At 65.3% G+C, this 54,789-nt stretch carries 59 protein-coding genes (1 of these 59 cut by a window edge); 29 read left to right on the plus strand and 30 right to left on the minus strand.

Annotation, left to right across the window (positions count from 1 at the left end; all coding sequences use genetic code 11):
- The 9 genes from ppsA to RBR52_RS10370 form a co-directional block, all read left to right on the plus strand.
- On the plus strand, positions 1-1,074 hold the end of the coding sequence (gene ppsA / locus RBR52_RS10330) for a phosphoenolpyruvate synthase (protein ID WP_320377122.1). Its footprint begins 1,359 nt before the window's first position; 1,074 of the gene's 2,433 nt are visible here — the last part of the coding sequence; its start codon lies off the left edge, out of view; it ends in the stop codon at positions 1,072-1,074.
- Entirely contained in the window at positions 1,074-2,036 is a 963-nt protein-coding gene (locus RBR52_RS10335) for an LOG family protein (RefSeq protein ID WP_320377124.1), read from the plus strand. The genes ppsA and RBR52_RS10335 overlap by 1 nt, the downstream gene beginning before the upstream one ends.
- Positions 2,033-3,571: an MBL fold metallo-hydrolase gene (locus tag RBR52_RS10340; RefSeq protein WP_320377125.1), complete on the plus strand. Its 1,539-nt coding sequence runs from the start codon at positions 2,033-2,035 to the stop codon at positions 3,569-3,571. Before RBR52_RS10335 ends, RBR52_RS10340 begins: the two co-directional genes overlap by 4 nt.
- A gap of 49 nt (positions 3,572-3,620) precedes the next feature.
- Positions 3,621-4,673, plus strand: coding sequence for a thiamine pyrophosphate-dependent enzyme (locus RBR52_RS10345; protein ID WP_320377126.1), 1,053 nt, complete (start codon positions 3,621-3,623; stop codon positions 4,671-4,673).
- Between the two features lie 10 nt (positions 4,674-4,683).
- The gene (locus tag RBR52_RS10350; RefSeq protein WP_320377127.1) at positions 4,684-5,700 is read left to right on the plus strand and encodes an alpha-ketoacid dehydrogenase subunit beta; all 1,017 of its coding nucleotides are present in this window, start codon (positions 4,684-4,686) and stop codon (positions 5,698-5,700) included.
- Positions 5,697-6,965 (plus strand): dihydrolipoamide acetyltransferase family protein, encoded by a 1,269-nt coding sequence (locus RBR52_RS10355; protein WP_320377128.1) that lies wholly within the window; start codon positions 5,697-5,699, stop codon positions 6,963-6,965. Before RBR52_RS10350 ends, RBR52_RS10355 begins: the two co-directional genes overlap by 4 nt.
- Positions 6,962-8,623, plus strand: coding sequence for a glucose-6-phosphate isomerase (gene pgi / locus RBR52_RS10360; RefSeq protein WP_320377129.1), 1,662 nt, complete (start codon positions 6,962-6,964; stop codon positions 8,621-8,623). Before RBR52_RS10355 ends, pgi begins: the two co-directional genes overlap by 4 nt.
- A 73-nt stretch (positions 8,624-8,696) precedes the next feature.
- On the plus strand, positions 8,697-9,995 hold the full coding sequence (gene eno / locus RBR52_RS10365) for a phosphopyruvate hydratase (RefSeq protein ID WP_320377130.1): 1,299 nt from the start codon (positions 8,697-8,699) through the stop codon (positions 9,993-9,995).
- Positions 9,996-10,149: 154 nt separating this feature from the next.
- Positions 10,150-10,692 (plus strand): YaeQ family protein, encoded by a 543-nt coding sequence (locus tag RBR52_RS10370; RefSeq protein ID WP_320377131.1) that lies wholly within the window; start codon positions 10,150-10,152, stop codon positions 10,690-10,692.
- A gap of 315 nt (positions 10,693-11,007) precedes the next feature.
- Here the strand turns inward: RBR52_RS10370 and RBR52_RS10375 are convergent, their stop codons facing one another.
- The 4 genes from RBR52_RS10375 to RBR52_RS10390 all read right to left on the minus strand — a co-directional run bounded on the left by RBR52_RS10375 (position 11,008) and on the right by RBR52_RS10390 (position 14,906).
- Entirely contained in the window at positions 11,008-11,406 is a 399-nt protein-coding gene (locus tag RBR52_RS10375; protein ID WP_320377132.1) for a copper-binding protein, read from the minus strand.
- A gap of 37 nt (positions 11,407-11,443) precedes the next feature.
- Positions 11,444-12,889, minus strand: coding sequence for a copper oxidase (locus RBR52_RS10380; RefSeq protein WP_320377133.1), 1,446 nt, complete (start codon positions 12,887-12,889; stop codon positions 11,444-11,446).
- Positions 12,890-13,029: 140 nt separating this feature from the next.
- The gene (locus tag RBR52_RS10385) at positions 13,030-14,460 is read right to left on the minus strand and encodes a TolC family protein (protein WP_320377134.1); all 1,431 of its coding nucleotides are present in this window, start codon (positions 14,458-14,460) and stop codon (positions 13,030-13,032) included.
- A gap of 95 nt (positions 14,461-14,555) precedes the next feature.
- A complete protein-coding gene (locus tag RBR52_RS10390; protein WP_320377135.1) occupies positions 14,556-14,906 on the minus strand; it encodes a hypothetical protein in 351 nt (116 codons plus the stop codon).
- Positions 14,907-15,139: 233 nt separating this feature from the next.
- On the opposite strand from RBR52_RS10390, the gene ctaD reads away from it, so the two are divergent.
- From ctaD to RBR52_RS10415, 5 genes are all read left to right on the plus strand, one after another.
- A complete protein-coding gene (gene ctaD / locus RBR52_RS10395) occupies positions 15,140-16,771 on the plus strand; it encodes a cytochrome c oxidase subunit I (RefSeq protein ID WP_320377136.1) in 1,632 nt (543 codons plus the stop codon).
- Between the two features lie 11 nt (positions 16,772-16,782).
- A complete protein-coding gene (locus tag RBR52_RS10400; RefSeq protein ID WP_320377137.1) occupies positions 16,783-17,517 on the plus strand; it encodes a Crp/Fnr family transcriptional regulator in 735 nt (244 codons plus the stop codon).
- Positions 17,510-18,022, plus strand: a complete 513-nt coding sequence (locus RBR52_RS10405; protein WP_320377138.1) for a DUF2244 domain-containing protein — start codon at positions 17,510-17,512, stop codon at positions 18,020-18,022. Before RBR52_RS10400 ends, RBR52_RS10405 begins: the two co-directional genes overlap by 8 nt.
- A gap of 334 nt (positions 18,023-18,356) precedes the next feature.
- The gene (locus RBR52_RS10410) at positions 18,357-19,628 is read left to right on the plus strand and encodes a molybdopterin-dependent oxidoreductase (protein WP_413818317.1); all 1,272 of its coding nucleotides are present in this window, start codon (positions 18,357-18,359) and stop codon (positions 19,626-19,628) included.
- Positions 19,629-19,641: 13 nt separating this feature from the next.
- Positions 19,642-19,986, plus strand: a complete 345-nt coding sequence (locus tag RBR52_RS10415; protein WP_320377140.1) for a cytochrome c — start codon at positions 19,642-19,644, stop codon at positions 19,984-19,986.
- Between the two features lie 213 nt (positions 19,987-20,199).
- Here RBR52_RS10415 and glmS read toward each other — a convergent pair whose 3' ends face one another.
- From glmS to RBR52_RS10430, 3 genes are all read right to left on the minus strand, one after another.
- Positions 20,200-22,035, minus strand: a complete 1,836-nt coding sequence (gene glmS, locus RBR52_RS10420) for a glutamine--fructose-6-phosphate transaminase (isomerizing) (protein ID WP_320377141.1) — start codon at positions 22,033-22,035, stop codon at positions 20,200-20,202.
- Positions 22,036-22,126: 91 nt separating this feature from the next.
- Positions 22,127-23,518, minus strand: coding sequence for a bifunctional UDP-N-acetylglucosamine diphosphorylase/glucosamine-1-phosphate N-acetyltransferase GlmU (gene glmU, locus RBR52_RS10425; RefSeq protein WP_320377142.1), 1,392 nt, complete (start codon positions 23,516-23,518; stop codon positions 22,127-22,129).
- Between the two features lie 170 nt (positions 23,519-23,688).
- Complete coding sequence (locus RBR52_RS10430) at positions 23,689-24,480, minus strand: hypothetical protein (protein ID WP_320377143.1); 792 nt, start codon at positions 24,478-24,480, stop codon at positions 23,689-23,691.
- A 271-nt stretch (positions 24,481-24,751) separates the two neighbouring features.
- Between RBR52_RS10430 and RBR52_RS10435 the strand changes: the two genes are divergently transcribed.
- The gene (locus RBR52_RS10435; RefSeq protein WP_320377144.1) at positions 24,752-26,140 is read left to right on the plus strand and encodes a chloride channel protein; all 1,389 of its coding nucleotides are present in this window, start codon (positions 24,752-24,754) and stop codon (positions 26,138-26,140) included.
- A gap of 68 nt (positions 26,141-26,208) precedes the next feature.
- Positions 26,209-27,504: an MFS transporter gene (locus RBR52_RS10440; RefSeq protein ID WP_320377145.1), complete on the plus strand. Its 1,296-nt coding sequence runs from the start codon at positions 26,209-26,211 to the stop codon at positions 27,502-27,504.
- Positions 27,505-27,558: 54 nt separating this feature from the next.
- On the opposite strand, the gene RBR52_RS10445 is transcribed toward RBR52_RS10440, so the two are convergent.
- Both RBR52_RS10445 and RBR52_RS10450 read right to left on the minus strand, forming a co-directional pair.
- Positions 27,559-28,038 carry an Lrp/AsnC ligand binding domain-containing protein gene (locus RBR52_RS10445; protein ID WP_320377146.1) on the minus strand — a complete coding sequence of 160 codons (480 nt, stop codon included), beginning with the start codon at positions 28,036-28,038 and terminating at the stop codon, positions 27,559-27,561.
- A 316-nt stretch (positions 28,039-28,354) separates the two neighbouring features.
- Positions 28,355-29,095, minus strand: a complete 741-nt coding sequence (locus tag RBR52_RS10450) for an acetoacetate decarboxylase (protein WP_320377147.1) — start codon at positions 29,093-29,095, stop codon at positions 28,355-28,357.
- Between the two features lie 167 nt (positions 29,096-29,262).
- Between RBR52_RS10450 and glpK the strand changes: the two genes are divergently transcribed.
- The gene (glpK, locus tag RBR52_RS10455) at positions 29,263-30,765 is read left to right on the plus strand and encodes a glycerol kinase GlpK (protein WP_320377148.1); all 1,503 of its coding nucleotides are present in this window, start codon (positions 29,263-29,265) and stop codon (positions 30,763-30,765) included.
- A 120-nt stretch (positions 30,766-30,885) separates the two neighbouring features.
- Entirely contained in the window at positions 30,886-31,164 is a 279-nt protein-coding gene (gene tatA / locus RBR52_RS10460; protein ID WP_320377149.1) for a Sec-independent protein translocase subunit TatA, read from the plus strand.
- 43 nt (positions 31,165-31,207) lie between these two features.
- On the opposite strand, the gene RBR52_RS10465 is transcribed toward tatA, so the two are convergent.
- The 5 genes from RBR52_RS10465 to RBR52_RS10485 form a co-directional block, all read right to left on the minus strand.
- The gene (locus RBR52_RS10465; protein ID WP_320377150.1) at positions 31,208-32,488 is read right to left on the minus strand and encodes a THUMP domain-containing class I SAM-dependent RNA methyltransferase; all 1,281 of its coding nucleotides are present in this window, start codon (positions 32,486-32,488) and stop codon (positions 31,208-31,210) included.
- A gap of 191 nt (positions 32,489-32,679) precedes the next feature.
- The gene (locus RBR52_RS10470; RefSeq protein WP_320377151.1) at positions 32,680-33,567 is read right to left on the minus strand and encodes a GIDE domain-containing protein; all 888 of its coding nucleotides are present in this window, start codon (positions 33,565-33,567) and stop codon (positions 32,680-32,682) included.
- Between the two features lie 40 nt (positions 33,568-33,607).
- The gene (locus RBR52_RS10475; protein ID WP_320377152.1) at positions 33,608-34,183 is read right to left on the minus strand and encodes a LemA family protein; all 576 of its coding nucleotides are present in this window, start codon (positions 34,181-34,183) and stop codon (positions 33,608-33,610) included.
- A 101-nt stretch (positions 34,184-34,284) separates the two neighbouring features.
- Positions 34,285-34,893 carry a Uma2 family endonuclease gene (locus RBR52_RS10480; protein WP_320377153.1) on the minus strand — a complete coding sequence of 203 codons (609 nt, stop codon included), beginning with the start codon at positions 34,891-34,893 and terminating at the stop codon, positions 34,285-34,287.
- Between the two features lie 91 nt (positions 34,894-34,984).
- Entirely contained in the window at positions 34,985-35,149 is a 165-nt protein-coding gene (locus tag RBR52_RS10485) for a hypothetical protein (protein ID WP_167319288.1), read from the minus strand.
- A gap of 98 nt (positions 35,150-35,247) precedes the next feature.
- Here RBR52_RS10485 and RBR52_RS10490 point away from each other — a divergent pair, with 98 nt between their 5' ends.
- The 9 genes from RBR52_RS10490 to RBR52_RS10530 all read left to right on the plus strand — a co-directional run bounded on the left by RBR52_RS10490 (position 35,248) and on the right by RBR52_RS10530 (position 41,422).
- Positions 35,248-35,979, plus strand: coding sequence for a Uma2 family endonuclease (locus RBR52_RS10490; protein ID WP_320377154.1), 732 nt, complete (start codon positions 35,248-35,250; stop codon positions 35,977-35,979).
- Positions 35,976-36,476, plus strand: coding sequence for a hypothetical protein (locus tag RBR52_RS10495; RefSeq protein ID WP_320377155.1), 501 nt, complete (start codon positions 35,976-35,978; stop codon positions 36,474-36,476). Before RBR52_RS10490 ends, RBR52_RS10495 begins: the two co-directional genes overlap by 4 nt.
- 155 nt (positions 36,477-36,631) lie before the next feature.
- Positions 36,632-36,871: a DUF6364 family protein gene (locus tag RBR52_RS10500; protein WP_320377156.1), complete on the plus strand. Its 240-nt coding sequence runs from the start codon at positions 36,632-36,634 to the stop codon at positions 36,869-36,871.
- Positions 36,861-37,298 (plus strand): TA system VapC family ribonuclease toxin, encoded by a 438-nt coding sequence (locus tag RBR52_RS10505; protein ID WP_320377157.1) that lies wholly within the window; start codon positions 36,861-36,863, stop codon positions 37,296-37,298. Before RBR52_RS10500 ends, RBR52_RS10505 begins: the two co-directional genes overlap by 11 nt.
- A gap of 188 nt (positions 37,299-37,486) precedes the next feature.
- Entirely contained in the window at positions 37,487-37,780 is a 294-nt protein-coding gene (locus RBR52_RS10510) for a hypothetical protein (protein WP_320377158.1), read from the plus strand.
- Positions 37,780-38,142 carry a type II toxin-antitoxin system PemK/MazF family toxin gene (locus RBR52_RS10515; protein ID WP_320377159.1) on the plus strand — a complete coding sequence of 121 codons (363 nt, stop codon included), beginning with the start codon at positions 37,780-37,782 and terminating at the stop codon, positions 38,140-38,142. The genes RBR52_RS10510 and RBR52_RS10515 overlap by 1 nt, the downstream gene beginning before the upstream one ends.
- A 138-nt stretch (positions 38,143-38,280) precedes the next feature.
- Entirely contained in the window at positions 38,281-39,489 is a 1,209-nt protein-coding gene (locus RBR52_RS10520) for a lipopolysaccharide biosynthesis protein (protein ID WP_320377160.1), read from the plus strand.
- Positions 39,486-40,244 carry a class I SAM-dependent methyltransferase gene (locus tag RBR52_RS10525; protein ID WP_320377161.1) on the plus strand — a complete coding sequence of 253 codons (759 nt, stop codon included), beginning with the start codon at positions 39,486-39,488 and terminating at the stop codon, positions 40,242-40,244. Before RBR52_RS10520 ends, RBR52_RS10525 begins: the two co-directional genes overlap by 4 nt.
- Positions 40,241-41,422, plus strand: a complete 1,182-nt coding sequence (locus tag RBR52_RS10530) for a glycosyltransferase family 9 protein (protein ID WP_320377162.1) — start codon at positions 40,241-40,243, stop codon at positions 41,420-41,422. The genes RBR52_RS10525 and RBR52_RS10530 overlap by 4 nt, the downstream gene beginning before the upstream one ends.
- Here the strand turns inward: RBR52_RS10530 and RBR52_RS10535 are convergent.
- The 14 genes from RBR52_RS10535 to RBR52_RS10600 form a co-directional block, all read right to left on the minus strand.
- A complete protein-coding gene (locus RBR52_RS10535; protein ID WP_320377163.1) occupies positions 41,399-42,289 on the minus strand; it encodes a glycosyltransferase in 891 nt (296 codons plus the stop codon). The genes RBR52_RS10530 and RBR52_RS10535 overlap by 24 nt on opposite strands.
- On the minus strand, positions 42,286-43,200 hold the full coding sequence (locus RBR52_RS10540) for a glycosyltransferase (RefSeq protein WP_320377164.1): 915 nt from the start codon (positions 43,198-43,200) through the stop codon (positions 42,286-42,288). The genes RBR52_RS10535 and RBR52_RS10540 overlap by 4 nt, the downstream gene beginning before the upstream one ends.
- Positions 43,201-43,265: 65 nt before the next feature.
- Positions 43,266-44,390, minus strand: coding sequence for a glycosyltransferase family 4 protein (locus RBR52_RS10545; protein WP_320377166.1), 1,125 nt, complete (start codon positions 44,388-44,390; stop codon positions 43,266-43,268).
- A 94-nt stretch (positions 44,391-44,484) separates the two neighbouring features.
- On the minus strand, positions 44,485-44,874 hold the full coding sequence (locus RBR52_RS10550) for a type II toxin-antitoxin system VapC family toxin (protein ID WP_320377167.1): 390 nt from the start codon (positions 44,872-44,874) through the stop codon (positions 44,485-44,487).
- A complete protein-coding gene (locus RBR52_RS10555) occupies positions 44,871-45,107 on the minus strand; it encodes a type II toxin-antitoxin system prevent-host-death family antitoxin (protein ID WP_320377168.1) in 237 nt (78 codons plus the stop codon). Before RBR52_RS10555 ends, RBR52_RS10550 begins: the two co-directional genes overlap by 4 nt.
- 96 nt (positions 45,108-45,203) lie before the next feature.
- Positions 45,204-45,608: a type II toxin-antitoxin system VapC family toxin gene (locus RBR52_RS10560; RefSeq protein ID WP_320377169.1), complete on the minus strand. Its 405-nt coding sequence runs from the start codon at positions 45,606-45,608 to the stop codon at positions 45,204-45,206.
- Positions 45,608-45,862 carry a type II toxin-antitoxin system prevent-host-death family antitoxin gene (locus tag RBR52_RS10565; RefSeq protein WP_320377170.1) on the minus strand — a complete coding sequence of 85 codons (255 nt, stop codon included), beginning with the start codon at positions 45,860-45,862 and terminating at the stop codon, positions 45,608-45,610. The genes RBR52_RS10560 and RBR52_RS10565 overlap by 1 nt, the downstream gene beginning before the upstream one ends.
- A gap of 115 nt (positions 45,863-45,977) precedes the next feature.
- Complete coding sequence (locus RBR52_RS10570) at positions 45,978-46,901, minus strand: glycosyltransferase family 2 protein (RefSeq protein WP_320377171.1); 924 nt, start codon at positions 46,899-46,901, stop codon at positions 45,978-45,980.
- The gene (locus tag RBR52_RS10575) at positions 46,902-47,459 is read right to left on the minus strand and encodes a Uma2 family endonuclease (RefSeq protein ID WP_320377172.1); all 558 of its coding nucleotides are present in this window, start codon (positions 47,457-47,459) and stop codon (positions 46,902-46,904) included.
- Complete coding sequence (locus tag RBR52_RS10580) at positions 47,456-49,483, minus strand: hypothetical protein (protein ID WP_320377173.1); 2,028 nt, start codon at positions 49,481-49,483, stop codon at positions 47,456-47,458. The genes RBR52_RS10575 and RBR52_RS10580 overlap by 4 nt, the downstream gene beginning before the upstream one ends.
- Positions 49,484-49,563: 80 nt before the next feature.
- Positions 49,564-51,612, minus strand: coding sequence for a hypothetical protein (locus tag RBR52_RS10585; protein WP_320377174.1), 2,049 nt, complete (start codon positions 51,610-51,612; stop codon positions 49,564-49,566).
- Positions 51,609-52,469 carry an REP-associated tyrosine transposase gene (locus RBR52_RS10590; protein ID WP_320377175.1) on the minus strand — a complete coding sequence of 287 codons (861 nt, stop codon included), beginning with the start codon at positions 52,467-52,469 and terminating at the stop codon, positions 51,609-51,611. Before RBR52_RS10590 ends, RBR52_RS10585 begins: the two co-directional genes overlap by 4 nt.
- A gap of 58 nt (positions 52,470-52,527) precedes the next feature.
- Positions 52,528-52,887, minus strand: coding sequence for a winged helix-turn-helix transcriptional regulator (locus RBR52_RS10595; RefSeq protein ID WP_320377176.1), 360 nt, complete (start codon positions 52,885-52,887; stop codon positions 52,528-52,530).
- Entirely contained in the window at positions 52,869-53,156 is a 288-nt protein-coding gene (locus RBR52_RS10600) for a DUF6516 family protein (RefSeq protein ID WP_320377177.1), read from the minus strand. The genes RBR52_RS10595 and RBR52_RS10600 overlap by 19 nt, the downstream gene beginning before the upstream one ends.
- Before the next feature lie 221 nt (positions 53,157-53,377).
- Between RBR52_RS10600 and RBR52_RS10605 the strand changes: the two genes are divergently transcribed.
- Together RBR52_RS10605 and RBR52_RS10610 are read left to right on the plus strand one after the other, a co-directional pair.
- Positions 53,378-53,581: a type II toxin-antitoxin system VapB family antitoxin gene (locus RBR52_RS10605; RefSeq protein WP_320377179.1), complete on the plus strand. Its 204-nt coding sequence runs from the start codon at positions 53,378-53,380 to the stop codon at positions 53,579-53,581.
- Complete coding sequence (locus RBR52_RS10610) at positions 53,581-53,958, plus strand: VapC toxin family PIN domain ribonuclease (protein ID WP_320377209.1); 378 nt, start codon at positions 53,581-53,583, stop codon at positions 53,956-53,958. Before RBR52_RS10605 ends, RBR52_RS10610 begins: the two co-directional genes overlap by 1 nt.
- Positions 53,959-53,990: 32 nt before the next feature.
- Here RBR52_RS10610 and RBR52_RS10615 read toward each other — a convergent pair whose 3' ends face one another.
- Both RBR52_RS10615 and RBR52_RS10620 read right to left on the minus strand, forming a co-directional pair.
- Positions 53,991-54,362 carry a transcriptional regulator gene (locus tag RBR52_RS10615; protein WP_320377180.1) on the minus strand — a complete coding sequence of 124 codons (372 nt, stop codon included), beginning with the start codon at positions 54,360-54,362 and terminating at the stop codon, positions 53,991-53,993.
- Positions 54,363-54,380: 18 nt separating this feature from the next.
- On the minus strand, positions 54,381-54,683 hold the full coding sequence (locus tag RBR52_RS10620) for a type II toxin-antitoxin system HigB family toxin (protein ID WP_320377181.1): 303 nt from the start codon (positions 54,681-54,683) through the stop codon (positions 54,381-54,383).
- Positions 54,684-54,789 lie beyond the last annotated feature (106 nt).

Here is a 54,789-nt window from a genome sequence, read left to right on the forward strand (position 1 = left end):
GCCGAGGGCGACAGCGGCAAGGTGTACGACGGCATCGTGCCCTTCCATGTCGACAAGACCGAGATCGGCGATCTGCCCCGCCCGGTCACGGGCATCATGATCAATATCGGCAACCCGGAAATCGCCTTCAAGACCTCGTTTCTGCCCAATGACGGCGTGGGTCTGGCGCGCATGGAGTTCGTCATCAACGAATCCATCAAGGCGCATCCGCTGGCCCTGCTGCATCCCGAACGGGTCAAGGACGCGGCCACGCGCCAGACGCTCGCGCACCTGCTGCGCGGCTACGAAGATGGCGCGCAGTTCTTCGTGCAAAGACTCTCCGAGGGCATCGGCACCATTGCCGCGGCGTTCTGGCCCAAGCCGGTGGTGGTGCGCATGTCCGACTTCAAGTCCAACGAATACGCCTCGCTGCTCGGCGGGGTGGATTTCGAGCCGGATGAATCCAATCCCATGATCGGCTTTCGCGGCGCGTCGCGCTATGCGCATCCGGCCTATGCCGAAGGCTTCGGGCTGGAGTGTCTGGCGATGAAGCGGGTGCGCGAGGACATGGGGCTGAGCAATGTGATTCTGATGCTGCCCTTCGTGCGCCGCGTGAAAGAGGCCGACGAGGTGCTGGCCAAGATGGCCGAATACGGACTCAATCGTGGAGAGAACGGCCTGCAGATCTACGCCATGTGCGAAATCCCGAACAACGTCATTCTCATCGACCAGTTCGCCAAACGCTTCGACGGTTTTTCCATCGGCTCCAACGACCTCACCCAGCTCACCCTGGGGGTGGACCGCGACAGCGAAATCGTCGCTTTCGATTATGACGAACGCGACGACGGCGTGAAAGAGATGATTCGCCTCGCCGTCGAAGGCTGCCGACGCAACGGCATCCATTCCGGGCTGTGCGGCCAGGCGCCTTCCGACTACCCGGAAATGGCCGAATACCTCGTCGAACTGGGCATCGACACCATGAGCCTGAACCCGGACAGCGTGATTGCCACCACTCAGCATGTGCTGGAGGTCGAGGCGCGTCTGGGGCGCAAGCCCCGCGTGCAGGGTGAACCCGGCGACGGGGCGGCCGCGTGATGGGCCACCCGGACATTCCGCAACCCGCGCACCGCACCCAGCGCAGCCAGCCGCTGCCTTGGGAACGCCCCAAGCCGGTGGAGGAAGAGGCGCAGGCGCAGGCGCGGCTGCGCGCGATCATGGAGCACCCCTCGTATATCGAGGCCGACCGCGATGTGGCGTTTTTGCATACCGACGCGCACCGCGGCCTGCGTCTGCAGCTCGACTACGAAAAGGCCGAGCAGACGCTGCAGGCGCACGGCATCACCCGCACCATCGTGGTCTTCGGCAGCACCCGGCTGCGCGAGCCGCAGACGGCGCGCAGCGAGCTCGAAGCCGCGCGGCGCCAGGCGGCAGAGCGGCCTGACGATGCGGCCGCCGCCCGCGCGCTGCGTTTGGCCGAGCGGCGCCTGGCGCTGTCGCGCTATTATCAGATCGGCTTCGACCTGGGCCGGATGATCGGCGCGGCGCGCATTCCCGGCCTTGTGGTGATGACCGGCGGCGGCCCCGGCGGCATGGAGGCGGCCAATCGCGGCGCCTTCGAGGTCGGGGCTGAAACCATCGGCATGAACATCGCCCTGCCGCGCGAACAATACCCCAACCCCTACCTCACGCCGGGGCTGTGCTTTCAGTTCCATTACTTCGCACTGCGCAAGCTGCACTTCATGCAGCGCGCCGCGGCCATCGTCGCGCTGCCGGGCGGCTTCGGCACCCTCGATGAACTGTTCGGCGCGCTCACGCTGATCCAGACGCGCAAATCCGCGCCCATTCCCATCGTGCTGATCGGCGAGTCTTACTGGCGCGGGGTGTTCAACGTTGACTTTCTGCTCGAAGCCGGCAGCATCGACGAAGAGGATGCCCGGCTGTTCTGGTTTGCCGAAGACGCGCAGCAGGCCTGGGACGGCATCCACACCTGGCATGCGCGCAACGGCTCGCCGCTGGAAGGTTACGCCACCGCGTCACCCCAAGGACGACAACCATGAAACTCTCCTTCCACGGCGCCGACCGCAACGTCACCGGCTCCTGCCATCTGCTGCAGGCGCAGGGCACGCGGGTGCTCATCGACTGCGGCATGTTCCAGGGCAGCCATGAACTCGACGAGGAAAACGCGGCGGACTTCGGCTTCGACCCCAAGTCGATCGACCTGCTGCTGCTCACCCATGCGCATCTGGACCATTGCGGACGCATTCCCCTGCTGGTCAAGCGGGGCTTTCGCGGCGAGATCATCACCACCGCGGCCACGCGCGAGCTCACCCGCGTGGTGCTGCTCGACGCCGCCCATTTGCAGGAAGAAGAAGCCGAGCGCAACCGCCGCCACGCCAGCCGCCGCGGCGACGCACCGGGCGAGCCGCTCTACACCACTCTCGATGCGCTCAATGCGATGGAGTTTTTCGGCCGCACCGCGGTCTATGGGCAGACGCTGGAACTCGCCCCGGGCTTGATCGCCGCCTTTTTCGATGCCGGGCACATCCTGGGCTCGGCCAGCATCCGCATCGAACAGGTCAAGGACGGCGCGCATCGCTCGGTGATCTTTTCCGGCGACCTCGGCAATAGCGGCCGCGCCGTGCTGCGCGACCCGCAACGGCCGCCGCGCGCCGACGCGGTGGTGATGGAAACGACCTACGGCGACCGCCTGCACAAGCCCATCGCCCCCTCGATCGCCGAGCTGTTCGAGGCCATCAACGAAACCCTGCAGCGCGGCGGTAACGTCATCATCCCGACCTTCGCGCTGGAGCGCGCGCAGGAGCTGCTTTACTACTTGCGCGAAGGCATCCAAGCGGGCAAGCTGGCGCGCACCCTGCCGGTGTTTCTCGACTCGCCGATGGCGATTTCCGCCACCGAAATTTTCCGTCACCATCCCGAGTGCTACGGCGAGGCCATCGAGGCGTTGTTTCGCCAGGGCGCCGATCCGTTTTCCCTGCCCGGCCTGCGTTTCACCCGCGAAGCCGCCGACTCGATGGCACTGAACCGTCTGGTCGGCGGCGCGGTCATCATGGCCGGGTCGGGCATGGCCACTGGCGGTCGCGTGCGCCACCACCTGCGCCACAACCTCGGACGGCGCGAGTCGAGCGTGGTGTTCGTCGGCTACGCCGCGCGCGGCACGCTTGCCCGCCTGCTGATCGACGGCGCGCGCAGCGTCAGGCTGTTCGGCGAGGAGATTCCGGTGCACGCGCGGCTCTACACCATCAACGGCTTCTCGGCGCACGCCGATCAGGCCGAACTGCTCGCCTGGCAGCAGGCGCTCTCTCCCGAGCAGACCATCCTGGTGCACGGCGACCCCGACAGCATGGATGCGTTTGCTGCATTGCTTTCAGGGGAACGCAGGGCCGCCCCAAGTTTCCCTGTCCACCTCGCGGCTTGCAAGCCGCTCGGATTCGGCTCCGTCCAGGCTGCCGCAGGGCAGCCTGGAGCCGCGGGCCTCATCCCCCGCGGGGGGCGGGTCGGCAAGCCGACCCTGGGGGCCCTCAAAAACACGAAGGTGCATCGTCCCGCTCAGGGTGATGTCATCGCCTTGTAACCCGTCCCTGTCAGCCTCGCCCCCCAACCTTTCCAGGAGAACGCCCGCCGTGAACCGAGATCTGCATCTGCGTTTTCTGCGCGACATGCTGCGCGCCCGCCGCCTCGAAGAGCGCCTGGCGCAAGAGTATGCGAAGGGCCATATCGGCGGTTTTCTGCATCTTTACCCCGGCGAGGAGGCGGTGGCGGTGGGCGTGCTCGCCGCAGCCGAACCGGGCGACTATGTGGTGAGCACTTACCGCGAGCATGTGCATGCGCTGGCGCGCGGCGTGTCCATGCGCGCCATCGTCGCCGAGCTGTTCGGCAAGCGCACGGGCTGCTCGGGCGGAATGGGCGGGTCGATGCACCTGTTCGACGCCGAGCGCCGCTTTCTCGGCGGCTATGCGATCGTCGGCGAGACCTATCCCATCGCCATCGGCGCGGCCTACGCGGTGCAACTGCGCGGCCTGCCCGAGGCGGTGATCTGCTTCTTCGGCGATGGCGCGGTCAACCAGGGCACGTTTCACGAGTCGCTCAATATGGCCGCGCTGTGGAAGCTGCCGGTGCTGTTCGTCTGCGAGAACAACCACTACCAGATCGGCACCGAAATCCATCGCCACTCGGCCGTCACCGAGGTATACAAGCGCGCCTGCGCCTACGGCATTGCGGCGCAGCGCGCCAGCGGCATGGAGGCCGAAGGCGTCCATGCGCACGCCAGCGCCATGCTCGCGCAGATCCGCGCCGGGCAGGGGCCGCAACTGCTGGAGCTCGAAACCTATCGCTACCGCGGCCATTCGATGGCCGATCCGGGCAGCTACCGCCCCGCGGTCGAAGTGGCCGCCTACACCGCGCAAGACCCGATCGGTGCCGAACTGCGCGAGCTCAAGACGCACTGCCCCGACGACGCTCTGCTGCACAGCCTGGGGCTGCAGAGTTGCGCCGCGCTCGGCGACCGCTATGTGCGCAACGGCCATCTCGACACCGCCGGGCTGGACAGGCTCGAAGCCGAGATTCGCGCCGAAATCGACGATGCGGTGGCGTTCGCCATCGCCTCGCCCGAGCCCACCTTCGACGACGCCCGCCGCGCGCTGCAATGCGGCGTCGATCCGACCAGCCTCATTTGACGAGACGGATATGCCCATTCAGACACTCACCTACTGGCAGGCGCTCAACCGCGCGCTCGACGCGGAGATGGCCGCAGACGACGCGGTGTTCACCCTGGGCGAAGACGTCGGCCTGTACGGCGGCACGTATCGCGTCACCGAAGGGCTGCAGGCCAAATACGGCGAGCGCCGCGTGCTCGACACGCCGATTTCCGAGAACAGCTTCACCGGCCTGGGCGTGGGCGCGGCGCTGGCGGGCCTGCGCCCCGTGGTCGAGATCATGACGGTGAATTTCGCGCTGCTGGCGCTGGACGCCCTCATCAATATGGCGGCCAAGATTCCCTTCATGTCCGGCGGGCAGTTTCGCATGCCGCTGACCATTCGCATGCCCGGCGGCGTGGCGCGGCAACTCGCCGCGCAGCATTCGCAGCGGCTGGAACACACGCTGATGAACGTCGCCGGGCTGCGCATCGTGGTTCCGGCCACGCCGCAGGATGCCTACTGGCAACTGCGCCAGGCCATCCGCGCCGACGACTGCGTGATCGTGCTCGAACACGAACTGCTCAATTTCGACCAGGGCGCGGTGGATGAAGACGCGCCCGCCCCGCCGCCGCACCGCGCGAGGGTGCGCCGCGCAGGAAGCGACCTCACCCTCATCGGCTATTCGCGCATGGCCAACCAGGCGCTGGCCGCCGCCGAACAGCTCGCCGCCGAAGGCATGGAAGCCGAGGTCATCGACCTGCGCTCGCTCAGCCCCATCGACTGGGCGACCTGCGCCGCCTCGGTGCGCAAGACCGGCCATGTGCTCATCGCCGAGGAAGACAGCCGCTTCGCCGGAGCCGGGGCGGAAATCGCCGCCACGCTCACCGAAATGTGCTTCGGCAGCCTGCAAGCCGCGCCGATGCGCGTGGCCGCGCTCGACCTGCCCACGCCCTACAACAGGCGGCTGGAAGAGCAGTCCATTCCCCAACCAGCCGACATCGCCGCCGCCGCGCGCAATCTGCTGGAACAAACCCCTTTGAAGAACCCCATGGAGAACCCCGCATGACCCGCACCGCCGTCATCCTGCCCGTGCTGTCCGACACCATGCAGACCGGGCGCATCGCGCGCTGGCTCAAGCAGCCGGGCGACGCCGTCAAGGCCGGCGAGGTGCTGGCCGAAGTCGAATCGGACAAGGCCATCATGGATGTCGAAGCCTATGCCGACGGCGTGCTCGCCGGGCCGCTGGCGCCGGTCGATAGCGATATTGCGGTGAAATCGACCATCGCCTGGATCGACGATGCGGGGTCGGCGCCAGCGCCGCACGAGCCCGCACAACCTGGCGCACATCCGTCGCAGACCGAGGCGCCGTCGCCTGAATCAAACCCTGCGCCCACCCCATCTGTCCCCCAGCCGGAACCGCACGCCGATTCCTTCCCGGCCAGCGCGGTACTCGACGCGGCGCTGGCCGCGCGCTCTCAAGGAAACGCAGGGCCGCCCCAAGTTTCCTTGACCCCCTCGGGGGGCGGGTCGGCGAGCCGACCCTGGGGGCGCACAACCGTTGGCGCCTCGCCCTTCGCCCGCGGACTGGCGGCCGAGCTGGACATCGACCTGGCGCTGCTGCGGCCCGACGCCCAAGGCCGCATCACCGCGGCGCAGGTGCTGGCCGCGGCCATCGGCCCGCAACTGCCGCATCTGCAACTCGGCCCGGTGCATCGCATCGAGCGGCCCAGCAGCCTGAAGGCGGCAATGGCCGAGAACATGCAGCGCACCGTGCATACCCCGACTTTCCATGTCACCACGGCGGTCGATCTGCAGGCCCTGCACGCCGCCGCGCAGCAGGCGCATCGATCCGTCAGCCTGCTGCTGGCGCGCGCCTGCGCGCTGACCCTGCAGAAGCACCCGGATTTCAACGCCTGCTGGACACCCGGCGGACTGGCGCGGCGCGAGACCATCGACATCGCCATCGCCGTCGATACCGCAGACGGGCTGATGACCCCGGTGTTGCGCAACGCCGTCCGCGCCCTGTCCGAGCTGGACGAAGACTGGCGAGAGCTGCGCGAGAAAGTGGCGCGCCGCCGCCTGGCGCCTGCCGACTACACCGGCGCCACCTTCTATCTCTCCAACCTCGGCATGTTCGCCGGGGTCGAGCAGTTCGACGCCATCGTGCCGCTGGGCGCTGCGGCCATACTCGCGGTGGCCGCGCCGGCGCGCGACGGCCTGACCCGGCTCACCCTCACCTGCGACCACCGCGTCGTCGCCGGCGCCGACGCCGCGCGCTTTCTCGCCACGCTGGACGAGCTTTTGCGTGCCCCCGAGGGTTTGATGGCATGAAACTGAACCCGCCGGACTTGCCGCCGCAAAACACCCATTCCGCTTGGGATCAACTCGCCGCGCATCACCGCCAGATCGCCCCCCTGCACTTGCGCGAGCTGTTCGCGCAGGACCCGCAGCGCGGCGAGCGCATGCAAGTCGAAGCGGCGGGGTGGTATTTCGATTACGCCAAGAACCGCCTGACCGAGCAAACCCTGACCTGGCTCGCCGATCTGGCGCGGCAGTGCGGCCTGCCCGAGCGGCGCGACGCCATGTTTCGCGGCGAGCCGGTCAACGCCACCGAAAAGCGCGCCGCGCTGCACACCGCCTTGCGCGCGCCCAGGGGGGTGAAAGCCGTGGTGGATGGCGTCGATGTCGTGCCCGAAGTGCATGCCCTGCTCGAACGCATGGCCGAGTTCGCCCATCAGGTGCGCAGCGGTCAGTGGCGCGGCCATACCGGCAAGCCCATCCGCAACGTCATCAATATCGGCATCGGCGGCTCCGACCTCGGCCCGGCGATGGCCTGCGAGGCGCTGCAGCACGTTTGTCACCCCGGACTGACCCTGCGCTTCGTGTCCAATATCGACCCGGCCGATCTGCACCTGGCCACCCGCGGCCTGAGCGCCGAACAAACCCTGTTCATCGTCTGTTCCAAGAGCTTTCGCACTTTCGAGACGCTGACCAACGCCCGCGCAGCGCGGCAATGGTGCGTGGACCAACTCGGCGACGAGCGCGCCGTGGCGCGCCACTTCGTCGCGGTGTCGAGCCAGCCGCAGGCGGTGGCCGAGTTCGGCATCGACACCCGCCACCTGTTCGGCCTGTGGGACTGGGTGGGCGGGCGCTATTCGATGGACTCGGCCATCGGCCTGAGCACCATGATCGCCATCGGCGCCGACGCCTTCGGCCAGATGCTCGCCGGTTTCCGGGCGATGGATGCGCATTTCCAGACCGCGCCACTGCAGCAGAACCTGCCGGTGCTGCACGGCCTGATCGCGCTGTGGAACAACAACCTGCTCGGCGCCGAAACCCAGGCCATCCTGCCCTACAGCCAGGCGCTGCGCCGTCTGCCCGCCTACCTGCAGCAACTGGTGATGGAGAGCAACGGCAAGCACGTCACCGCCAGCGGTCAGCCGGTGCAGCGCTCCACCTCGCCCATCGTCTGGGGCGAACCGGGAACCAATGCCCAGCATTCCTTTTTCCAGTTGCTGCACCAGGGAACCCGGCTGGTGCCCTGCGATTTCATCGGCTTTTGCCGCAGCACCACCGCGCAGGCGGCGCAGCACGATCTGCTCATGGCCAATCTGCTCGCGCAGTCCGAGGCGCTGGCCTTCGGCAAAACCGAGCAGGCGCTGCGCGCCGAAGGCGTGCCGCCCGAGCAAATCGCGCAGCGGGTGTGCGAAGGCAACCGCCCGAGCAACACCCTGCTGGCCGACGAGCTTTCGCCTTTTACGCTGGGCGCCTTGGTCGCGCTGTACGAGCACAGCGTGTTCACCCAGGGCGTGTTGTGGGACATCGATTCCTTCGATCAATGGGGCGTCGAGCTGGGCAAGGCGCTGGCCACACGCATCGCCGCCGAGCTGGCCTCGGGCGAGGGCGCGGCGCAGGCGCACGACAGTTCGACCCAGGCGCTGATGCGCCGCTATCGTCAGGCCTCGGCCAGATTCGACAGGCCGTCATGAAACCGGCGCAGCATTCATTCTGGCCGCCGAGGTCGGCGGCATGTGTCTATTTAATCGAACAGGAGCCCTCCCCATGAACGCCACCCTCACCGCACTGACCGCCCGCGAAATCCTCGATTCGCGCGGCAACCCCACCGTCGAAGTCGATTGCACCCTGGCCTGCGGCATCAAGGCGCGCGCCGCCGTGCCTTCGGGCGCGTCCACCGGCTCGCGCGAGGCGGTGGAATTGCGCGACGGCGACGCCCGGCGCTTTGGCGGCAAGGGCGTGCTCAAGGCCATCGGCCATGTCAACGAGGTGCTCGCGCCGCAACTCCTCGGCCGCGATGCGCGCGAGCAGGCGGCCATCGACGCCGCGATGATCGCGCTCGACGGCAGCGACAACAAGGCCAAGCTCGGCGCCAATGCCCTGCTGGGCGTGTCGCTGGCGGTCGCCCGCGCCGCTGCCGCCGCTTGCGACCTGCCGCTCTACCAATACCTCGGTGGCCCGGGCGCGACGCGCCTGCCGGTGCCGCATATGAACATTCTCAACGGCGGGGTGCACGCGCATTGGCAGGGCGCCGATTTTCAGGAATTCATGATCGCGCCGCTGGGCGCGCCCACGATGCGCGAAGCGGTGCGCTGGGGCGCGGAGGTCTATCACGCGCTGCAGGCGATTCTGCAGGCCAGGGGGCTGTCGGTCGGCGTGGGCGACGAGGGCGGGTTTGCGCCGCAGGTGCAGTCCAACGAACAGCCGCTGGAACTCATCGCGCAGGCCATCGAAAAGGCCGGGCTGCGGCCCGGCGCCGATGTGGCGATTGCCATCGACCCGGCGTCGAGCGAATTCTTCGAGGACGGCCGGTATTACAACCTGCGCACCGAAAAGCGCCGCCTCGAAGCGCCCGAAATGGTCGAGTACTACGCCCGGCTGGTGCAGGCGCACCCCATCGTGCTGCTCGAAGACGGCATGGCCGAAGACGACTGGGCCGGCTGGAAGGCGCTCAACCAAGCGCTGGGCGAGAGCATCGAACTGGTCGGCGACGACATTTTCTGCACCAACCCGGCGATCATCGCCCGCGGCATCGAGGAGAACATCGCCAACTCGGTGCTCATCAAGCTCAACCAGATCGGCACGCTCACCGAAACCATCGCCGCCAACCGCCTGGCGCGCGATCACGGCTGGGGCGCGTTCGTGTCGCACCGCTCGGGCGAGACGGTGGACAGTTTCATCGCCGACCTCACCGTGGCGCTCGACACCGGCCACCTCAAGACCGGCGCCCCCGCGCGCGGCGAGCGGGTGGAAAAATACAACCAGCTCATGCGCATCGAGCAGGAGCTGGGCAGCGCGGCGCATTACGCCGGTCGCGGCGCCTATGTGCGCGCGCCGTGCTTCTGACCCAATCGCTCGCACGACGTTCCACGGCGCCCCGCCTCGGCGGGGTGTCTTGTTTTTCAGCGCGGCGCCGGGCAGGCTTGCCGCCGCGGCCTGCCAGCGTGATGGTCGGGCGTCGACGCACAATGCAGGGTTTCCTTCCCGATTGATTCACGTCATGGCGCTGAAAGCGACGATTTACAAGGCCGACCTGCAAGTGGCCGATATGGACCGGCACTACTACGCCGACCATGCCCTGACCCTGGCCTGTCACCCCTCCGAGACCGAGGAGCGCATGATGGTGCGGGTGCTGCTCTACGCGCTGTACGCGCAGGAGGGCATCGCCCTGACCAAGGGTCTGTTCGAAGTGGACGAACCCGACATCTGGGTGAAGGATCTGACCGGCGCGATCAAGCTGTGGATCGACATCGGCCAGCCCGACGAGAGCCGCGTGCGCAAGGCCTGCGGGCGTGCGCAGCAGGTCGTCGTGGTCTGCCATGCCAGCAGTTGCCCGGTGTGGTGGAAGCAGAGCGCGGGCAAGCTCGCCCGCCTGAAAAATTTGACCGTGCTGCGGCTGCCGCCCGAGACCAGCCAGGCTCTGGCCGGGCTGGCCGAGCGCAGCATGCAACTGCAGTGTCTGGTGCAGGACGGCGCGGTGTCGCTCAGCAGCGCGGAGGCAACGATCGCTGTCGAACTTGAGACGCTGCAAGCCGCAGCTTAAAGGGCCATCAAACTCATGTCTCAGCCCGCCTACGCCAACCTCGGGCCCGATGGCGTGCTCGACGCCATCGACAGCCTGGGCCTGCGCTGCGACGGCACGCTGCTGCAGCTCAACAGTCATGAGCGCCCCCAGGGTCGGCGAGCCGACCCTGAGGGCGCTCATGAGAAAACGCCGGGCCGCCCCAAGTTTTCTCAGTCCACCTCGCGGCTTGCAAGCCACTCGGATTCGGCTCCAGGCTGCCGCAGGGCAGCCTGGAGCCGCAGGCCTCATCCCCCTCGGGGGGCTGACGCGAACGCGGCAGGTCTGGGGGCACTCTCAGGGCTTGCGGCTGATGGAGGTGAGGATGTAGGCGCCGTCGATTTTTTCGGCGCTGAACACCACCGTGTCGCCTTCCTTCAGACCGTCGAGCTGCGCCTTGTCTTGCGCGCGATAGATCATGGTCATCGCCCCCATGCCGGCCGTGGCGCCATGACGCAGGGTGATCTTGCCGCTGGCGGCGTCGATCTTGCGCACCAGTCCTTCGGTCTGGTGAGACTGTTGGGCGCCGGATGCGGCGGGCGGGCTGGCGGCCATGCCCTGCATCATCTGCATGTGCTGCGCCATGCCTTCAGGGGTTGCATGGTCGTGATCCGCATGGCTGGGCGCGGCCAGGGCGGGCGCGCACAGCGCGACGGCCAGGACGAGGGTGGAGCAGGTTCTCATTGGTTTGTTCATGGGGCGTTCCTTGGAAGGTGTGAGTGGGTGAAAACGATCAATGCGCATGCTGCCGGGGCTTGCGCACCTGCAGCGTGTCGTTGGTGGCTTGGGGCGCGGAAGGGTCGGTGGCTGCTGATGGCAGATTCGCCTGCACCGCATGCGCCTGCGTGCCGGGCGGCATGCGGTACCAACCGGGGTCTCTCAAGGAAACGCCGGGCCGCCCCAAGTTTTCTTGACCCCCTTGGGGGGCGGGTCGGCTCGCCGACCCTGGGGGCGTACGGTAGTCGCCGCCTTCGAGGTCGTCGCGCACCTTGAGCACGCTGAACATGCCGCCCATCTCGACCGAGCCATACGGGCCGCGGCCGGTCATCATCGGCAGGGTGTTGTCGGGCAGGGGCATTTCCATCTCGGTCATTTCGGCCATGCCGCTCGACCCCATCGCCATGTAGTCGGGCAGCAGCTTTTGCAGCGCCGGGGTGAGGTCGTCCTGCGGCACGCCGATCAGGGTGGGCACGGTGTGGCCCATGGCGTTCATGGTGTGGTGCGATTTGTGGCAGTGAAAGGCCCAGTCGCCGGGGTTGTCGGCGATGAACTCGATGGCGCGCATCTGCCCCACGGCGATGTCCACCGTGACCTCGGGCCAGCGCGCGTTCCTGCGCACCCAGCCGCCGTCGGTGCCGGTGACCTCGAACACATGACCGTGCAGGTGGATGGGGTGGTTGGTCATGGTGAGGTTGCCCATGCGGATGCGCACGCGCTCGCCGGTGCGCGCCAGCAGCGGGTCGATGCCGGGGAAGGCGCGGCTGTTCCAGGTCCACAGATTGAAGTCGAGCATGGTGTTGACGCGCGGCACGCTGGCTCCGGGGTCGATGTCGTAGGCGTTGATGAGAAAGGCGTAGTCGCGCTGCACCGCCATCTCCCGCGGGTTCCTGGGGTGGACGATGAACAGGCCCATCGCGCCCATGGCCATCTGCACCATTTCGTCGGCGTGCGGGTGATACATGAAGGTGCCGCTCCTGCGCAGCTCGAATTCATAGACGAAGGTCTGGCCGGGTTTGATCTGCGGTTGCGTCAGCCCGCCCACGCCGTCCATGCCGTTGGGCAGGATGAGGCCATGCCAGTGGATGGTGGTGTGCTCGGGCAGCTTGTTGGTGACGAACAGGCGCACGCGGTCGCCTTCCACTGCCTCGATGGTGGGGCCGGGGCTCGATCCGTTGTAGCCCCACAGCCGGGCCGTCATGCCGGGGGCGATTTCGCGCACCACCGGCTCGGCGACGAGATGGAATTCCTTCACCCCATCCTTCATGCGAAAGGGCAGGCTCCAGCCGTTGAGGGTGACGACCGGGTTGTAGGGTCGGCCCGATGGGGGGTGCAGCGGGGCGGCAGTGTCGGCGCTGCTGTGTCGATGCGGCTCTGGCGCCGCGGCCAGGGCGTTGCGGCTGGCGGCGCCTGCGGCGACGAGGGCCGCGGCAGCGCCGAGAAAATGGCGTCGGGTGTTCATGGATAACAGACTCCGGTTGGAAACCTCTCCCTTCAGGGGATAATCGAACGCGGTTGAGGCGTAACCTCTTCCGCGTTGTTTCGCCCGGGTAGACCGGGCGCGGATTGAAACATGGAAAGTTTTCGCTTGGGGTTGTGGTGTCAATGGCCTGCCGATGGGGTGGCAGCGAAGCGGGTGGGGGCGTCCGGTGCGGCGCTCGCGTCCAAAACGATGCCCAGTTGCGCGGCCTGCCAGCGGGCGTCGGCCAGCCAGTAGTCGCGCTGCGCGGCGATGGCCTCGCGCACGGCCTGCACCTGGGTCTGCGCCGCGGCGATGAGCTCGAAGGTGCCGATGAGCATGCCGTTGTAGCGAAGCTGGCTTTCATCGAGCACCGTCTGCGCCAGGGGCACGACCTGGTTCCGGCTCCACTGCAGGCGCTGCCAGGCGCTGCGGCGCAGCGCATCGGCTTCGCGCAGTTGAGACGCCGCGCGGTGCGTGACCGCTGCCACGCGGTTGCGTGCCGCCAGCACGCTGTCGTTTGCGGCGCTGCGGCGGGCGTCGCCCGGATCGAACAGCGGCAGCGGCAGGCTGAGGTCGAAGCCGTTTTGCGGTGATGCGTCGCTATAGGTCTTGCGCACCCCGCCGAGTTCGACCTGCTCGATCAGGCTGGTCTGTCGCGTCAGCCCCGCGGCCTGCGCCTGCGCGGTGTAGTCGGCAAGGGCGAGCCGCACGTCCAGACGGTGATCGAGCGCGGACTGCACGGCGGTTGCCGCATCCTCGGGCTGTTGCGTGGCCTGCGGCAGATGCATCGGCAGAGTGAGGCGCGCGGCCTGCGCCGCAGGCAGACCCAGCGCCCGCACCAGCGCTTCACGGCTTTGCATCGCCGCCTGCTGCGCCCGGTTGAGCTGCAATCGGCTCTGGGCGGCGAAAAGCCCCTGCTGTGCCGCATCGAGCCGGTTGAAGTTGCCGGCCTGCCGCATGCGGCTGGCGAGGCGGGCGGTGGCCTGCGCGGCCTCGGTCACATCGCGGTCATAAGCCGCCTCCTGCTGCGCGGCACAAGCGCGCACCCAGGCCATGCGCGCTTGTGCCGCAACGCGCAGCACGTCGCTGGCCAGGCGCAATTGCAGTGTTTGCTGCCGTGCGGCGGCCAGGCGCGAACGCACGGGCTGGGTGAACAGATCGAACAGACCCAAGCCGAGGCTGCGGGTGATCTCCACCCCGCCGCCTCCGATCAGCAGACGCTCGAAGCCGAACACCGGGTTGCGCAGTCTGGCACCCTGCGTGGCGGCCGCCGAGTCGGCCTGCGCCTGAGCGATCAGCGCCTGCAGCGACGGACTGCCGAGCAGGGCCACGCGCACGGCGTCGTCGGCCGACAGCGGACGGGCGAGCAGGGCGTCGATCTGCGCTTGCGCGTCCTGCCTTTGCTGCGTATCGCGCAGCAGTTGCACGCGCTGTCCGGCAGAGGGTTGAATGATGTCATTGGCTGCCTGGAGCGACTGCCGGGTTTGCAGCGGCGCGCACGCCGCCAACAGCACGCTTGCGGCCAGCGGCGCCATGCGCCAGCGCCGCCGCGCCTTGAAAACGATCCACATGGGGAGTTCCTCATTCGGGCCGCGCCGTGGCGCGGCCATGCACATCGCAGCGCTGCCGCTTGCGGCGGGCGCTGCATCCGGGCTTCAAATGGGGATCAGACTCTGGGCGGGCGCTGGATCTGCCGTGGATCGGCATCGTTCCAGGCGAGATCGGCGGCCAGCGGGCAGGCGTGCGGCGCGGCGTGGGTCAGCCGCAGGACGAATGCCGCGGGCTGGCCCACGGCGAGCTGGCATATGGAGCAAAGCGTGTGCGGGTGATCCTGACAGCCGGCGTGCGTTTGCGCGGGGCAGTCGTCCATCGCCATCATGGCGTGTGGGTCTGCCGCTGGCGCGGACGCGATCGCGGGGCCTTGGAAGTCGGCCGCCGACATGCTCACCTGGGCCCAGCCGCGCAAGGGCAGCAGCACCAGAAGCAGGATCAGTACGGAACGCAGCAAGGCCGACATGGCGCGGATTCTATGAGAATTCGCACGGCCCGGCCCCTGTGGGCCATAACCGATCAAATTTGCCGATCTTTTGATCTGGATCACCCGACCTCGCCAAAACCCTGACGGCTGCAGGGGGTAGGGCAGCACAAAATCTGCACAAACATGCCGCTGTCTGGCGCAGGTTCGGTTTGGGCCGGGTCTGCGCCCGCTGGCGCTGAGCCCTTTGCCCTGCCCGAAAGAAGGAGTTTGCGATGAGCGTTGTGCTCGACCCGGTGCACGTCCCTGCCCATACCCTGGACCCTGCCCATGCGCATCCGCACGGCTGGCGCCGCTGGCTGTTCTCGACCAACCACAAGGACATCGGCACGATGTACCTGGTCTATGCGCTGGCGATGCTGTTCGTCGGCGGGGTGCTGGCGCTGGCCATACGCACCGAGCTGTGGCATCCCTACGTCTGGCTGATGAACCCCGAACTGTTCAACGCCTTCGGCACCATGCACGGGTTGATCATGATTTTCATGGCGGTGATGCCCGCGCTCACCGGTCTGGCCAACTGGATGATTCCGCTGATGATCGGCGCGCCCGACATGGCGTTTCCACGGCTGAACAACCTCAGCTTCTGGCTGCTGGTGCCCGCTGCGATACTGGGTGTGGCCGCTTTCCTCGTGCCCGGCGGCGCGCCCGGCGTGGGCTGGACGCTGTATCCGCCGCTGTCGCTGCAGCAGGGTATGGGCATGGATCTGATCATCTTCACCGTGCATCTGCTGGGCGCGTCGAGCATTCTGGGGTCGATCAACATCATCGTCACCATTCTGAACATGCGCGCGCCGGGCATGACGCTGATGAAAATGCCGCTGTTCTGCTGGGCCTGGCTGATCACCGGGTATCTGCTCATCGCCGTCATGCCGGTGCTCGCGGGCGCCGTCACCATGACCCTGACCGACCGTCACTTCGGCACCAGTTTTTTCAGCGCCACCGGCGGCGGCGACCCGGTGCTCTATCAGCATCTGTTCTGGTTCATGGGCCATCCCGAGGTCTACATCCTGATCCTGCCGTCCTTCGGGGTGATGAGCATGGTGGTGCCCACCTTCGCGCGCAAGCGGCTGTTCGGCTATTCGTCGATGGTGTATGCCACGGCCTCGATCGCCATCCTGTCCTTCCTGGTCTGGGCGCACCACATGTTCACCGCGGGCATGCCTACCGTCGCGCAACTGTTTTTCATGTACGCCACCATGCTGATCGCCGTGCCCACCGGGGTCAAGGTGTTCAACTGGATCGCCACCATGTGGCGCGGCTCGCTGTCGTTCGAGACGCCGATGCTGTTTGCCGTGGGCTTCATCATCGTGTTCACCATCGGCGGCTTCAGCGGGCTGATGCTGGCCATGGTGCCGATCGACACCCAGGTGCACAACACCTATTTCGTCGTCGCCCATTTCCACTACACCATGGTGGCCGGCACGCTGTTTGCCATTTTCATGGCGTTCTACTACTGGTCGCCGAAGTGGACGGGGGTGATGTACAACGAGACCGCCGGGAAGATCCATTTCTGGCTGTCGATGATCGGCTTCAACGTCACCTTCTTTCCGCAGCATTTTCTCGGTCTGGCCGGGATGCCGCGGCGCTACATCGCCTACCCGGTGCAGTTCACCGATTTCAACCAGGTTTCCACCATCGGCGCGTGGATTTTCGGTCTGGCGCAGGTGTATTTCCTGTTCGCCGTGGTGATTCCGGTGCTGCGCGGCCAGGGGGAAAAGGCGCCGCAACGCCCCTGGGATGGCGCCGAGGGTCTGGAGTGGGAAGTGCCCTCTCCGGCGCCTTTCCACACCTATGAAACCCCGCCGCGGCTCAACGCCGACGCCACGCGAGTGCTGGCTGCCGAGTGAGGACGGGCCCCATGGCCTACGAACCCATCCTCTGCGGCGGCTGCGGCCAGCGCGAGCGCTGCCGCGTGCTGGAACTGGGCTGCAGCCTGCCGGGGGCGCACGCCATCCGCATCACCCAGGAAGAATTCCGCGCCGATGCGTCCATTCCTGCCTCACAGGGTTGCCTGCTGGCGGTGAAGTCGGGCGCGGTGAAGACCGTTTGCCGCGACCGGCTGCATCAGGCCAGGGTGGTGGATTTCAGCTTTCCCGGAGACTGGATCGGGCTGGAGAGGCTGACCGAAGACCCTGAGCAGGCGCCGGTCGATTACCGCGCCTCGGTGTCCATGACCACGATTTGCCGCATCGGGTTCGACAGGGCAGCGGCCGAGCGCCTGTCCGCCGGATTTTGCGAGTGCCTGAGCACCGAGCTGGCCAGGCGCATCCGCGCCAATTTCGAATACCGGCAGATCGTGCTGCAGGAAGCGCCGGTGAGAGTGGCGCATTACCTGTTGCGGCTGCTGCGCGCCCAGCAGGAGCGGGATGACGCAGCGGCCGCCGTGCTGCCCGCCATCGCCCGTGCCGACATGGCCAGCTACCTGCAGTTGCGCGTGGAAACCGTCAGCCGGCTGTTGACGCGGTTTCGTCGCAACGGCTGGGTACGCGGGCCCTTGCATCGCCTGGAGGTGGCCGACGCGGATGCGCTGGCCGCGCTCGTGCGCAGCGCCGAGCCGCCGCAGCACCGTCACCGGTGGGCGCTGCATGGATGAAGTCGCCGACGCGGGGCAGGTCGCGCCGGTGGAATTGCCCGGCAGCCTGCTGTCTCGCCCGCAGTGGGAAGACGGTGCCTGGGTATGGCGCTTCCGCCGCAACTGTGCGCTCAGTCCGGCGCAGTTGTTCTCCGCCTTCGCCGGCTTTGCGCTGTTCTCGGTGCTGCTCGGGCTGTTCTGCCAGGTGCAGGGCGCGACACTCGCGCTGCCCTTCGTCGTCATCGAAGTCGTCGCGATGGGCTGGGCTTTCCTGGTCTACGCGCGCCACGCTGCCGATTACGAGCGCATCGCCATCAGCGCCGATGCGGTGCACATCGAATGGATGCACGGCGCGCGCCTGGGCAGTGTGACCCTGCCTGCACGCAGCGTGCGCGTGCAGGCGCACGGCCGCGGTCTGGTGCAGGTGACTTCGCGGCAGACCGAAGTACACATCGGCCGCCACCTGCGCCCCGAACGCCGCATGGCCTTCGCCCGCGACCTCAGACGCGCGATTCTGTCCGCTTGAAGCGGGGTCAGGTTGCACGTGGCAGTCGACCCCGCCAAGGTCGACCGGACAGAAAATAACCAAACGTAAAAAGTCGACCCATACGTTACCGTCATTTTCATCAGTCCATTCAAATATATCCATGAATAGTGGTAACTTGTGAAATTTTCCATTTGTAATCAATGGTTTAAAAATTCGATATATATGCTGTAATATATTGCCGCATGGCAATCCTGCTGCATCATAAAAATCGATTTTCATTATCCAATCAATCGATTTCTCAAACAGAAGACCGGTGCTTATAAATCGTGTCGGACGCGGCCATTTTCGGATTGCGTCGAACGACATGAGGAGGATGGGCATGACCAACCGGTATTTCACGACGCACAGTGGCGTCGATCGGTCTGATGCATCGCAGCGCAGACTGTTTTTGCAGGCGGCAGCCGTCGGGCTCGGGGCACTGGCGATGAGCCGCAGCGGATTTGCCGCCGAAACCATCGATTTACCGTTTTCCGGCGGCAGCGGTCAGCGGCGTTTGGTGACCGGCTTCGATGGCTTTTATGGCCCGATGATCCTGCAACGCACCCGCCCGCCCTTGTTGGAAACCCCCTGGTCGGTCTATGACAAGGGGGTATTCACGCCCGTGGACCAGTTCTTTGTGCGCTGGCACTGGGCCAATATTCCCACCACGATGGACCCGCATAAGCACAAGGTGCGCATCAGCGGCCATGTGGACAGGGAGTTGGAGTTCACCGTGTTCGACTTGATGAACAAATTCAGGCATGTCGAACTGGCCGCAGTGAATCAATGCTCGGGCAACTCACGCGGCTTCTTTCAGCCGCGCGTACCGGGCGGCGAATGGGGCAATGGCGCGATGGGCAATGCCCGATGGGTTGGCGTGCGCTTCAAGGATGTGCTCGATGCCGCAGGGGTCAAGGCGGGTGCACTCTACGTGCAAACCGAGGGATCGGAACGTCCGGTGGTGCCGACTGCGCCCAATCTGCTGAAGTCTCTGCCGATTGATGTGGCCCGCAACGGCGACGTGATGATCGCCTGGGAGATGAACGGGCTGGCGCTGCCTTTGGAAAACGGCTTCCCCTTCCGTCTCGTGGTGCCGGGCTGGTATGCGACTTACTGGACCAAGATGCTGCAGCATGTGCGTGTCCTGACCAAACCGGACGACAACTTCTGGATGAACCCGGCGTACCGCATTCCCGACAATTGGCCGCATGCCAATATGACGCCCGGCGAGAAGGGTGTGAAGACGGTGCCCATCAACCGCATGGTGCCGCGATCCTTCGTCACCAATCTGAACGACGGTGCGAGGGTCGCCGCGGGCCGCCCTGAACTGGTGCGCGGCATCGCGTTCGGCGGCGATACCGGGGTCAGGGCCGTCGATGTCTCGACGGATGGCGGCAAGACCTGGCTGCCCGCACAGCTCGGCCGCGACTACGGCAAATACAGTTTCCGCCAGTGGAGCACGCATCTGAAATTCGCCAAGGGTGAACAGACCGTGCTGGTTCGCTGCACCAACTCGGACGGCCTGCAGCAGCCCATGACCCCCAACTGGAACCCCGGAGGCTTCATGCGCAACGTCGTCGAAACCACCCATCTGATGGCCGTTTGACCGGGAGACCGACATGACACGATACACAATGGACGCCCTGCTGCGCGGCCTGGGCGTTGCACTGATTCTCGGCGCCTGGACCGCAGCCCCGGCGCATGCGCTCACCCTCAAAACCGAAACCGTCAATCGCCCCAGCAGCACGCGGGTGTTCCCCGGCGATGGCCCTGGCGCCAAGGCCGCCAACAGTTTCTGCCTGATGTGCCATTCCGCCGGAATGGTGATGACTCAGCCCGATCTGTCCAAATCGACCTGGCTGGCGGAGGTCAACAAGATGAAGCATGTCATGAAAGCACCGATCCCCGAGGATCAGGTGCCGGTGATTGCCGAATATCTCTACAGCATCAAGGGCAGGAAATGAGGCGGCAGGAGGGGCGTCTCTGCCCCCGCGCTTCGCACCCAGGCCAAAGGCTGCGGGCTTGTGGCGCAGGGCCAAATCCTCCCCACCCCAACCCTCCCCACGAGTGGGGAGGGAGTGTTCTCACCTCCTCCACGCAGTGGGGGAGGCCGGGAGGGGGCGCCCCGCCGCGCCATTCTCCCGTGTCCTGATGAACGATCCGGGTCGAAGGGCCGTTCACTCCACCGTCACGCTCTTGGCCAGATTGCGCGGTTTGTCGACATCGGTGCCGCGCGCCGTGGCGGTGTGGTAGGCGAGCAGTTGCAGCGGCACGACGTGCAGGATGGGCGAGAGCGCGCCGTAGTGTTCGGGCAGGCGGATGAGGTGCACGCCCTCGCTGGCCTCGATCTGCCCGCCGGCGTCGGCGAAGACGTAGAGCTCGCCGCCGCGGGCGCGCACTTCCTGCAGATTGCTCTTGAGCTTGTCGAGCAGCGCGTCGTTGGGGGCCACGGCCACCACCGGCATGGCCTCGGTCACCAGGGCCAGCGGGCCGTGCTTGAGCTCGCCCGCGGGATAGGCCTCGGCGTGGATATAGGTGATTTCCTTGAGCTTGAGCGCGCCTTCCAGCGCGATGGGGTAGTGCAGGCCGCGGCCGAGGAACAGCGCGTTTTCGCGGCGGGCGAACTGCTCGGCCCAGGCGATGATCTGCGGCTCCAGCGCCAGCACGCTCTGCACGGCGGCGGGCAGGTGGCGCAGGTCGGTGAGCATCCTGGCCTCCGCTTCGCCGCTCAGCCGGCCCTTGGCGCGGGCGAGCGCTCCGGCCAGCAGGTAGAGCGCGACGAGCTGGGTGGTGAAGGCCTTGGTCGAGGCCACGCCGATCTCGGCGCCGGCGCGGGTGAAGAACTGCATCGCGGTTTCCCGCGCCATCGCGCTGCTGGCGACGTTGACGATCGCCAGGGTGTGGGCATGGCCGAGCTGCTTGGCGTGCTTGAGCGCGGCCAGGGTGTCGGCGGTTTCGCCCGACTGCGAGACGACGACGACCAGCGCGCTTGGGTCGGGCACCGAGTCGCGGTAGCGGTATTCGCTGGCGACTTCCACCTCGACGGGCACGCGGGCGATGGACTCGATCCAGTACTTGGCGGTGAGCCCGGCGTAGAAGCTGGTGCCGCAGGCCAGGATGCGCACGCCGCTGATGGCGGGCAAGACTTCGGCCGCCTGCGCGCCGAACAGTGCCGGGGTGATGGACTGGATGCCGTCGAGCGTGTCGGCGATGGCGCGCGGCTGCTCGAAAATCTCCTTCTGCATGAAGTGGCGGTAGGGGCCGAGCTCCACCGCGGCGGTGTACGCGGTGAGGGTGCGCACCTCGCGCTCGACTGGCCTGCCTTCGCGGTTGACGATGCGCACCCCGCCGAGTTGCAGATCGGCCACGTCGCCGTCTTCGAGGTAGATGAACCGGTCGGTGATTCCGGCCAGCGCCAGGGCGTCGGAGGCGAGGAAGTTCTCGTTCTGCCCCAGGCCGACGACCAGCGGAGAGCCGTCGCGCGCGCCGACGATGCGGTGCGGCTCCTCGCGGCTGAACACGGCAATCGCATACGCCCCGTGCAGTTGCCGGGTGGCGGCCTGCACCGCCTCGAACAGATCGCCGGCGTAGAGGTGGTCGATCAGGTGGGCGATGACCTCGGTGTCGGTCTGGCTCTCGAACTGGTAGCCGTCCGATCGCAGCAGGGCGCGCAGCGCCTCGTAGTTTTCGATGATGCCGTTGTGCACCACGGCGATATGCGCCGACTGGCTGGAGGTATTGGGGCCGGCGGAAAAATGCGGGTGGGCGTTGTTCGTGGTGGGCGCGCCGTGCGTGGCCCAGCGGGTGTGGGCGATGCCGGTGAAGGCCTGCAGCGAGCGCGTCTGCGCGTCGAGCTCGGCCACGCGCGACACGCTGCGCGCGCGCAGCAACTGGCCGTCGGCGTAGACCGCCACGCCGCAGGAGTCATAGCCGCGATATTCGAGACGGCGCAGGCCCTCGATCAGGACGGGAACGATATTGCGTTGCGCCACGGCGCCGACGATGCCACACATGAACAGACTCCCCTAGGGTTGCACTGGGCGCCATGATAGGCAGGCGCGCCTGAAACGAACCGGGCAATATTTCACAAAAATCGCCCGCAGCCTACTTCTTCTTCACCGGCCGGGTCCAGCCGTCGAATGTCACGGCCCTGGCGCGCGCGACGGTGAGCTTGCCCGCCGGGACGTTTTTGCTCACTGTGGAGCCCGCGCCCACGGTGGCGCCCGCGCCCACGGTGATGGGGGCGACCAGCACCGAGTTGGAGCCGGTGTGCGCGTCGTTCTCGATCACGGTGCGGTGCTTGTTGGCGCCGTCGTAATTGGCCACGATGGTGCCTGCGCCGATGTTCACCCGCGCGCCCACGGTGGCGTCGCCCACATAGCTGAGGTGGTTGGCCTTGGAGCCCTGGCCGAGGGTCGAATTCTTCACTTCGACGAAGTTGCCGATGTGCACGCCGTCGGCCAGCGCCGTGGTGGGCCGCAGCCGCGCGAACGGGCCGATCAGGGCGCACGCGCCGATGGCCGCGCCGTCGAGGTGGCAGAAGGGATGCACTACCGTGCCCGCACCGACGCGCACATCGCGCAGCACCGCATACGGGCCTATGCGGGCGCCGTCGGCCAGATGCACCTCGCCCTCGAACACGCAACCCACGTCGATGAACACATCGCGGCCGCAGTGCAGCGCGCCGCGCACGTCGATACGCGCCGGGTCGGCCAGGGTGACGCCGGCATCGAGCAGGCGGCGGGCCGTGCGCTGCTGCACCACGCGCTCCAGATGCGCGAGCTGGCTGCGGTCGTTCACGCCGAGCACGTCGTCGGCGTCGGCCACGGTGGCGGCGCGCACCGGCACGCCGTCGGCCACGGCCAGTGCCACCACGTCGGTGAGGTAGTACTCGCCTTGCGCGTTGTCGTTGCGCAACCGGCCCAGCCAGCGGCGCAGATGCGCCACGGGAGCGCACAGCATGCCGGTATTGCACTCGCGCACCGTGCGCTGCTCGGGCGTGGCGTCCTTGTGTTCGACGATGCCCCGCACCGCGCCGTCGGCGCTGCGCAGAATGCGGCCATAGCCGGTCGGGTCGTCCAGTTCGACGGTGAGCAGGGCGAGCGCTCCGGTCTGCGCCTGCGCCACCAGCGGCAGCAGACTGCTGGCGGGGGCCAGCGGCACGTCGCCGTAGAGCACCAGACAGACCCCTTCGTCGGGCAGCTCGGGCAGTGCCTGCTGCACCGCATGGCCGGTGCCGAGTTGCGGCTCCTGCAGCACAAAACGGAGATGCGGCTGATGGGCAAAGGCCTCCTGCACCCGCTGCGCGCCGAAGCCGGTGACCACCACGGCACGCGCGGCTGCCAAGTGGTGCACGGTGTCGAGCACATGGCCGAGCAGCGGTTTGCCCGCCAGCGGCTGCAGCACCTTGGGAAAATCGGAACGCATGCGCGTGCCCTTGCCCGCGGCAAGGACGACGACGGACAGGGCGGAGGATGAAATCTGGGCAGCAGTCATGCCGCGCATTCTAAGGAGCGCCCCCAGACCTGCCGCATTCGCGTCAGGCCCCCCGAGGGGGTCAAGAAAACTTGGGGCGGCCCGGCGTTTTCTTGAGAGCGGGAATGACGGCCAATGCGCCTTCGCGCCTCGAAAAAACCCCGCATCGGCGGGGTTTGATCCGGTAAAAATCAGGCCGTTGCCGTGCGCACCACGCTCTTGGGCACTTCGGTCACGATGCGCTGCATCAGGAACCTGGGCAGGCCGATCCACATATCGAGCAGCGCCACGCCCATTTCCAGCATGGCGATCGGGCATGACAGCGCGCCGCCGATGAGCACCAACCAGGCGAAGTCGGGGTTCTGCTTGGTGAGAAACCAGCCGGCAAAGTCGAGCAGCATCGCGGCGAACGGCGTGATCACCGAAATGGCCTTGATCTGGCTGTGCACCCGCGTCTGCAGAAACAGCCAGCCGGCCACCCAGAAAATCAGCCCGAGCATGGTCAGGTGCACCATGCCGGTCATCAGCATCGCGTTGTACGACATGCCGTTGTCGACCTTGGCCACCGCCTTCACGTCCTCATACGAGGCCAGCGGCGGGTTGTGCAACTGCCGGCTCATGGCCGCGCTGTGGCACATCAGGCAGTGCTGCGCGAGGAGGGGTTTGATCTCGGTCTCATAGCCCGCCTGGGTCTGGCCGCTGACTATCCAGGCATCGACGGTCTTTTGCAGCCCGGGCCACTGTTCCTTGGGAACGCCCGCGTTGGTGAGCATGGTCGGCAGCACGGTCTGCAGCTTGCTGCTGTCGCGGTTGCCGTAGTAGGAGATCTGGATGTCCTTGAGGGTCACCCCGGTCTTGCCGTCCAGCCCGGAATGGGTGACATAGAGATAGGCCTCGGCGCAGAGCAGACCGATGCAGACCAGGAAGATGAAGCCGGTATGCAGCAGCTTTTCCGGCACGGTGAGCAGATGAAGGGAACGCATGGGTAAGGCTTTCTCGCAAGGGGTAAGCGGTTGTGAACGCGCCTGTGTTTTAACTTTTGTCAAAAATGCAGGGTTATCCTAGTGCGTAAAAACCCTTAAGCGCAATGTCCGAGTTGCACGCAGGGACACGCGCAATGTTCTGTTTCCATTCAGATTTACCCCCTGCAGTATGGTGATGAGCCGCGCGCCATGACGCTTTGCCGCTTCATCCCTATTTCAGACCCCGTGGCTTTGACGGTGGGTGCGTACTGCCGCGCTATTCTTCTTACCCATGCATGCTCGTTACCGCCCCGCCGCCCTTTGGCGACTCACCCGAAAGGAACTTCACAGGTCGTGGCTGAATTACGGCGTGCTGTGGGTGGGGGCGATCCTGGTGGGCCTGGCGGCGGTGCAGTTCGCCAACTGGGCCAACGAGGCGCTGGCGATTTTTCTCGGCTGGATCGACGGCCGGGTCTGGCTGGCGCTGCTCATCACCCCGGCGCTGACCGGCGGCGCGGTGTGGATGACGCGCAAGTGGTTCAACGGCAGCGAGGGCAGCGGCATCCCGCAGGTGATCGCCGTCTTGCATGCCCCGCCCGACGACGGCCGCATCGGCCGGCTGTTCGGCCTGCGCATCCTCATCGGCAAAATCGGGCTGGGTCTGATGGGCATGCTCGGTGGCCTCACGCTGGGGCGCGAGGGGCCGACGGTGCATGTGGGCGCGTCGATCATGTACGAAATGCGGCGCTTCTACCCCCGGGTGACGCCGCGCATGCAGCGCCTGCTGCTGCTCGCGGGCTCGGCGGCGGGACTGTCGGGCGCGTTCAACACGCCGCTGGCGGGCATTTTGTTCGCCATCGAGGAGCTGACCCGCAGTTTCGAAACCCGCACCAACGGCGTGCTCATTACCAGCATCGTGTTCTCAGGCCTGGTGTCGCTGGCGCTGGCGGGCAATTATCTGTATTTCGGCCAGATCAGCGCACCCGACATCTTTCCGCTGGCCTTCGTCATTCCGGTGGTGATTTCCGCCGTGCTCTGCGGCCTGGCGGGGGCGGCGTTCAATCTGGCGCTGCTCAAGCCGGCGCGCTGGATTCCGGCCAGGCTGCTGGTGTGGCGCGAGCATTCGCCGCTGGTGTGGGGCGCGGGGCTGGGGCTGCTGGTGGCCGTCATCGGCATCGCGACCGCCGGGCAGACCTGGGGCAGCGGCTACGAGCAGGCGCGGCATCTGCTGATGAACCAAGGCGAGCAGGTGAGCTGGTATTACCCGCTGGCGAAGTGGCTGGCCATGGTGCTGTCCTACATCACCGGTCTGCCGGGCGGACTGTTCTCGCCCTCGCTGTCGATCGGCGCGGGCTTCGGCCAGTGGGTCAGCCAGTGGTTCGGGCAATATCCGCAATCGGCGCTGGTGGCCATCTGCATGGTGGGTTATCTCGCCGCGGTGACGCAGTCGCCGCTCACGTCGTTTGTGATCGTCATGGAGATGATCAACGGCGGCGGCCTGGTGATTCCGCTCATGGCCACCGCGCTCATCAGCAGCCGTGTGGCGAACTTCTTCACCCCGCCGCTGTACGAGGCGCTGGCGGAGCAAAAGTATTTCGCACCCTTGGGACGCGAGCCGCAGCCCGGGGCGCAGGCTGCCCAAGCGGCTGTAGCGGCGTCTGCGGACGAAAAAGCGCGTTGAATGCGGCTTTGAACGAAGTTTGAAGGGCCGTCAGAGCCCTGGTGTTGAACCACAAAAGGAGACGCGACATGGCCTCACACCCCTCGGCCGCAAGGGCGGCCCCCGCACCTTCCGAAGCGGTCTATCGCCGCATCGGCTGGCGCATCATTCCCTTTCTCATCCTGTGCTATTTCGTTGCCTATCTCGACCGGGTGAACATCGGCTTCGCCCAGTTGCAGATGAAGGGCGATCTGGGCTTTTCCGATGCGGTGTACGGGCTGGGCGCGGGCATTTTCTTCCTCGGCTACTTCTTGTTCGAGGTGCCGAGCAACCTCATCCTGCACCGGGTGGGCGCGCGGGTGTGGATCGCCCGCATCATGATCACCTGGGGCCTGATTTCGGCGGCCACGCTGTTCGTCACCACGCCGATGCAGTTTTACGTGATGCGCTTTCTGCTCGGCGTGGCCGAGGCGGGCTTCTTTCCCGGCATCATCCTGTACCTGACCTATTGGTATCCGGCGGCGCGGCGCAGCCAGATGACCGCCTGGTTCATGAGCGCGGTGCCGCTCTCGGGTCTGGTCGGCGGGCCGGTGTCGGGCTGGATCCTGCACCACTTCCACGGTCATCACGGCTGGGCCGGGTGGCAATGGTTGTTCGTGCTCGAAGGCCTGCCCGCCGTGGTGCTGGGCCTCGTCACCCTGTTCTATCTCGACAATGGCATTGCCCACGCCAGGTGGCTGAGCGCGCACGAGAAGAACGCGCTGCAACACGCGCTCGACAGGGAGGCGCAGACCAAGCCGGCGCACTCCGCGCTGCAGGGCATGGCCGATCCGCGGGTGTGGCTGATGGCGCTGATCTACTTCTCCGTCGTCATCGGCCTGTACGGACTGAGCTTCTGGCTGCCGCTGCTGATCAAGTCCACTGGCGTGACCGATCCGCTGACCATAGGCTGGCTGGTCGCGCTGCCTTACGGCGTGTCTGTGGTGGCGATGATTCTGGTGGGACGCAGCTCGGACAAGCGCCACGAGCGCCGCTGGCATGTGGCCGTTCCCGCGCTGATCGGCGCGGTGGGGCTGGTGCTGTCGACTCTCTGGAGCCATGACACGACCCTGGCCATGGTGGCGCTGACGCTGGCGACCGTGGGCATCATGGTGGTGCTGCCGCTGTTCTGGGCGCTGCCCAATGCGTTTCTGGCGGGCACTGCGGCGGCGGCGGGCATTGCGCTGATCAATGCCCTGGGCAATCTGGCGGGGTTCTTCGGCCCGTCCATCATCGGCTGGGTCAAGCAGACCACGCAGAGCACCCAAGGCGGCATTCTGATGCTCGCCGGGTTCATGGTGTTGTGCGCCGTGCTGGTGCTGCTGACGCCGAAAACGCAAAAATGAAAAACGCGCGTGAACCACTCGGGCTCACGCGCGTCTTGGGCGGCCGCTATCCGATCAGAGTTCGACTTGCAGCCGGGTGGTGCTCTTCACTTCGTCGATCACGGCGAAAGAGCGGGTTTCGCGCACGGCCGGCAGATTGGCGATGACGTTGGCCACAAAGGCCTTGTACGCGGCCATGTCGGCCACGCGCACCTTGAGCAGGTAGTCGAAATTGCCCGCGACCATATGGCATTCGAGAATCTCGGGCCGCGCCTTGATGGCCGACTGGAATTTTTCGAACGCTTCGGGCGCGGTGCGGTCGAGTTGCACTTCGACGAACACCATCAGCCCCGCGCCGAGCAGATTGGGGTTGAGCCGACCTTCGTAGCCGAGAATGAAGCCGTCGCGCGTGAGCCGCTTGACGCGCTCGAGCACGGCGGTGGGCGAAAGATTGACCAGTTGCGCCAGACGCAGATTGGCGATGCGGCCGTCTTCCTGCAGCAGGGTGAGCAGGCGACGGTCGATGCGGTCGATGCCGCCGATTTTTTCACTCATGGCAGACCTCCTGGGCGGGGACGATAGAGTGCGAACAGGGCTGTAGAGATTTCGTCATGGCGCGGGTGTGAACGGTTGAATTAGTGGAGGTTTGAAATTTAGCGCATCAGTGTCATGCGGGAGAAAGTCTAACGACAATCCCCGAAGCGCATCCCGGTCTGTGGGGCCCGGTGCACCGGAACAAGGCGACATGGCCAAGGAATCGACAGGATTTCCGGCCTGATTCCAAAATTGATTTTATACACCGACGCAGCAGCCCGTTCGCTGACTCCCCGAGCCCCCGTTCGACGAATTTTTTCACGAGGGGTCAAAAGATTCAGGTTTCGAGATAGTTGTGCGCCACCCGTCCCAGACCGAGGGTCAGGTCGGTGAGGATGTGCACGCCCGAGACCACTTCGAGCACCGGCAGCGACGCCACCGGCGCCAGCGCATGCGCGTGCAGTTCGAGCGCGGCGGGACCTTCCCATGCGCCTTTGACCACCAGGTCCTCCAGGTCGTACTGCACCAGCTCGCAGAGGCGCGGCGTGCAGTCCACATGCGGAATGATCTTGAGCAGGAAGTTGGGCTGCTGCAGCGAGGCCAGCACTCTGGCGGTGTCGAGCGCGCGGTGCTTGTAGCCCATGGTGCCGGTGGCGATGCGCACCGGGCCATAGTCGAGCGTGCCCAGCAGGGTGTCGGCGACCACGCCGAGATGCGGCTTGGCGAGCTTTTTCGGAAAGCCCCAGATCTCGCGCCCGCCGGCGATCGGCGCCTCGTCGTCGAGGTACATCGCGATCTGATAGGTGGCGGGTTTGCCCTGGTAGAGAACAGGCACGACCTGGCCGGACTCGGTGTAGGCGCCAAATCCGGTGGAGTCGGGCATGTGGATGAATTCGAACTTGACCAGATCGCCCGCGGGCTCCAGCGGCTCGGGAACCATCGCGCGCAAGGCATCGGGATCGGTGCGGTAGGTCACGACGAAGAACTCGCGGTCGATGAAACGATAGGGGCCGGGCGGGTAGGCGGGACTGGTGAGGGGCATGGAAAATGCGCTTTTTGCAACGTCGGCGGCTTTCATGGGGAGTCCTTTCAAGGTGGTTTGAGGTCATACAGATATAAAGTCGGTGCGGTTTCATTTCCGTGGGTTCAATACGGCGCGGCCTTTTCAGTCTGGTTTCAGTTCCACGCATAATCCCCATTCGAAAAACGACCATGCCGAAGGCATCGATCCCTGATCCACGCACCATGACCCTGATCGCCGCCCTCGACCAAGGCACCTCCAGTTCCCGCACGCTCATCGTCGATGCACAGGGCAGGGTGCTGGCCAGTGCGCAGCGCGAGTTCACCCAACACTACCCGCAGCCCGGCTGGGTGGAGCACGACCCGCTGGACATCTGGGCCACGCAGAGCGCCACGCTCACCGAAGCCCTGGCCCGCGCCGGGGCTGGCCTGCACGATCTGGCCGCCTTGGGCATCACCAATCAGCGCGAAACCGTGGTGCTGTGGGAGCGCGCCTCGGGCCGGCCGCTGGCCAATGCCATCGTCTGGCAGGATCGCCGTACTGCGGAGGTCTGCGCGCAACTTTCGGCAGACGGCCACGGCCCGCTGCTGCAGCAGCGCACCGGCCTGTTGCCCGACGCCTATTTCTCCGCCACCAAACTCGCCTGGCTGCTCGATCACATTCCCGGCGCGCGCGCCCGCGCTGAACGCGGCGAACTGGCCGCAGGTACCATCGACACTTGGCTGGTATGGAAGCTCACCGGCGGCGCGGCGCACCTCACCGATGTCAGCAATGCCAGCCGCACCCTCCTGTGCAACCTCCACACCGGCGACTGGGACGACGACTTGTTGGCCCTGCTGCGCGTGCCGCGCGCCGTGCTGCCCGCCATCGTGCCCAACTGCGGCGCGTTGGCCGTGGCGCGTCTGGGCGGGGTGGAAATCCCCATCACCGGCATGGCGGGCGACCAGCAGGCGGCGCTGTTCGGACAGGCCTGCCTGCAACCCGGCATGGCGAAAAACACCTACGGCACCGGCTGCTTCGCGCTGCAGCACACCGGGGGGCAGGCGGTGCGCTCGCAGCAGCGCTTGCTGAGCACCGTGGCGTGGAAGCTGGGCGCCGATGAGCCGCTGCAGTACGCGCTCGAAGGCGGCGTGTTCGTCGCGGGCGCCGCGGTGCAGTGGCTGCGCGATGGCCTCGGGCTGGTGCGCAGCGCACAGGAAGCGCAACAACTCGCCGACAGCGTGCAGGGCAGCGACGGCGTGCTGCTGGTTCCTGCCTTCACCGGCCTGGGCGCGCCGCACTGGGATGCGCGGGCGCGCGGTCTGCTCATCGGCCTCACCCGGGGCACCACGGCCGCGCACATCGCCCGCGCCACCCTCGACAGCATGGCCTACCAGAGCGCCGAACTCTTCGCCGCCATGCAGGCCGACATCGTCGCGCAGGGCGGGCCACCGCTGATCGAATTGCGCGTGGACGGCGGCGCCGCCGTCAACGACCGGCTGATGCAGTTCCAGGCCGATCTGCTCGGCGTGCCCGTGGTGCGCCCGGTGCAGGCCGAGAGCACGGCGCTGGGCGCGGCCTACCTGGCCGGGCTGGGCGTGGGACTGTGGCCCGATGCGCCAACCCTTGCCGCGCTGTGGACGCCCGAGCGCCGCTTCGAGCCCGCCATGCGCTCCGATGAGCGCAGCGCGCACATGGCCCGCTGGCGCCGCGCCGTCGAGCGCGCCCGCGACTGGGCCGAGGACTGATTTTTTGTCTGCAGCGCAGATGTTGCGTTTGCTTTCACCTGAGCGGGTGAACCTGGAAGGACAATTTCACCCTGAATGGAGTAGGAGTGCCCGCAATGCGGCGCACGCAGGAGAACCATCATGGGTGAATTCAGTATCTGGCATTGGCTCATCGTGCTGCTGATCGTGATCATGATCTTTGGCACCAAGAAGCTCAAGAACATGGGCAGCGATCTGGGCGAGGCCGTGCGCGGCTTCAAGCAGGGCATGAAAGAAGCCGACGCCCCCGCCGAAAAGACCGCCGAGCCCGATGCGCAAGCCACGGCCGCCACGGCCCCGCCTCAGGTCACCGCCTCGTCCAAATCGCCGCTGGGTACACGGGACGGGCAGGCAGAGGACATCGCGTTCAAGTCGAAGTAAGTTGTTGGGGGTCAGGTCTAGCTTTGTAGCAAATGCTACAAAGCTAGACCTGACCCCGAGCACTCCCCGCCACCATATCGATGAGCATCAGCCGACATTCGATCGTGCCGTTGAACACCACGATGCGGCGGCGGGGCTTGAGACGCAGCGCGCGGTCGAAATGCAGATCGGCAGCGAGCAGCGCGACATGCCAACCGGCGAAGCGCTGCTTGAGCGTGCGCGCGAGTAGCGGGGCGAAATCGTCGGCGGCTTCGCCTTCGGGCGCGATGCGTTCGCTGTAGGGCGGATTGCTGATGAGCCAGGCTCGTTGACCCGCGGGCAGGGCTGCGGCGTCCACTGGCGGCATGGCGGCGATCACGTCGCCAGCTTGCGCGGCAATCGCACCTACCACTCCCGCGCGGCGGGCATTGTCCAGGGTCATGCGCACATTCGCCGGGTCGATATCGGCGGCGAAGAACTGCCCTGGCGCCAAGAGCCGCACGGACTGCCTGGCCTGCTCGCGCATCGCCGCCCAGGCATCGAGGTCGAAACCCTTCAGGACTTCGAAACCGAAGGTGCGATCCAGTCCCGGCGCGCGCTGGGCGGCCATCTGTGCGGCCTCGATGACCAGCGTGCCCGCGCCGCACATCGGATCGAACAGCACGTCGCCGGGCGTCCAGCCCGAGAGCCTGAGCAGTCCGGCGGCCAGATGCTCCTTCAGCGGCGCCGCGCCCTGCTCGCTGCGCCAGCCGCGCTTGAACAGCGGCTCGCCGCTGGTGTCCAGATACAGCAGGGCGTCGGCCTCGCGCAGGTGCAGATGGATGCGCACGTCCGGGTGCGCGGTGTCCACGTCCGGGCGTTCGCCGGTCAGCGCGCGGAAGCGGTCGCAGATGCCGTCCTTCACCCGCAGCGCGGCAAACTTGATGCTCTCCAGAGGGCTGCGCTCGGCGGTCACGTCCACGCGCAAGGCCTGGGCGACGCCGAACCACTTCTCCCAGGCCAGATCGCGCGCCAGGTGATAGATGTCTTCGGCATCGACATAGCCGCAACTGCCGCCCAGCAGCAACACCCGGCTGGTCAGGCGGCAATGCAGGTTCAGCCGCATGGCATCCGTCAGGCTGCCCTGCACCGGCAGACCGCCGGGCGCGGGCTTGCCTGCCCGCAGGGTGGAACTGTGCTTGGCCAGCGCCGCCACTTCATCGGCCAGCGCGGTTTCGAGGCCGCGCGGACAGGGAAGGAAAAAGTCGTGGGGGGTCAGGTCTAGCTTCGTAGCAGGCTGTGCAACGATGCTAGACCTGACCCCATTTTTGGCTTTTTTGTAGACAGAGGAATAGGGTGATTGCATCCCGCCATCGTATGACCAGCGGCAAACATGCTCCCCCTCCCGACCTCCCCCAGCAAGTGGGGGAGGAGAGAACGGCGCTGCGCGAGATGCAGGATGCCCCTCCCGACCTCCCCCAGCAAGTGGGGGAGGAGCATTCACCCCCTCCCCACTTGCTGGGGAGGGTTGGGGTGGGGAGGCGATGCGTGCATCGATCAAAACCGCATGAGCAGACCTGCACCGCCATACCCCAGCCCCAGCACCCCGGCGAGCAGCCAGCCCCAGGCCTGCCAGCGCAGGGTGCGCGTCAGGTCGTCGTGCGGCTCGGTGGTGAGCAGGAACACCCGGCGGTCGTTCGGCTTTTTCAGCACATGCGTCTGCGGCAGCACGGCGCGTTCGCGGCGCTCGGCCTCCACTGTCGCAGCAGCCTGCTGGCGCAGTTGCTCGAACTCGGCCATGTCCAGCTCGCCGTCGCCGTTGGTGTCGAAGGCGCGGCGCTGTTGTGGATCGGCCTTCCACGCGGCGATGCGCTCGCGCACCTCCTCATGCTTTGATGCCTGCAAGGGCGAGAGGCTGGCAAACCAGCCCAGGGCATACAGCGTCTGGCCGGGCAGGATGAGATGCTCGGTGTAGCGATGGTCGTTGTCCCCCGCCAGCATCACCTCGCCGCGCGAGCCGGGAATGAGCTGCGCCGCCGCTCCCGTCCAGGTACTGCGGGTGCGGGCGCGCACCTCGGCGCCCTCGGGGTCGATGATGCAACGGCCGGTTTCGTCGTCGAGCCAGAACTGCGCGGTGCTCGCGCCTTGCTCCTCGGTCGTCCATTTGTCGCCGTCGCTGCCGTCGCGCCGTTCGATCTTGTAGCGATACCAGCAGCACGGCGTGCGGGTGATGGGCGAGAACAGCGGCAAATCCGGCGCCAGAGCCTGCCCGACGAGCTCCACATAGCCCTGCGCCGCCGAGCGGATGCGCGCCGTCGGCATGTCTTCCATCACTCGGCGGCGGTGCTGCAGGCGGAAAAACTGCACGATTCCAATCGCCCCCAGCGCCAGCCCCATGAGCAGCAACTGCAGCGGCGCGCTGCTGGGCGACAAGCCCCTCAACATCGGCGGGCAACCGTGTGGCCGGGCAACGGCGCGGTCGGCATCACGACGCCGCGAACAGGCCCTTCAGATCGACATCGGCCCGTTCCGCGGAAGCCACCTTGAACAACTCCGCCGGGCCGAAGGCCAGCAGCCGCGCCACGATCACATCGGGAAACTGCTCGATGCGCACATTGTTCGCATTCACCGCCGCGTTGTAGAACTCGCGCCGGTCGGCAATGCTCTCCTCCAGCCCGCTGATGCGCGCCTGCAGATGCTGAAAGGTCTCGTTGGTTTTCAGGTCGGGGTAGGCCTCGGCCACTGCGAACAAAGCCCCCAGCCCGCTGCGCAGCGCTCCTTCGGCGCGGCCCAGGCCGCGCACATCACCCGCTTCGCGCGCCTGCTGCACCTGCGAACGCGCCCGCACCACGCGCTCCAGCGTTTCCTGCTCGAAGTGCATCGACTGCCGGCAAACCTCCACCAGCTTGGGCAACTCGTCGTGACGCTGCTTGAGCAGCACGTCGATATTCGCCCAGGCTTGCGAAATGGCGTGCTTGAGATTCACCAGATTGTTGTAAATCATCACGCCGTAAAACAGCAGCGCGACGAGCAGAACGATGACGACGAGGGTGACGATCATGGGCGACTCCTGAGCAGGCAGGGGAGGGAAGGAAACAAAAAACGGCAACGCAATGTTGCCGAGTTTACTTTTTGTGCATGTCGCCCGGTCGAGGGGCGCATTCAGCCCGTACTGGCCCCCGATTGCGCCGCCTCGGCATCGGCGCCCCGGGAAAACACCACATCCTCGTAAATCGCCGCCACCGGCAGCGACAGCCCCACGCTGTCCAGCGCCACCGTCTCGCCCTCGGCGTAGGGGTAGAGCACCCAGCGGCCCTCGGCATTGCGGCGAAACACATCCACCGCAACGCGCTCCGAGTCGATCAGCACATATTCCTGCAAAGTCGCCAACTGCCGGTACTGCGCAAACTTCTGGCCCAGATCGTAGGCGGCCGTGGACGGCGACAGCACCTCAACCACCAGCAGCGCCTCGCGCTTGAACAGCGGCGACTGCGCATCCGCCGCCGAGCAGGTGACGAACACATCGGGGTAGAAAAACGCCTGCGCCGCGTCGATGCGCAGCTTCATGTCGGCGATGAACGCCCGGCACGGCCCGCCGCGCAAATGCGCGCGCAGCGCGGCGGCCAGGTTCAGGCTGATGGTGACATGCGCATCGCTCGCCCCGACCATCGCAAACACCTCGCCCGCGAGGTATTCGTGCTTGTCGGGCTGCTGCATTTCCCAGGCGAGAAAGTCGTCGGCGGAAAAAACCGGCTTTTCCAGTGCGCTCATGGCGTGGGCTCCGTTGCGATATCGACGCAAGAATACCTCTGCCGCGCCATGTCGGATGACGGCAGGCCGCCGCGCTCAATCAAAAGACGGATCACTCCTCCCGCTGCCGCGAACGCGCTCGCCGCCGCAGCGCCTTGTTGCTCTTGCGATGCGCTCCCGCCTTGCGCTGCAGCGCCGGCGCCACCAGCGGGTTGCGCGGCGTGGAGGCGGGAAGTTTGAGCGTTTGCGCCCGGGCGCGCTTGCGCGAGAGTTTCATGGCTTGGCGCGATGGCGCTTATCGGGTTCTGTCGAGGAGGAGGGGTGAATACGCAAAGGCCCTAAACTGATGCAGGCCGATCTGGGAGAGGATGACTCATGACGCCACAACCTGCACATCAAAGCGGCTACACCGCCCAAGAATACCTTGCGCTCGAAGAAGCCAGCATCGAGCGGCATGAACTCATTCACGGCGAAATCTACGCCATGGCCGGGGGCACGGCGGCCCATGCCAGCGCGAGCCTCAACATAGCGAGTGCGCTCAAAAGCCACCTGCGCAGCACACCCTGTCAGAGCTTCATGGCCGAAATGCGGCTGAATGTGCAGGCCAGCGAGGCCTATTTCTACCCCGATGTCTTCGTCACCAGCGGCGCGGAGCAGCGCGCGCTGCAGCAGGCCAAAACCGATGCAGTCCTGGTGGTGGAAGTGCTCTGGCCCTCCACAGCCGCCTTCGATCGTGGGAAGGGGATGGGGGTCAGGTCTAGCTTTGATGCATTTCTTCCCGTACCGACGGAGTCAGGACTGACGAAAATGCGACTCACTGAACAAACCCGCGACATCATCCGCCAGACCACGCAAGAGGTGTTTGGTACTGCGGCGCAGGTCAAGCTGTTCGGCTCGCGCACCGATGACCGGCTCAAGGGCGGCGACATCGACCTGCTGGTTGAATTGTCCGAGCCGCTCGACGACGCGCCGCGTCGCAGCCTAACGCTGGTCGCCCGGCTACAGCGCAGGCTGGGTGATCGAGCGATTGATGTCGTTGTGCTTGACCCGCAAACCCGGCAGCAAGCGATACACAAAGTCGCGCAACGCACCGGTGAATCGATATGAGCATTGAACCCATCAACCCCAAAGATCGCCTGCTTGCAACCCTGCGCATCGTCCACAAGGAAAGCCAACATCTCGAATGGAGTCGACAGCGCCTTTTCCAACAGCCCATCGACGCAAGATGGGTTCAAGCACTGGACGCTTATCCCGAACGGGCCGAACGCCTCGAAGCCTTCGTTTCCCGTTATGGTCGCATGCAGGACACCATCGCCCAAAAACTGTTACCCAGATGGCTGCTGGCGCTCGCAGAAGAACCGGGTAGCCTGCTTGAAGTATTGAATCGCGCAGAGCGGCTTGGCGTGATAGAAAACACCGACCAATGGCTGGAAGCGCGGCAATTACGCAATCGACTCGTTCATGAATACATGGAAGACAGCACGTTTTTTGCCGCCAGCATCCAACTGGCCGAGGGCTACTGCGCAATGTTGCTCGACACCTACCAGCGCCTGCGCAAAGACGTCGTTCACCGTCTGGGTATTGCGCAGGCTGATCTGCCCTGATTGCTTACTTATACGACGGGGGTCAGGTCTAGCTTTGATGCTCCTGTTTTGATGCATTTGCTACAAAGCTGGACCCTGAAAACACTGCTTTGAATGCCCTTTGAATGGCGCCTCCTCAGCCATAGAATACAGATATCTGTACGCCAGCAACCGCCATGAAAACCACGCTCAACTTGAATGATGCCTTGCTGACGCAGGCCAAGGCGCTGGCGGCGCAGCAGCGCACCAGTCTCACGCGCCTGATCGAGGAGGGGCTGCAATGGCGTTTGCGCGAGCGCGATGCGCCCGTCAAGGCCATCCGCATTCCGGTGCATCACGGTAAAGGCGGGCTGGCGCCGGGGCTCGACGGCCTGAGCAACAAGGCCATGTTCGAAGCCGCAGACCATGACGCCTGACGTCAACGTGCTGGTCGCCGCATCGCGCAGCGACCACCCGCACTTTGACGTGGCCCGAGGCTGGCTGGAGCAGGCCGTCGGCAACGCCGCGCAGGGCGCCATGTTGACGCTGCAACCCATGGTCATTGCCGGTTTCCTGCGGCTGGTGACGCACCCAAGAGTATTCATCCAGCCCACGCCGATGCCCGATGCCTTGCACTTCATCGAGGCCCTGCTCGCCGCGCCCGGCGTACAACAGACCAAGCTGGGCGGTGAATGGCATGCCCTGCGCAAATTGTGCGCAGACAAGGCGCTGAGCGCCAACGCCGTGCCCGATGCCTGGCTCGCCGCGGCCGTCATTCACCAAGGCGAGCATTTGGTCAGCTTCGATGCCGACTTCAGGCGCCTGCTGCCGCGCAGCCAGTTCACCCGGCTAGCGGCGGCGTGACGAAAGCGGGGTCAGGTCTAGCTTTGATGCATTTGCTACAAATCCAGACCCTTCTCTTGCTCCTTGATGCCCAAAGGAATCAAGGTTTCAATTGCGGAATGATGCTACGAAGCTAGACCTGACCCCGACAACTCCAAGACTCGACAGTAGAATTGCATTTCAATTTGTCATGCGATTGGAGTGACATCATGTCAGCCATCAGTTTGCGGCTTCCCGATGACATCGAGCGCCGCCTTGATGCCGAAAGTAGCGCTTCCGGGGTAACCCGCTCCGATCTTGCCCGCACGGCCATTGCCGAGTTTCTTCAGCGCCGTGAGCGGGATCGCTTCATGCGGCAATTGCTGGCCGAGGCGCAGACCGCCTACGCCGATCCGGCCACGCGCACCGCCGCGCAGGAATGGGCGGCTCTCGCGTTTGCGGATGGCGTGTCACACGCGCGCGCCGATGAAGAGGTGAGTGCCGAAGGCGTGTGGTGGCGTTGATGCGGCGCGGCGAAATCTGGCTGGCTAATCTCAATCCGCCTCGCGGACGCGAGATCGGCAAAATGCGCCCAGTGCTGGTCGTGCAGTCGGACGAACTTCTTGCCATCGATACCCCGCTGGTCGTCGTATTGCCCCTTACCACGCAGATTCGGCCCGGCATGTCGGCCTGGCGCGTTCACTTCGCCAAGCGGCAGCGCTTGCTTCAAGACAGTCAGATCGTGATCGACCAGCCGCGAGCGCTCGATCGTGAAAGGCTGATTGACGGCCCCTTGGCTGAAGCCAGCCGACAGGAGATGGAAACGGTGGATAGAAGCCTCGCGGCCGTCCTCGGCTTGCCCTTCAAGCCTGTTTGCGATGTATGACATCGTTATCGGATGCGTGGGATGCGTGGGGTCAGGTCTAGCTTTGATGCATTTGCTACAGAGCTAGACCTGACCCCATCTACTCCCCTTCAATCGCGGAGTGATGCTACGAAGCTAGACCTGACCCCAAAACACCTGTTGCGCTGGCGGCCCGGCGCCTATGCCCGCGACGGCGCCTGCATTTTCATGTGGCTGCTGCTGCGCGCCGCGGCGCAGGCGGCGACCGTGCTGTTGCTGGCACGCTGGCTGGGCGCAGAAGGCTATGGCGTGTTTGTCGCCGCGCTGGCCGTGGCGAGCTTTTTCACGCCGTTGGCGGGCATGGGCATGGCGGCTATTTTGTTGCGCGATGGCGCGCGCGAGCCTGAGCGAATCGATGCCTTGCTGCGCCAAGCCCTGCGATGGTGGCGGCGCAGCGCCGTGTTGAGTATTGGAGTCGGTGTGCTGGCGATGCAGTGGGGCCTGCCCTCAGCGCTACCGTGGGCGCCGCTCGTGGCCTTGGCTGCGGGAGAAATCGCCGCCGGTTCGCTGGTGGAAATCCTCTCACGCATGGCTCAGGCGCGGCATCGCGCCGCGCGTTTCGGCGCCATACAGGCCGGGCTTCCTGGCGTGCGTTTGCTGGCTCTGCTCGCGCTGGCGATGTTTGCCGTGCCCACGCCCACGCTGTGGATGCTGGTCTATGGCGCCAGCAGCCTGGGCTATGCCGCTGCGCTGCTGTGGGTCGAAACCCGATCGATTCAGCCCATGCCGTCAGCGCACATCGCTGCGCGCGACGGATTACCTTTCGTCACTGGCGCTTTGTCGTATCGCTTGCAGGCTGAATTCAACAAGCCCGTGCTGGCCCATCTGGGCTATGCGCAGGCGGGCGCGTTCGGCATTGCGCAGCGCGTGGTTGATCTCGCTGCGCTGCCGCTCTCCGCCTTGCAGGAAGCGCTCTGGCCCCGGCTGTTCGCCAGCGCCGACCCGCGCAAGCGGGCGCTGCGCAGCGGCGCGGCGCTGCTGCTGCTGGCCTTGCTCGCAGGCGGGGTGCTGATGCTGGCTGCCCCGCTGCTGCCCTGGCTGCTCGGTGCAGACTACGAGGCAGCGGCGAACACGCTGGTCTGGCTGGCCTTTCTGCCCGCGCTGCAAGTCGCCCGCAATCTGGGCAATGCGTGGTTGATGGCGTGCGGGCAGACGGCGATACTGAATCCGGTTTACATCGCCGCTTCCGTGGTGGGTATGCTGCTGACTGTCGTTCTGGCGCCGCGTTTTGGCTTGAATGGTGCGGCAGCGGCGGCTTATGGGGCCGAAGCCACCGCTTTGCTGGCGCAGTGGCTGCTGCCAAAGTGGGAAAAAGAGGGGGGAAGATGAACGATCCGTCGAAAGAGGTTTTTGACAATTACTTGCCTCATTACGGCAAGACAGGAGCGCGGTCGTTCGCGTCAATCGACGATGTCAAACGTTTCCGTCTCGAACGTTTGCCGCGCTGGCTCGATCGGGTGGACAAGCAGGCGAAAATCCTTGATGCCGGTTGCGCAACCGGGTATTTGCTCAGTCTGCTGCATGAAAGTGGTTATCAGCACCTCACCGGCGTCGATCTGTCTGAACAACTCTTGCACGAGGCGAGGCAGCGACTGCCCGACACGGTGCAACTGCATCAGGCCGATGTGCTGGATTTTCTTGCGCAAACGCCTGAATCCAGCTTTGATCTCATCCTGTTTCACCATGTTCTGGAGCACATCCCGCGCGAGCACACCATCGCCCTGTTGCGCGCCTTCCGCCGCTGCCTGCGAGAGGGAGGCATTCTGAGCCTGAAGGTGCCCAATGCGGGGTGTTTGCTGCTCGGTCATACCTGCTATGGTGATTTCACCCATGTGGTGCATTTCAATGAGGTTTCACTGACGCAGGTTCTTGAGCAGGCCGGTTTTGAGCGGCTTGAATTCGTCCCGCATCCGCCTGTGCTGTATTGGTCCTGGCGGCATCCGATACGCGCCGTTTTCCGTGTGCTCAATCGCTTGCGCTGGCATCTGAGCGCCTGGGTTCATAGGGCGGCCGGCATTCTCTTCGATACGCAACCCAAATTACGCTGCCACGAAATCGAGCTTGAGGTGGTGGCGAGCAAATGAACGGGCGCCAGCGCTGGCAACTGGCCGTGCGGCGAGTCAAGCGCAGTATCGAGTGGGTCATTTATGGCCTGTTCGATGGCTGGGTTTTGCGTTCGCAGCGCGTGGTGGTCAATGCGAACGGCACGGCAATCGTACATTTGGAGCTGCTGGGTGATGCCGTGATTTGGTTGCCTTACGGGCAGGCGTTAGTCAGGCATTTGCGCGCTCAAGGGCGAGACGTGACGCTGGTTGTGGACGCTGCCCTCGCGCCGGTTCTAGCCCCTGCTTTCCCTGATGCGCGAATCGAAGCCTTCGATCGTCGCGGGGCGCTGAAAAACTGGAATCTGCGACGGCAGAGTCTGCTTTCATTGAGGCGTTTGGCCGTTGCCGAGAGTATTCAGACCAGCAGCCCTCGGGATGGCCTGTTGCAGGATGCCGTAGTGCGCGCCCTGGGGGCTCCTGCCTGGGGCTTCGAAGCCGTTTACCGGGATCGCCCGTGGTTTGACCGCCGCATGGGCAACAGGCTATACGCGCACCGAGTGCCCGAGCAAATCGGCGTGCATCAGAACTTGCGTCACAAAGCCTTGTTGCAAGTTCTGGGCGTGGACGCTTCGAGCGTGCGCCCAGCGGATTTAGGCGCGCTGCCGCCTTCTCCGCTGTCTGGCCGCTATTGGGTGCTGGCTCCGGGCGCAAGTAAAGACTTCAGGCGTTGGCCCGCGGAGCACTTCGCAGAGATTGCGCGGCGTTTGGCGCAGTGTCGGCCAGGCTGGCGATGCGTGGTGGTGGGCTCTGCGCAGGAAGCGCAGCTTGCGCAGCCAATCGTGCGAGCCTTGGGCGCGAACGTCGTCGATTTGACAGGACGAACTGGCCTGCCAGCCTTGCTTGCCTTGATCGCCGGTGCCCGCTTGGTGTTGGGCAATGATTCGGCGGCAGGGCATATCGCTGCCGCAGTGGGCACCCCCAGCGTGATGATGGTCGGCGGTGGGCACTGGGGGCGTTGCTATCCCTACAACCCGGCGGAAGCGCCGGTGCGCAGGCTGCCGCACGTTGTCGGCCATCCCATGCCTTGTTTCGGCTGCGACTGGATTTGCCGATATACCTCGCGCGTCGATCAGCCGTTTCCTTGCATCGATGCTATCGACGTAGACGCCGTGTGGCAGCAGGTTGAGCGCGTCTTAGCCTCGGCTGAGGGCGGTTGAGGCTTTGCGCGCGCGTTGCAGGGCTGGGTCTGCGCCATGCGCCAGACGCCACCCCTGCCACAGCGCATGAAAGGGCAAAAGGCTGCGGTATCGCAACGAACGCACCAGCGCGCGGGCGGGCAGGCTCAACCCTCTGCCGATCGTGAGCATGGCGCGGTCAAACGGGTTTCGCGCCAGCTTTCGTGCCAGCAGCCAATGCCCCGCGACCAATCGTGTTTCATAAAATTCAGAGCCCACGCCGCTCGATGCGCTGCCTTCATGATCGACCAGCACCTGCGGTATATGCGCCATTCGTTGAGAGCCAAGACGCCAGCCAAGCATCACGTCTTCGCCGTACATGAAAAAGTCTTCATCGAAAAGCGGCAGCTCGATGCGCTCAGGCGCGATCATCAGCGCACAGCCGCTGGGAGAAGGAAAGCTCCCCGGCAGGGGCCGGTCAAACCGCAGCAGGGCCAGATGGCGCTGGTAAAACACCGTGCCCGTGGTATGTCCAACTTGATCGATACGCGGATAGGCAATGACGACCTGCGGATTTTCCAGACACTGCCTGAGCCGTGACAATGCCTCCGCGCGCAGGGTGGCGTCGTTGTTGAGTAGCATGATCCATGCCGCTGGATAGCGCGCAAGTATGGCCTCGATGCCACGATTGACCCCTGCGGAAAAGCCCAGATTGCATGGGCTCGATTCGATGTGCACCTGCTTGGTGTCGGCCCAGTGTTGATCCAACGCGGTGGCAGACACGCCGTTGTCTTCCGAGTTGTCCCAGACCAGCACGGCGTTGGCGCCGTTGTCCAGAAGCGACTGCACGCAGCGGGTCGTGCGCGCGGCGTCGCGGTAGTTGAGCGTCAAGCCGACGATGGTTTTCATGGCGCATTGGGGGGGTGGAATCCGGCTTTCAGGCCGCACCACATGTTTTTCAGTTGTGTGCCGCGCTGCGAATCAGCAATGCCGAATACGAGGAAAGTGAGCAGTAGTTTGAGTGCTGCCCACACTTTCCAGACGGCAGGCACATAAGGGCGGCGCATCAGCCAAAGCGTATTTCGAAACAGATAGAAATGCCGCGTTGCGCTACGCCATGGCCACACACGCCAGCCCAGGAACCAATAACGCACGCCGTGTTGACCCATGCGGTGAGTGAATATCGCCTCAGGAATGCCCCAGAGCGTTCCGCCATTGGAGATCAGGCGGAAGGACCATTCCGTGTCGATGTGGTCGATGAACAAGGCGGCATCGAGTTTTCCAACTTGCTTGAACGTAGAAAGAGTCGTTAGTGTGCCGCTGCCGTTGAGGTTGGCTACGGGGATGGGGACTTTCTGGTAGACGCTAGGGTAAGTACGTTTCCATCTCCACCACGTCATCTGGTGAAAGCCGTGCGTGAGATGCGTGTCTGCGTCGCACAGTAACGGGCCGATTGCGCAGAGTTCATGCCCATTGGCGCGCAACTGCTGCAGCGCATGCGTCAAGCACTGGATGCTTCCTGGTTGGGGCTCGCTGTCTTGATCTAGGAGCAAGACAAATTCGCAATGCGGGGCAGCTTTGTTTACATAATCTATGCCTTGGTTGAGCCCCTGTCCAAGCCCAACATTGATCGGATTTTCTATCAGCGTGCAATTTTTGACGCCTTTTACGCACCTACTTAAGGCCGCCCGGGTTTCTGGCGAAGATGCGTTATCCACGATAACTTTGAAACTGTTTTCTGGCAGACAAAGAAGCTGGCGCAAGAGTTGCTCAAGGTCAGGTTGATAAGTGACCGTGATTGTGGCGATTAGACCGGGCATGGCAATGGTTTTTGCTCCACGGCTTGCGATTGCTGTTCGATGTGCTGTTTCAGGGCTGCACTGATTCAAGCTTCATTCAGCAGGATATTGCAAAGCCGTGCACCGAAAGCCTCCCAGGAAAACCGTCGTGCAAACGCTATAACAGGGTTAGTCGGCAGCGGCCTCTGCAAAAGCCCTCTGACGGCGGCGGCGAAGGCGTCAGCATCCCCCGGCAGCACGAGCCTCCCGCTGATTCCGTCAGCCACGGCATCGACGATCCCGCCAGTGGCGTAGGCGACAGTGGGCAGGCCGTGGGCGGCGGCTTCGACGGCGACCATGCCGAAACCCTCGGGGTCGTGGGCGAGTTCGCGCACGGGGAAAACGTGAAGGTCTGCGCCGAAATAGGCGTCGGCCAGTTCGACTTCAGAGAGCTTGCCGAGAAAGCGCAGATGGGCGCCGACGCCTGCGGCATCCGCCGCGGCCTGGATGCTGGCGGGGCTCTGGCTTTGCGCATAAAGCGCGTTTTCGGGTGCTTCGCCCACGACGACGAGCAGCACATCGGGATGGGCCTGCACGATTTGCGGCAGCACTTCGCCGACGAATTCCCTCAGTCCTTTGCGCGCGGTGAGGCGGCCCACGCTGAGCAATACCGGCGCGTGCTCGGCGATGCCCTGCGCGGCGCGGAAACGTGCGCGTGCCGCGGGGTCGGGCGCGGGAAGTTCGACGCCGGGGTGGACGATGGTGAGGCGTTCAGCGGCGATGCCGATGCCTTGGGCCAGTGCCGCGGTCGCGCTGCTGTTGGCGATGACGGCCTGCATCCGGCGCAATGCAGGCCGCCACAGGGCGCGGTAAACGGGGTGGGGCACGGTGAGGTCGAGGCCGTGCACATAAACGACGGTGCGCGAGTCACTGGCGCGGGCCGCCCACCATGCCAGGGGCGCGGTCAGGCCGCTGCCGGCGAGCACGATGTCGGGCCTCCATTCGCGCGCTTCCTTGCGGGCCAGGGCAGCGGCGCGCAACAGAAAACGGCGCAAGGGTTTGAGGGGCGCTTCCCGCACGATCATGCCGGGCGGCGCATGCTCTGCGGCGCCATTCGGGGCGATGACGCGCACCTCGAATGACTTCGCCAATTCTGCCGCCATATGCCAGTTCAGGCGCTCCATGCCACCCCAGAGCGGGGGGAAGTTGCGGGTGACGAGCAGGAGTTTCATGGTGTGTGGGCGGGGGCGTGGGGTCAGGTCTAGCTTTGTAGCATTTGCTACAAAGCTAGACCTGACCCCAAAGCCTTACGCAGTCTGAGCAGGCTCACCACAGCAGCGCAACGCCGAAAGCGGCCATCGCCTTGTCGGCGCTGACCAGGGTGAGCCGCTCGATTTCGGCTTGCGCGGCGAGCATGCGGTCGAATGGATCGCGGTGTGCGGCGGAGTGCTGGCCTGCGCGCACGGCGTGGCGGGCGTTGACGGCCAGCTCGGCCATGCGTTCCTCAGCGAGGACATCCGGCAGGCGTAATACGAAGTCAGCCGTGAGGTGCGGCATCTTACCGATGCGCTGCTTGGTGGCGATTTCCCACAGGCTCGCTGCGCTCACCAGGACGGAGTTCTCGGCGTCGCCGATGGCTTGCCGTGCCGGTGCCGACAGCCGCGGGTCGTCGGCAAGCCACCACAGCAAGGCGTGGGTATCGAGCAGCAGGCTCATTGGCCTTCCCAGGCGCGCAGTTCGTCTTCGGGAAGAGGCTCGAAAAAGCCGGGGTCAATGGTCATGCCCTTGAACCGGCCCGGCGTGCGCTGGCCGGTGGGCTGCGCCAGCGGCACCAGCCGTGCGTAGGGTTTGCCGGCTTTGGCGAGGATGATTTCCTCGCCCGCATGCGCCTGGTCGAGCAGGCGCGAGAGGTGAGTTTTGGCTTCGTGGACGTTGACGATCTGCGGCATGATTGATTGTTGACTAACTGGTTTAGTCCATCCTAGTGCCCAGCGCGCGGAATGTCACCCTTCCCCTTCTCTTCCTTTTCTCTGAACGGCTCATCTTCATCGCACCACGCCCACGCCTGCCGCCATCGCTGCCTGCATCAACGCCTCGTCCTGCGTGGCGATGGAAAGCTGCAGGCGCAGCGCGAGTTCGAGATAGGCGGCGTCGTAGCTGGTCAGATCGAAGCGCAGGGCGAGCGCGAGGAGTGCCGCGGGCGATTGCGGCTGCGCGTCAATCGTGATGGGCAGGGCGCTGATTTCTGCGCTGATTTCCTGCGCGCGCTGGGCCACCAGGGCGCCGCGCTGGCATGCGGTGCGCAGCACATTGGCGAGTTCCAGCGGCCATAGCCCCGGCGCGATGGCGGTGTCGTCGAGCAGGCGCTGGGCAATGGCTTCGGTGTAGGGCGTGGCCTGATTGGAGAGAAACCACCCGCAGACCACCGAGTTGTCGATGACGAAGGGCATCAGCGTGCGCCTTCGCGGGACAGCGCCTTGACGTCGCCTTCGAGTCGAACCTCGTCGCGCCAGGCGCGCAATCGCGCAAAGCTGGCGGCGATGCGGCGTCTGGCCTCCGCCTTGCCTTGTTTGGCCGTCGGCTCGGCGATGAGCCGGGCGATCGCCGCGCCGCGCCGGGTGATGGAAACGATCTCGCCTTGTTCCGCGGCGACCAGCAGTTCGGAGAAACGGTTTTTGGCTTCATAGACCGGCACGACTTTCATGGGGCGCTCACTGTGTGAAATGGCTAGCTCGATTTTAGTCCGTCAACCCTCACGCTTGTACGCCAGGTTGGTGCTACGAAGCTAGACCTGACTCCCTCAAGCCCTCCAGGCGCCGTCAACCCTCACGCTTGTACGTCAGGTTGGTGATCTGTTCCGAGATCAGCCCGATGAGAAAAACGATCACGCTGGCGCTCATCAGCAGGGCGCTCATATTGGTGAAACGTCCCTCGGTGGTGTAGGTGTAGCCATACCATCCCAGGCCGAGCAGCGCGAAGCCCGCAGCCACCGGTGCGAACAGCTTGAGCGGCGAAAACAGCGTGGCAATCTTGAAAATGATGAGCAGAAAGCGCACGCCGTCGCGCAGCGGCCGGATGTGGCTCCTGCCCACGCGCCTGGCCGCCACGATGGGCACATAGGCCACCGGGTAGGCGCTGCGAAAGAACGCCATGGTGCTGGTCGTCGGGTAGGAAAAGCCGTTGGGCAGCAGGTGGATGAATTCGCGGAACCTCTCGGCGCGCGCGGCGCGAAAGCCGCTGGTCAGGTCGAGCACGGGGTGGTTGGTCATCCAGCTCGCCAGGCGGTTGTAGAAACCGTTGGCCAGGCCGCGGCCCACGCTGGCTTGAGAACCGTTGCCGCGCGCGCCCACGACCATGTCGTAGCCTTCATCGAGCTTGGCGAGCAGGCGGGGGATGTCGGCGGGGTCGTGCTGGCCGTCTGCATCCATGAACACCAAGACGTCGCCTTGCGCCGCGCGCGCGCCGGTCTTGATGGCGGCGCCGTTGCCCATGCCGTAGGGTTTGCTGATGACCCGCGCGCCCGCGCGCTCGGCAATGGTGGCGGTGTCGTCGGTCGAGCCGTCGTTGACCACGATGACTTCGGCTTCGGGGTAGAGATCGCGGATGCGGGCCACCGTCTGGCCGATGGCGCCGGACTCGTTGCGGGCGGGGAGGATGATGGAGAGAGCGTTGGGGGTCAGGTCTAGCTTTGTAGCATCCGATGCTACAAAGCTAGACCTGACCCCAAGGATGTCTTCTTTCATTCAATCCGTCCAAAGACTGGTCAGCGGCAGTTCGATGGCGTCGAACGGCGGCACGCGCGGGGTGTCTTCACCTGCCCAGACGCCGAGCAGCAGCCAGCGGCCGTTCTCGTTTTCATAGGCTTCGAGGGTGCGGGCGTCGGGATCGACCAGCCAGCAATGCATCACGCCCGCGGCAGCGTAGCGCGGCAGCTTCAACACCCGGTCGGTGCGCACGGTGGAGGGGGAGAGCACTTCGCAGACCCAGTCGGGGGCGAGTTCGAACCAGGCGGCATCGGGCAGGCGGGGCAGGCGTTCGCGGCGCCAGCCGGCGAGATCGGGTACGAGGACGTCGGGCCCTAGGTGGAGTTCGGGTTCGTCGAAAATCCACCAGCCGCCCGGGCCGCTCTCGCCTGCGTCGAACGGGCCGTCCAAGCGGCCGCCAATTTTGGAGGCAGCACGTACATGTTTGGGACGAGGGCGCGGCTGCGCGTACAGCGTGCCATGAATGATCTCTCCCACCTCGTTTTCTGGCAGGGCGAGCAAGTCCTCGTAGGTGGCGAATTTCCGTGCGGCGGTCATGGCTTGGCGGATGGCGGGGATGGCGGGTATTGTGCCCCAGCCTTGGCGGCGATTTCCTGCGTCAGCACCTTGCGCAGATGGGCCTCGCTCTCCTGATAGAAGCCGACATGCCGCAGCCAGCGCTGGTGCAGCGCGGCCATGTTCCAGCCGTGGATGTGCGCCAGCGGCGACGGCACGGCATCGAGCAGGTCGAGCGCTTGCCGCTGATGTCCGGCGCTGGCGAGTTCCACCGCGAAGCGCAGGCGCGCGCCCACCGGCAGATCGGGCAGGCGCAGCGCTCGCAGATCGAGCGCATAGGCGTCCTGAACATGGCCTGCAGCGAGCGCGGCCAAGGCTTGGCGGTGCAGCAGGTCGCGCTGCACTGTGGTCTGCTTCGCATGCGGATTGGCCAGCGCCGCGGTGATGAGGTCTTGACCAAAGTCCGGCCCGAATGCTGCGCATGTGCCCAGTCCGTCGAGCAGCTTGCCGAACTGATATTGGGTGACGTTGTCGGCCAGATTGGCGGTGCGCGCCGCCTGCAGCAGGCTGGCACGCAAGCCCTGCGGCGGCTGCCCCTGGGCGCACGCCACCCCGGCGCGGTTGATGAGCAGAATGAGGCTGCGCGGGTGCTCGCGCAAGGCGGCGTCGAGCAGCCGCGCGGCTTCGGGCGTGTTGCCGACCTGACTCCAGAAATTCGCCAGATAGCTTTGGGCGCGCGGGGAGTTCGGGTGCTCGCGCGCCCACACCAGCGCCTGCTGGAAGGGCTTGCCCCAGACGTCGGCGCGGCGCGCGGTTTGAAGGGCGAACAGCGCCAGCAGGGCGATGGCGAACCAGATCGGCCAGCGTCTTTTTGGGGTCAGGTCTAGCTTTGTAGCATGTGATGCTACAAAGCTAGACCTGACCCCCGCCAATCCAACCAATCCGATCGTCAGCGGCAAAAACATCAACCCCGCCGGCAGGTAGTTGCGATGTTCGAACGCCAGTTCGAGTTGCAGCCAGGTGCTTTCCATCACCTGTCCGGCCAGATAGAAGCCCACGGCCACGCCTGCCGCGGCGACCACGGGGCTGCGCGCCCAGCGCGACAGCACGGCAAAGGCAAGCAGCGCGAGAATGCCGAGCACGGCCAACAGCGTGGACAGCGGATGCAGCAGCCCGGTGGACAGCACGATGTCGTCGTGGAACAGGCCGCCGTCGTGCGCGCGCGCCAGCCAGATGTCGCCCAGATACGTCCAGACGATGCGGCTCTCGGTGAGCAGACGTTGCAGCGGTGTGAAGTCGCGTCCGGCGGTCGCGCCGGTCCACAATCCCGGCAGAAACGTGGCGAGATAGCCCAGCACCGCCAGTGCGGGCAGGCGGATGAACACCCAGCGCCAGGCTAGGAAAGTGCGCCCGCCCTGCTCCAGCGCACTGCGGTTGCGGTCGAACACCAGCGCCTCCAGCACCCAGGCCAGCAGCGGCAGCAAGGCACCGTTTTCCTTCGACAAGGTGGCCAGCAGCGTTCCCAGCGCCAGCGAGACGCTCATCCACGCATAGCCCGCACGTTTGCGCCCCTGTGCCAGCAGGGTTCGGCCATGTGCATAGCCCCACAGCCCGGCGAACACGAAGGTGGCCGCGAGCATGGCCATGCGCTGCACCACATACAGCGTGGTGCTCACCCAGAACGGATCGAGCAGCCACAGCCCCGCCGCCAGCACGCCTGCCCAGGCCGCAGGCTGCCGCGCCAGACCCAGCGCCCGCGCCAGCGCCGCGCACAGCCCGGCGAGCAGCGCGCCGTTGAGCAGGTGGATGGCCACATTGGTGAGCTTGAACGCCTCGGGCGCGGCAGGCCAGTTGCGGGCATCGAGCAAAAAAGTGGCGAGCGACAGCGGCCTGCCCGTCGGCCCGGCAAAACCCGAGGTCAGAAACGCGACCACTTTCCACCAGGTATCGATGCGTCCGTAGTCGCCCAGCGGAGCGAGGTTGGAGAAGTCGTCGAACAGAAACGGGCCGGTGCGGCCGGGCCAGTAGGAGATCCAAGTGACGATCAGCAGGGCGAGCAGCGCCAAGAGGGGCCAGATGGGGGTCAGGTCTAGCTTTGTAGCATGAGGTGCTACAAAGCTAGACCTGACCCCATTCAAGGCTTTTTTCATCGTTTTTGCGCCAGTTCTTTGCCCAGCTTGCCGATTTCCGCATCATGAATGCCGAAGCGATCGAGTTCGCGCATGCGTTCCAGCACATGGTTCGCATCGGAGTAAAGCCCCGCGGCCATCTGCATGACCAAGAGGTTCTTCCAGTAGTCGTACTTGCCGGGGTCGAGCGCCACGGCGCGCAGCATGAGATGGTAGGCCAGCGGGTTGTCGTGCGCGAGGTTGGCGGCCCAGTTGGCTTGCAGGGTGACCAGATCGGCGCGGCTGGGGTTGCGCTGCACCGCGAAGGCGATCAAACGCCCGAGTTGCTGCACATCCCCCGGGGTGTAGTGGCACACGCCGTTGATGCTGCACTGGATCAGGCTGTAGAGCGCGCCGACGTCTTCCGCGCTCATCGGCGAGGTGGCGATGGTGCGGTGCATTTCGGCCCACCAGCGCGGCTGAATCGGCAGATCGTTCTTCGCCGACATGAACACCAGCGCCTGCAGCGGCTGCAGATCGGCGCCGGGCAGCAGGGCGCCCTGCTCCATCTGCCGCATGCCCATCTCGAACTGCGGGCTGCCCACGCCCTGCGCGGTGATGAGCATCATGCGGCCCAGGTCGTAGCTGGCGCGGGGCGATTTCGGATGCGTCGTCGCCTCGAAATACGCCAGCCGGTACGGATTGCCCCAGGTCTGCGCGCGTATCGCGGTAAACACGCCGTAAAGCGCGATTAACGCCGAGATGCCGCCCACGGCGAGCAGGCGCAGCGTGCGGCGGCGCTCGGCGTCGGGCGTGCTCCCCCTCCCGGCCTCCCCCAGCAAGTGGGGGAGGTGAGAACGGCGCTGCGCGGATTGCGGGCTCCAGGTGAACAGCAGGGCGAACAGCGCCAGAAACACCCCCCAGTCCGGCAGATAGTTGCGGTGCTCGTACACCAGTTCCAGCGGCACGAAGGTGGAGAGCAGCGACTGCCCGGCAAACCACCACAGCACGCCGAAAGCAAACAACGGCAGCCTGCGGATCAGCGCCAGCGCCGCGCCGAGCAGCGCTGCCAGAAACGCCCAGCTCGCCGCCGTCGTCCATGGCGACAGCCAGCCGGTGGAAAGCGCGAGGTCGTCGTGATAGAGCGACAGCGCATCGGGCGTGGGCAGCACGATCCAGCGCAGATAGTCCACCAGCACCCGCCCTTCGGTGAGCAGCCGCTCGCTCAAGGTGAACGGGCGCGCGGCATAGGCCGAGCCATTGAGCGCGCCGGGCAGCAGCCACGCCAGACCGAGCACGCCCGGAATCAGCAGCAGCACCACGAACACCGGGATCAGCGGGTTGAGACCGGGCAGAGGCGTGTGCTCTCCCTCCCCACTTGTGGGGGGGGCCGGGGTGGGGAGGCTTTGCCCCGCAAGCGCCCCGCGCAGCACCACCCACTCCAGCACGAAGGCATAGGCCGGCAACATCACCCCGGTTTCCTTCGCCAGCGCGGCCAAGGCCGTGCCGATGGCCAGACTGCCCCAGATCCAAGCCAGCGCCCCACGCCGGCCCGCGATCAGCCGCATGCGCCCGTGCCAATACCCCAGCAGCCCCAGCAGCACAAAGGTCGAAGCCAGCGCCTCCTCGCGCTGAATCACATACAGCACGGCAGTGAGCTGAATCGGCGCCAGCACCCAGGCGGCAGTGGCCAGCAGCGCCAGCGTGGACGAGCCCACCAGCCAGGGGCGCGGCGCCCGACTCTCCAGCCAGCCCAGCACCCGCACAGACAGCAGCCACACCAGAGCGCCGTTGAACAGATGCAGCAACACATTGCCCAGTTTCAGCGGCCAGGGGTTCATGCCTGTGAACACCATCTGCGCCGCAAAGGTGAACATCGACAGCGGCCGATCCAGCGGCCCCGCATGCGCGCTCCAGATGGCGTGCCAGAAGTGGGTCTGCAGCGCACTCTGCGCAAACGCCGCGTTGTCCACCAGATTGCCGAAATCGTCGAACACATAGCCGCCCGACAGACCCGGCCAGTAGACCAGCAGACCCAGCGCGAGAATGACCAAAAGAAAAATCCTGGGGGTCAGGTCTAGCTTCATAGCATGCGACCCGCCTTTTGCTTTTCTTTTTGACGGCGCACCACACGACCCACCGTGGTGAAATGCACGCCGAAATACTCGGCGATCTGCGTGTAGCTGTATTGACCCGTCGCATGCGCGGCGGCGATGGCGTCGTCACGGTCAGGGTGACGGGCGGCGATTTCCGCCAGCGGCATGGGCGGCGCACGGCGCTGTGCGCGCGGCACCTGCAGCGCGGGCGACTGTCCGGCCTGGGCCAGCATGCGCGCAACAAAAGCCGCATCGCCCAGATACACCTGACCCTGCAGGCGGCTCCACAGCGGAGGCGCCTTCACACCTTCGGCGACGAACTGCGCATAGGACTGCATCGCCGCACTGCGCTGCGCGCCGAAAGCCGACAGCAGCGCATCCGTCGTCAGCCAGCGCGGCGGCTGCACCTGCCCCGTCATCGCGCCATGACTGCTCCACGGCCAGTCCTGCGCCTGCCGCACCATGCCCGCCCGCACCGGGTTGAGCACCACATAACGCGCCACTTCCAGCAGATAACTTTCCCGATCCACCAGAATCGCCTTGTAGCGTCCCTGAAACACATGCCCCACCCGGCCATGCTTGCGATTGCTGCGCTGGGTATACGCGCCATTGAGCTGGCGCATGCCCTTGGACAAATTGCCATCCGGCGTTTCCACCAGCAGGTGATAATGATTGGTCATCAGGCAGTATGCGTGCACCTGCCAATTAAAGTCGGCCACCACGTCGCCCAGAATGTCCAGAAACAAGCGGCGATCCGAATCATCCTCAAAAATCGCCTCCTGCCGGTCGCCGCGGGCCGTGACGTGATAGAGCGCATGCGGGAATTCGAGACGCAGAGGGCGGGACATGGGGCGAGTGTAGTGGCTCGAATGCTACGAAGCTAGACCTGACCCCGAAGCCCGCTCCTCACGCCGCCTGCCGAATATGCATATCCACATGAATATCCGCATAAGGACTGACGACGCCGCCGCGCTCGGTGCGCTCCAGCAGTCCTAACTCCGCCAGTGCGGTGACATCTTCATGTACCCGCTTGACGTCGCGCCCGAGGCGGCGCGCAAGTTCGCGCACGGAGATCTCGCCTGCTCCCTGCAATGTGCGCACGATATCCCAGCGCTTGCCGCTCATGCGGCTGAAGAACAGCGCGGGCGATTCGAAATTGAGAATTTCGCCAAGATAGTGATCCGCAGCGAATCCCGCGCGCGCGGCGTCGCGCAAGCCCGCCCAGCCCTGCGGGCCAACGGTGATGGTCAGCGTGCGTTGTTCCATTTTTCCACCTCGCTTTGAAAATCATCGATCAGGCGATCCACATCGACAAACCGGTAAGGAAACTCCTTGGCGCCAAGGTGCATGTGATCACCTTTGCCCCGTTCATTGTCGAAACCGACCACGCGCCGACCATCGACCACATAGACAAGACGGTATTTGAACGCGTGGGCACTTGGCGGCAGCGCGTGAGGCAAGCGCCAGATCACCATCTCGATCAGGCCGCCAAGGTCCAACACGTTGCGATAGCGCATCACCAGATCGGCCTTCATGTTGGCAATCATGCCAACGGAAGACGAAGCAGTCAATCAGCCAGCACAAAAATACCGATTCGCGGCGGGTTTCGGGGTGAAGAATGATGGAGAAGGGGGAAGGGGGGGGTGCTACGAAGCTAGACCTGACCCCGTTCCTTCGTTCCTTCATCACAAACCAATCTTTGGCGTTGTGATCAAATAAGTGCAAAATTGCATCAATTTTGATGCAGGAGGACCCCATGAGAACCACCGTCACCATTGATGACGCGCTCTACCAACGTGCACTGGAAGTGGCCGAGCCCGGCATGGAAAAGGCCGACCTGTTCCGTGAAGCCATCAAGACATTTATACGTGTTCAGGCGGCCAAGCGGCTCGCAGCCCTTGGCGCAGCCGCACCGGACATGCAGGAGATTCCCCGCAGCCGCGACGATGCCCCGCAATGATGGGAGTGCTCGTCGATACCTCGGTGTGGGTGGATCACTTCCGGCATTGCAACGAGGCGCTGGTTGAACTGCTCGAACTCGACCTAGTGTTGGCGCACCCCCTGGTTGTCGGCGAGATCGCCTGTGGAACGCCTCCCAACCGGGTGCAAACCCTGGCCGATCTCAGTCGGCTGCAGCAACCCCAGCAGGCCAGCATGCGCGAGGCGTTGGCCTTTGTGGAACGCGAGCACTTGTTTGGCCTGGGTTGCGGCATGGTGGACATGCTCCTGCTGGCCTCCACATTGATCACGCCGGGCGCTGCGCTGTGGACTCTGGACAAGCGACTGCGCGTGCTTGCCGAGCGCTTCGAGGTGCTGCACCCATCCGGCCTGCGTTGACACATTTCTTCTTCACTGGGGATGCTACGAAGCTAGACCTGACCCCGCCCACCAATCAGCACATCAGCCGGAATGCCCAGTCTCTGGTGCAGCCTGCGAATCATGGCCAGTGTCAGCGGGCGCTTGCGGTTCAGGATTTCGTAGACGCGGTTGCTTTTGCCAATGATCGGCTCGAGATCTTTCACGGACAGACCGCCCTGCTCCATCCGGAATTTGATGGCTTCCACCGGATCGGGCGCAGTGATGGGCGCGTGCTTGGCTTCAAAGGCTTGCACCAGCGTGGTCAGAATGTCCAGACGATCACCCTCCGGCGTACCCAGATCAGGGTCGGAATCCATCAAGGCCGAAATCTCCTTGAGCGTGGCCTTGTGGTCTGCTTCGGTGTGGATGGGGCGGATGTCCATGTTTTGCTCCGTGGCCGTTCAGGCCGAATCGATGGTTTCTGCGTCCACCGCGTCGTACTCCTTGTGGGTGCCGACAAACTTCACGTAGACGATCTGTAGCTTGTAGGCAATGGCCACGATCAGCCGGTAGTCATTGCCTTTGATGTTGAAAACCACGCGACGGTTCTTCAGCACACTGGCGCTGCGGTGCCGCGCCTTGATGTCGGCGGGCTGCGTCCAGGTCGCATGCGTAGCTTCCTCGTACCAAGCCTTCAGCGGCTGCTCGGCGTCGGGATGTCGCTCCCAGAAGGCCCGAAGGGTGGATACGGCAATCACGCGCATGGGCCCGAGAATAGTCCCATGATGGGACATTCGCAAGCGGTTCGAGAGCGCGAAGGCGTTTCACCTGCCAGTGCGCAGCGAGAGTCCATGAAAAAACCCGCCTCGC

Origin of the sequence: Thiomonas sp. (assembly GCF_034007205.1) — a bacterium.
Classification (GTDB): domain Bacteria; phylum Pseudomonadota; class Gammaproteobacteria; order Burkholderiales; family Burkholderiaceae_C; genus Thiomonas.

Bases quoted from the DNA above. Each gene is read 5' to 3' on its own strand.
- RBR52_RS10435 (WP_320377144.1), top strand. From the start codon at position 24,752: ATGCATGCTCGTTACCGCCCCGCCGCCCTTTGGCGACTCACCCGAAAG.
- RBR52_RS10370 (WP_320377131.1), top strand. From the start codon at position 10,150: ATGGCGCTGAAAGCGACGATTTACAAGGCCGACCTGCAAGTGGCCGAT.
- RBR52_RS10515 (WP_320377159.1), top strand. From the start codon at position 37,780: ATGCGGCGCGGCGAAATCTGGCTGGCTAATCTCAATCCGCCTCGCGGA.
- RBR52_RS10610 (WP_320377209.1), top strand. From the start codon at position 53,581: ATGGGAGTGCTCGTCGATACCTCGGTGTGGGTGGATCACTTCCGGCAT.
- RBR52_RS10385 (WP_320377134.1), bottom strand. From the start codon at position 14,460: ATGTGGATCGTTTTCAAGGCGCGGCGGCGCTGGCGCATGGCGCCGCTG.
- RBR52_RS10620 (WP_320377181.1), bottom strand. From the start codon at position 54,683: ATGCGCGTGATTGCCGTATCCACCCTTCGGGCCTTCTGGGAGCGACAT.
- RBR52_RS10405 (WP_320377138.1), top strand. From the start codon at position 17,510: ATGGATGAAGTCGCCGACGCGGGGCAGGTCGCGCCGGTGGAATTGCCC.
- ctaD (WP_320377136.1), top strand. From the start codon at position 15,140: ATGAGCGTTGTGCTCGACCCGGTGCACGTCCCTGCCCATACCCTGGAC.
- RBR52_RS10595 (WP_320377176.1), bottom strand. From the start codon at position 52,887: ATGGAACAACGCACGCTGACCATCACCGTTGGCCCGCAGGGCTGGGCG.
- RBR52_RS10350 (WP_320377127.1), top strand. From the start codon at position 4,684: ATGCCCATTCAGACACTCACCTACTGGCAGGCGCTCAACCGCGCGCTC.
- RBR52_RS10530 (WP_320377162.1), top strand. From the start codon at position 40,241: ATGAACGGGCGCCAGCGCTGGCAACTGGCCGTGCGGCGAGTCAAGCGC.
- glpK (WP_320377148.1), top strand. From the start codon at position 29,263: ATGACCCTGATCGCCGCCCTCGACCAAGGCACCTCCAGTTCCCGCACG.
- RBR52_RS10585 (WP_320377174.1), bottom strand. From the start codon at position 51,612: ATGAAGCTAGACCTGACCCCCAGGATTTTTCTTTTGGTCATTCTCGCG.
- eno (WP_320377130.1), top strand. From the start codon at position 8,697: ATGAACGCCACCCTCACCGCACTGACCGCCCGCGAAATCCTCGATTCG.
- RBR52_RS10550 (WP_320377167.1), bottom strand. From the start codon at position 44,874: ATGAGCCTGCTGCTCGATACCCACGCCTTGCTGTGGTGGCTTGCCGAC.
- RBR52_RS10400 (WP_320377137.1), top strand. From the start codon at position 16,783: ATGGCCTACGAACCCATCCTCTGCGGCGGCTGCGGCCAGCGCGAGCGC.
- pgi (WP_320377129.1), top strand. From the start codon at position 6,962: ATGAAACTGAACCCGCCGGACTTGCCGCCGCAAAACACCCATTCCGCT.
- RBR52_RS10510 (WP_320377158.1), top strand. From the start codon at position 37,487: ATGTCAGCCATCAGTTTGCGGCTTCCCGATGACATCGAGCGCCGCCTT.
- RBR52_RS10415 (WP_320377140.1), top strand. From the start codon at position 19,642: ATGACACGATACACAATGGACGCCCTGCTGCGCGGCCTGGGCGTTGCA.
- RBR52_RS10470 (WP_320377151.1), bottom strand. From the start codon at position 33,567: ATGTTGAGGGGCTTGTCGCCCAGCAGCGCGCCGCTGCAGTTGCTGCTC.
- RBR52_RS10540 (WP_320377164.1), bottom strand. From the start codon at position 43,200: ATGCCCGGTCTAATCGCCACAATCACGGTCACTTATCAACCTGACCTT.
- RBR52_RS10525 (WP_320377161.1), top strand. From the start codon at position 39,486: ATGAACGATCCGTCGAAAGAGGTTTTTGACAATTACTTGCCTCATTAC.
- RBR52_RS10475 (WP_320377152.1), bottom strand. From the start codon at position 34,183: ATGATCGTCACCCTCGTCGTCATCGTTCTGCTCGTCGCGCTGCTGTTT.
- RBR52_RS10340 (WP_320377125.1), top strand. From the start codon at position 2,033: ATGAAACTCTCCTTCCACGGCGCCGACCGCAACGTCACCGGCTCCTGC.
- RBR52_RS10445 (WP_320377146.1), bottom strand. From the start codon at position 28,038: ATGAGTGAAAAAATCGGCGGCATCGACCGCATCGACCGTCGCCTGCTC.
- glmS (WP_320377141.1), bottom strand. From the start codon at position 22,035: ATGTGTGGCATCGTCGGCGCCGTGGCGCAACGCAATATCGTTCCCGTC.
- tatA (WP_320377149.1), top strand. From the start codon at position 30,886: ATGGGTGAATTCAGTATCTGGCATTGGCTCATCGTGCTGCTGATCGTG.
- RBR52_RS10335 (WP_320377124.1), top strand. From the start codon at position 1,074: ATGGGCCACCCGGACATTCCGCAACCCGCGCACCGCACCCAGCGCAGC.
- RBR52_RS10380 (WP_320377133.1), bottom strand. From the start codon at position 12,889: ATGAACACCCGACGCCATTTTCTCGGCGCTGCCGCGGCCCTCGTCGCC.
- RBR52_RS10495 (WP_320377155.1), top strand. From the start codon at position 35,976: ATGAGCATTGAACCCATCAACCCCAAAGATCGCCTGCTTGCAACCCTG.
- RBR52_RS10410 (WP_413818317.1), top strand. From the start codon at position 18,357: ATGGGCATGACCAACCGGTATTTCACGACGCACAGTGGCGTCGATCGG.
- RBR52_RS10430 (WP_320377143.1), bottom strand. From the start codon at position 24,480: ATGCGTTCCCTTCATCTGCTCACCGTGCCGGAAAAGCTGCTGCATACC.
- RBR52_RS10485 (WP_167319288.1), bottom strand. From the start codon at position 35,149: ATGAAACTCTCGCGCAAGCGCGCCCGGGCGCAAACGCTCAAACTTCCC.
- RBR52_RS10590 (WP_320377175.1), bottom strand. From the start codon at position 52,469: ATGTCCCGCCCTCTGCGTCTCGAATTCCCGCATGCGCTCTATCACGTC.
- glmU (WP_320377142.1), bottom strand. From the start codon at position 23,518: ATGACTGCTGCCCAGATTTCATCCTCCGCCCTGTCCGTCGTCGTCCTT.
- RBR52_RS10440 (WP_320377145.1), top strand. From the start codon at position 26,209: ATGGCCTCACACCCCTCGGCCGCAAGGGCGGCCCCCGCACCTTCCGAA.
- RBR52_RS10505 (WP_320377157.1), top strand. From the start codon at position 36,861: ATGACGCCTGACGTCAACGTGCTGGTCGCCGCATCGCGCAGCGACCAC.
- RBR52_RS10615 (WP_320377180.1), bottom strand. From the start codon at position 54,362: ATGGACATCCGCCCCATCCACACCGAAGCAGACCACAAGGCCACGCTC.
- RBR52_RS10480 (WP_320377153.1), bottom strand. From the start codon at position 34,893: ATGAGCGCACTGGAAAAGCCGGTTTTTTCCGCCGACGACTTTCTCGCC.
- RBR52_RS10500 (WP_320377156.1), top strand. From the start codon at position 36,632: ATGAAAACCACGCTCAACTTGAATGATGCCTTGCTGACGCAGGCCAAG.
- RBR52_RS10535 (WP_320377163.1), bottom strand. From the start codon at position 42,289: ATGAAAACCATCGTCGGCTTGACGCTCAACTACCGCGACGCCGCGCGC.
- RBR52_RS10450 (WP_320377147.1), bottom strand. From the start codon at position 29,095: ATGAAAGCCGCCGACGTTGCAAAAAGCGCATTTTCCATGCCCCTCACC.
- RBR52_RS10375 (WP_320377132.1), bottom strand. From the start codon at position 11,406: ATGAACAAACCAATGAGAACCTGCTCCACCCTCGTCCTGGCCGTCGCG.
- RBR52_RS10390 (WP_320377135.1), bottom strand. From the start codon at position 14,906: ATGTCGGCCTTGCTGCGTTCCGTACTGATCCTGCTTCTGGTGCTGCTG.
- RBR52_RS10465 (WP_320377150.1), bottom strand. From the start codon at position 32,488: ATGCAATCACCCTATTCCTCTGTCTACAAAAAAGCCAAAAATGGGGTC.
- RBR52_RS10560 (WP_320377169.1), bottom strand. From the start codon at position 45,608: ATGCCCTTCGTCATCGACAACTCGGTGGTCTGCGGGTGGTTTCTCTCC.
- RBR52_RS10605 (WP_320377179.1), top strand. From the start codon at position 53,378: ATGAGAACCACCGTCACCATTGATGACGCGCTCTACCAACGTGCACTG.
- RBR52_RS10565 (WP_320377170.1), bottom strand. From the start codon at position 45,862: ATGAAAGTCGTGCCGGTCTATGAAGCCAAAAACCGTTTCTCCGAACTG.
- RBR52_RS10490 (WP_320377154.1), top strand. From the start codon at position 35,248: ATGACGCCACAACCTGCACATCAAAGCGGCTACACCGCCCAAGAATAC.
- RBR52_RS10575 (WP_320377172.1), bottom strand. From the start codon at position 47,459: ATGACCGCCGCACGGAAATTCGCCACCTACGAGGACTTGCTCGCCCTG.
- RBR52_RS10600 (WP_320377177.1), bottom strand. From the start codon at position 53,156: ATGAAGGCCGATCTGGTGATGCGCTATCGCAACGTGTTGGACCTTGGC.
- RBR52_RS10570 (WP_320377171.1), bottom strand. From the start codon at position 46,901: ATGAAAGAAGACATCCTTGGGGTCAGGTCTAGCTTTGTAGCATCGGAT.
- RBR52_RS10555 (WP_320377168.1), bottom strand. From the start codon at position 45,107: ATGCCGCAGATCGTCAACGTCCACGAAGCCAAAACTCACCTCTCGCGC.
- RBR52_RS10355 (WP_320377128.1), top strand. From the start codon at position 5,697: ATGACCCGCACCGCCGTCATCCTGCCCGTGCTGTCCGACACCATGCAG.
- RBR52_RS10545 (WP_320377166.1), bottom strand. From the start codon at position 44,390: ATGAAACTCCTGCTCGTCACCCGCAACTTCCCCCCGCTCTGGGGTGGC.